This is a genomic window from Candidatus Chazhemtobacterium aquaticus (genome assembly GCF_009936135.1).
Classification (GTDB): Bacteria; Patescibacteriota; Microgenomatia; order UBA1400; family Chazhemtobacteraceae; genus Chazhemtobacterium; species Chazhemtobacterium aquaticus.
This window is the reverse complement of record NZ_CP047901.1, coordinates 281,364-335,586: the sequence shown is the minus strand read 5'-3', so window position 1 is coordinate 335,586 and position 54,223 is coordinate 281,364. Positions and strand designations below refer to the sequence as shown.

General features: G+C 44.6%; 64 protein-coding genes, 1 tRNA gene and 1 other RNA gene (2 of these 66 only partly in view). 4 read left to right on the top strand and 62 right to left on the bottom strand.

Annotated features, from left to right (window positions below):
• On the bottom strand, positions 1-373 hold the 5' portion of the coding sequence (locus tag MICH65_RS01770) for an undecaprenyl-diphosphate phosphatase (RefSeq protein ID WP_161931713.1). 398 nt of this gene lie to the left of the window's left edge; the window shows 373 of its 771 coding nt (coding positions 1-373); it begins with the start codon at positions 371-373; its stop codon lies beyond the left edge, outside the window.
• 5 nt (positions 374-378) lie between these two features.
• Complete coding sequence (locus tag MICH65_RS01765; protein ID WP_161931712.1) at positions 379-1,080, bottom strand: mechanosensitive ion channel family protein; 702 nt, start codon at positions 1,078-1,080, stop codon at positions 379-381.
• A 130-nt stretch (positions 1,081-1,210) separates the two neighbouring features.
• On the opposite strand from MICH65_RS01765, the gene rnpB reads away from it, so the two are divergent.
• Positions 1,211-1,524, top strand: an RNA gene (rnpB, locus tag MICH65_RS01760) — RNase P RNA component class A.
• Between the two features lie 14 nt (positions 1,525-1,538).
• Here rnpB and MICH65_RS01755 read toward each other — a convergent pair.
• From MICH65_RS01755 to recA, 7 genes are all read right to left on the bottom strand, one after another.
• Positions 1,539-2,516: an AI-2E family transporter gene (locus MICH65_RS01755; protein ID WP_161931711.1), complete on the bottom strand. Its 978-nt coding sequence runs from the start codon at positions 2,514-2,516 to the stop codon at positions 1,539-1,541.
• Positions 2,488-3,510, bottom strand: a complete 1,023-nt coding sequence (locus MICH65_RS01750) for a tRNA (adenosine(37)-N6)-dimethylallyltransferase (RefSeq protein WP_161931710.1) — start codon at positions 3,508-3,510, stop codon at positions 2,488-2,490. The genes MICH65_RS01755 and MICH65_RS01750 overlap by 29 nt, the downstream gene beginning before the upstream one ends.
• Positions 3,488-4,648 carry a MiaB/RimO family radical SAM methylthiotransferase gene (locus tag MICH65_RS01745; RefSeq protein WP_161931709.1) on the bottom strand — a complete coding sequence of 387 codons (1,161 nt, stop codon included), beginning with the start codon at positions 4,646-4,648 and terminating at the stop codon, positions 3,488-3,490. Before MICH65_RS01745 ends, MICH65_RS01750 begins: the two co-directional genes overlap by 23 nt.
• Before the next feature lie 8 nt (positions 4,649-4,656).
• On the bottom strand, positions 4,657-4,932 hold the full coding sequence (locus tag MICH65_RS01740) for an HU family DNA-binding protein (RefSeq protein WP_161931708.1): 276 nt from the start codon (positions 4,930-4,932) through the stop codon (positions 4,657-4,659).
• A 107-nt stretch (positions 4,933-5,039) separates the two neighbouring features.
• Positions 5,040-6,557, bottom strand: a complete 1,518-nt coding sequence (rny, locus tag MICH65_RS01735) for a ribonuclease Y (RefSeq protein ID WP_161931707.1) — start codon at positions 6,555-6,557, stop codon at positions 5,040-5,042.
• A 163-nt stretch (positions 6,558-6,720) separates the two neighbouring features.
• Complete coding sequence (locus MICH65_RS01730) at positions 6,721-7,362, bottom strand: RecX family transcriptional regulator (protein ID WP_161931706.1); 642 nt, start codon at positions 7,360-7,362, stop codon at positions 6,721-6,723.
• 1 nt (position 7,363) lies between these two features.
• A complete protein-coding gene (recA, locus tag MICH65_RS01725) occupies positions 7,364-8,362 on the bottom strand; it encodes a recombinase RecA (protein ID WP_236870874.1) in 999 nt (332 codons plus the stop codon).
• Positions 8,363-8,642: 280 nt separating this feature from the next.
• Between recA and MICH65_RS01720 the strand changes: the two genes are divergently transcribed.
• A tRNA-Pro gene (locus MICH65_RS01720) sits at positions 8,643-8,716 on the top strand.
• A gap of 323 nt (positions 8,717-9,039) precedes the next feature.
• Positions 9,040-9,537, top strand: coding sequence for a hypothetical protein (locus MICH65_RS01715; RefSeq protein ID WP_161931704.1), 498 nt, complete (start codon positions 9,040-9,042; stop codon positions 9,535-9,537).
• Positions 9,538-9,559: 22 nt separating this feature from the next.
• Here MICH65_RS01715 and rpsI read toward each other — a convergent pair whose 3' ends face one another.
• The 34 genes from rpsI to fusA all read right to left on the bottom strand — a co-directional run bounded on the left by rpsI (position 9,560) and on the right by fusA (position 29,064).
• The gene (gene rpsI, locus MICH65_RS01710) at positions 9,560-9,976 is read right to left on the bottom strand and encodes a 30S ribosomal protein S9 (protein ID WP_161931703.1); all 417 of its coding nucleotides are present in this window, start codon (positions 9,974-9,976) and stop codon (positions 9,560-9,562) included.
• Between the two features lie 2 nt (positions 9,977-9,978).
• Entirely contained in the window at positions 9,979-10,395 is a 417-nt protein-coding gene (gene rplM, locus MICH65_RS01705; RefSeq protein WP_161931702.1) for a 50S ribosomal protein L13, read from the bottom strand.
• A gap of 14 nt (positions 10,396-10,409) precedes the next feature.
• On the bottom strand, positions 10,410-10,862 hold the full coding sequence (gene rplQ, locus MICH65_RS01700; protein WP_161931701.1) for a 50S ribosomal protein L17: 453 nt from the start codon (positions 10,860-10,862) through the stop codon (positions 10,410-10,412).
• Positions 10,863-10,866: 4 nt separating this feature from the next.
• Positions 10,867-11,775 carry a DNA-directed RNA polymerase subunit alpha gene (locus MICH65_RS01695; protein WP_161931700.1) on the bottom strand — a complete coding sequence of 303 codons (909 nt, stop codon included), beginning with the start codon at positions 11,773-11,775 and terminating at the stop codon, positions 10,867-10,869.
• 46 nt (positions 11,776-11,821) lie between these two features.
• Positions 11,822-12,424, bottom strand: a complete 603-nt coding sequence (gene rpsD / locus MICH65_RS01690) for a 30S ribosomal protein S4 (RefSeq protein WP_161931699.1) — start codon at positions 12,422-12,424, stop codon at positions 11,822-11,824.
• Positions 12,425-12,454: 30 nt separating this feature from the next.
• A complete protein-coding gene (rpsK, locus tag MICH65_RS01685) occupies positions 12,455-12,877 on the bottom strand; it encodes a 30S ribosomal protein S11 (RefSeq protein ID WP_161931698.1) in 423 nt (140 codons plus the stop codon).
• A gap of 5 nt (positions 12,878-12,882) precedes the next feature.
• Positions 12,883-13,287, bottom strand: coding sequence for a 30S ribosomal protein S13 (gene rpsM / locus MICH65_RS01680; protein WP_161931697.1), 405 nt, complete (start codon positions 13,285-13,287; stop codon positions 12,883-12,885).
• Positions 13,288-13,360: 73 nt separating this feature from the next.
• Positions 13,361-13,474: a 50S ribosomal protein L36 gene (rpmJ, locus tag MICH65_RS01675; RefSeq protein WP_161931696.1), complete on the bottom strand. Its 114-nt coding sequence runs from the start codon at positions 13,472-13,474 to the stop codon at positions 13,361-13,363.
• Between the two features lie 59 nt (positions 13,475-13,533).
• Positions 13,534-13,755, bottom strand: a complete 222-nt coding sequence (gene infA, locus MICH65_RS01670) for a translation initiation factor IF-1 (protein WP_161931695.1) — start codon at positions 13,753-13,755, stop codon at positions 13,534-13,536.
• Positions 13,756-13,809: 54 nt separating this feature from the next.
• Positions 13,810-14,544 (bottom strand): type I methionyl aminopeptidase, encoded by a 735-nt coding sequence (map, locus tag MICH65_RS01665; RefSeq protein WP_161931694.1) that lies wholly within the window; start codon positions 14,542-14,544, stop codon positions 13,810-13,812.
• A gap of 16 nt (positions 14,545-14,560) precedes the next feature.
• Positions 14,561-15,121: an adenylate kinase gene (locus MICH65_RS01660; RefSeq protein WP_161931693.1), complete on the bottom strand. Its 561-nt coding sequence runs from the start codon at positions 15,119-15,121 to the stop codon at positions 14,561-14,563.
• Positions 15,121-16,401, bottom strand: a complete 1,281-nt coding sequence (gene secY, locus MICH65_RS01655; RefSeq protein ID WP_161931692.1) for a preprotein translocase subunit SecY — start codon at positions 16,399-16,401, stop codon at positions 15,121-15,123. Before secY ends, MICH65_RS01660 begins: the two co-directional genes overlap by 1 nt.
• 5 nt (positions 16,402-16,406) lie before the next feature.
• Complete coding sequence (gene rplO, locus MICH65_RS01650; protein WP_161931691.1) at positions 16,407-16,850, bottom strand: 50S ribosomal protein L15; 444 nt, start codon at positions 16,848-16,850, stop codon at positions 16,407-16,409.
• Positions 16,851-16,852: 2 nt separating this feature from the next.
• On the bottom strand, positions 16,853-17,353 hold the full coding sequence (rpsE, locus tag MICH65_RS01645) for a 30S ribosomal protein S5 (RefSeq protein ID WP_161931690.1): 501 nt from the start codon (positions 17,351-17,353) through the stop codon (positions 16,853-16,855).
• 11 nt (positions 17,354-17,364) lie between these two features.
• Positions 17,365-17,721 carry a 50S ribosomal protein L18 gene (gene rplR / locus MICH65_RS01640; protein WP_161931689.1) on the bottom strand — a complete coding sequence of 119 codons (357 nt, stop codon included), beginning with the start codon at positions 17,719-17,721 and terminating at the stop codon, positions 17,365-17,367.
• Positions 17,722-17,742: 21 nt separating this feature from the next.
• Positions 17,743-18,288, bottom strand: coding sequence for a 50S ribosomal protein L6 (gene rplF, locus MICH65_RS01635; protein ID WP_161931688.1), 546 nt, complete (start codon positions 18,286-18,288; stop codon positions 17,743-17,745).
• A 7-nt stretch (positions 18,289-18,295) separates the two neighbouring features.
• Positions 18,296-18,682: a 30S ribosomal protein S8 gene (gene rpsH / locus MICH65_RS01630; RefSeq protein ID WP_161931687.1), complete on the bottom strand. Its 387-nt coding sequence runs from the start codon at positions 18,680-18,682 to the stop codon at positions 18,296-18,298.
• Between the two features lies 1 nt (position 18,683).
• The gene (locus MICH65_RS01625) at positions 18,684-18,875 is read right to left on the bottom strand and encodes a type Z 30S ribosomal protein S14 (protein ID WP_161931686.1); all 192 of its coding nucleotides are present in this window, start codon (positions 18,873-18,875) and stop codon (positions 18,684-18,686) included.
• 25 nt (positions 18,876-18,900) lie between these two features.
• Positions 18,901-19,455: a 50S ribosomal protein L5 gene (gene rplE / locus MICH65_RS01620; protein ID WP_161931685.1), complete on the bottom strand. Its 555-nt coding sequence runs from the start codon at positions 19,453-19,455 to the stop codon at positions 18,901-18,903.
• An 18-nt stretch (positions 19,456-19,473) separates the two neighbouring features.
• Positions 19,474-19,809 carry a 50S ribosomal protein L24 gene (gene rplX / locus MICH65_RS01615; protein ID WP_161931684.1) on the bottom strand — a complete coding sequence of 112 codons (336 nt, stop codon included), beginning with the start codon at positions 19,807-19,809 and terminating at the stop codon, positions 19,474-19,476.
• A gap of 3 nt (positions 19,810-19,812) precedes the next feature.
• Positions 19,813-20,187, bottom strand: a complete 375-nt coding sequence (rplN, locus tag MICH65_RS01610) for a 50S ribosomal protein L14 (protein ID WP_161931683.1) — start codon at positions 20,185-20,187, stop codon at positions 19,813-19,815.
• 12 nt (positions 20,188-20,199) lie between these two features.
• Complete coding sequence (gene rpsQ, locus MICH65_RS01605; protein ID WP_161931682.1) at positions 20,200-20,427, bottom strand: 30S ribosomal protein S17; 228 nt, start codon at positions 20,425-20,427, stop codon at positions 20,200-20,202.
• Between the two features lie 2 nt (positions 20,428-20,429).
• A complete protein-coding gene (locus tag MICH65_RS01600) occupies positions 20,430-20,639 on the bottom strand; it encodes a hypothetical protein (protein ID WP_161931681.1) in 210 nt (69 codons plus the stop codon).
• 2 nt (positions 20,640-20,641) lie between these two features.
• On the bottom strand, positions 20,642-21,046 hold the full coding sequence (gene rplP, locus MICH65_RS01595) for a 50S ribosomal protein L16 (protein WP_161931680.1): 405 nt from the start codon (positions 21,044-21,046) through the stop codon (positions 20,642-20,644).
• Positions 21,047-21,088: 42 nt separating this feature from the next.
• Positions 21,089-21,739 (bottom strand): 30S ribosomal protein S3, encoded by a 651-nt coding sequence (gene rpsC / locus MICH65_RS01590; RefSeq protein ID WP_161931679.1) that lies wholly within the window; start codon positions 21,737-21,739, stop codon positions 21,089-21,091.
• A gap of 6 nt (positions 21,740-21,745) precedes the next feature.
• The gene (gene rplV / locus MICH65_RS01585) at positions 21,746-22,261 is read right to left on the bottom strand and encodes a 50S ribosomal protein L22 (RefSeq protein ID WP_161931678.1); all 516 of its coding nucleotides are present in this window, start codon (positions 22,259-22,261) and stop codon (positions 21,746-21,748) included.
• A 22-nt stretch (positions 22,262-22,283) separates the two neighbouring features.
• Complete coding sequence (gene rpsS, locus MICH65_RS01580; RefSeq protein ID WP_161931677.1) at positions 22,284-22,568, bottom strand: 30S ribosomal protein S19; 285 nt, start codon at positions 22,566-22,568, stop codon at positions 22,284-22,286.
• Between the two features lie 11 nt (positions 22,569-22,579).
• Positions 22,580-23,416, bottom strand: coding sequence for a 50S ribosomal protein L2 (gene rplB, locus MICH65_RS01575; RefSeq protein WP_161931676.1), 837 nt, complete (start codon positions 23,414-23,416; stop codon positions 22,580-22,582).
• Between the two features lies 1 nt (position 23,417).
• Positions 23,418-23,696 (bottom strand): 50S ribosomal protein L23, encoded by a 279-nt coding sequence (gene rplW, locus MICH65_RS01570; protein ID WP_161931675.1) that lies wholly within the window; start codon positions 23,694-23,696, stop codon positions 23,418-23,420.
• Between the two features lie 11 nt (positions 23,697-23,707).
• The gene (gene rplD / locus MICH65_RS01565) at positions 23,708-24,436 is read right to left on the bottom strand and encodes a 50S ribosomal protein L4 (protein ID WP_161931674.1); all 729 of its coding nucleotides are present in this window, start codon (positions 24,434-24,436) and stop codon (positions 23,708-23,710) included.
• 2 nt (positions 24,437-24,438) lie between these two features.
• On the bottom strand, positions 24,439-25,095 hold the full coding sequence (gene rplC, locus MICH65_RS01560; protein WP_161931673.1) for a 50S ribosomal protein L3: 657 nt from the start codon (positions 25,093-25,095) through the stop codon (positions 24,439-24,441).
• Between the two features lie 167 nt (positions 25,096-25,262).
• On the bottom strand, positions 25,263-25,574 hold the full coding sequence (gene rpsJ / locus MICH65_RS01555) for a 30S ribosomal protein S10 (RefSeq protein ID WP_161931672.1): 312 nt from the start codon (positions 25,572-25,574) through the stop codon (positions 25,263-25,265).
• A 62-nt stretch (positions 25,575-25,636) separates the two neighbouring features.
• The gene (gene tuf, locus MICH65_RS01550) at positions 25,637-26,812 is read right to left on the bottom strand and encodes an elongation factor Tu (protein ID WP_174774487.1); all 1,176 of its coding nucleotides are present in this window, start codon (positions 26,810-26,812) and stop codon (positions 25,637-25,639) included.
• Positions 26,813-26,922: 110 nt separating this feature from the next.
• Positions 26,923-29,064, bottom strand: coding sequence for an elongation factor G (gene fusA / locus MICH65_RS01545; RefSeq protein ID WP_161931671.1), 2,142 nt, complete (start codon positions 29,062-29,064; stop codon positions 26,923-26,925).
• 139 nt (positions 29,065-29,203) lie between these two features.
• Here fusA and MICH65_RS01540 point away from each other — a divergent pair, with 139 nt between their 5' ends.
• The gene (locus tag MICH65_RS01540) at positions 29,204-29,383 is read left to right on the top strand and encodes a hypothetical protein (RefSeq protein WP_161931670.1); all 180 of its coding nucleotides are present in this window, start codon (positions 29,204-29,206) and stop codon (positions 29,381-29,383) included.
• 127 nt (positions 29,384-29,510) lie between these two features.
• Here the strand turns inward: MICH65_RS01540 and rpsG are convergent, their stop codons facing one another.
• The 19 genes from rpsG to MICH65_RS01445 all read right to left on the bottom strand — a co-directional run.
• Complete coding sequence (gene rpsG, locus MICH65_RS01535) at positions 29,511-29,987, bottom strand: 30S ribosomal protein S7 (protein WP_161931669.1); 477 nt, start codon at positions 29,985-29,987, stop codon at positions 29,511-29,513.
• 3 nt (positions 29,988-29,990) lie between these two features.
• Complete coding sequence (gene rpsL / locus MICH65_RS01530) at positions 29,991-30,428, bottom strand: 30S ribosomal protein S12 (RefSeq protein WP_161931668.1); 438 nt, start codon at positions 30,426-30,428, stop codon at positions 29,991-29,993.
• A 19-nt stretch (positions 30,429-30,447) separates the two neighbouring features.
• The gene (gene rpoC / locus MICH65_RS01525; protein ID WP_161931667.1) at positions 30,448-34,179 is read right to left on the bottom strand and encodes a DNA-directed RNA polymerase subunit beta'; all 3,732 of its coding nucleotides are present in this window, start codon (positions 34,177-34,179) and stop codon (positions 30,448-30,450) included.
• 22 nt (positions 34,180-34,201) lie between these two features.
• Positions 34,202-37,672: a DNA-directed RNA polymerase subunit beta gene (locus MICH65_RS01520; protein ID WP_161931666.1), complete on the bottom strand. Its 3,471-nt coding sequence runs from the start codon at positions 37,670-37,672 to the stop codon at positions 34,202-34,204.
• Positions 37,673-37,865: 193 nt separating this feature from the next.
• Positions 37,866-38,873, bottom strand: coding sequence for an endolytic transglycosylase MltG (mltG, locus tag MICH65_RS01515; protein WP_161931665.1), 1,008 nt, complete (start codon positions 38,871-38,873; stop codon positions 37,866-37,868).
• 2 nt (positions 38,874-38,875) lie between these two features.
• Entirely contained in the window at positions 38,876-39,082 is a 207-nt protein-coding gene (locus MICH65_RS01510) for a hypothetical protein (RefSeq protein ID WP_161931664.1), read from the bottom strand.
• Positions 39,083-39,086: 4 nt separating this feature from the next.
• Positions 39,087-39,485: a Holliday junction resolvase RuvX gene (gene ruvX / locus MICH65_RS01505; RefSeq protein ID WP_161931663.1), complete on the bottom strand. Its 399-nt coding sequence runs from the start codon at positions 39,483-39,485 to the stop codon at positions 39,087-39,089.
• The gene (locus tag MICH65_RS01500; RefSeq protein WP_161931662.1) at positions 39,485-40,288 is read right to left on the bottom strand and encodes a sortase; all 804 of its coding nucleotides are present in this window, start codon (positions 40,286-40,288) and stop codon (positions 39,485-39,487) included. Before MICH65_RS01500 ends, ruvX begins: the two co-directional genes overlap by 1 nt.
• Positions 40,289-40,327: 39 nt before the next feature.
• Positions 40,328-42,544, bottom strand: a complete 2,217-nt coding sequence (locus MICH65_RS01495) for a hypothetical protein (RefSeq protein ID WP_161931661.1) — start codon at positions 42,542-42,544, stop codon at positions 40,328-40,330.
• A gap of 46 nt (positions 42,545-42,590) precedes the next feature.
• Positions 42,591-44,381 (bottom strand): alanine--tRNA ligase, encoded by a 1,791-nt coding sequence (locus tag MICH65_RS01490; protein WP_161931660.1) that lies wholly within the window; start codon positions 44,379-44,381, stop codon positions 42,591-42,593.
• Positions 44,382-44,405: 24 nt separating this feature from the next.
• Complete coding sequence (locus MICH65_RS01485) at positions 44,406-44,762, bottom strand: YtxH domain-containing protein (RefSeq protein ID WP_161931659.1); 357 nt, start codon at positions 44,760-44,762, stop codon at positions 44,406-44,408.
• On the bottom strand, positions 44,749-45,048 hold the full coding sequence (locus MICH65_RS01480) for a hypothetical protein (protein ID WP_161931658.1): 300 nt from the start codon (positions 45,046-45,048) through the stop codon (positions 44,749-44,751). Before MICH65_RS01480 ends, MICH65_RS01485 begins: the two co-directional genes overlap by 14 nt.
• A gap of 95 nt (positions 45,049-45,143) precedes the next feature.
• On the bottom strand, positions 45,144-45,782 hold the full coding sequence (locus MICH65_RS01475; protein ID WP_161931657.1) for a helix-turn-helix domain-containing protein: 639 nt from the start codon (positions 45,780-45,782) through the stop codon (positions 45,144-45,146).
• A gap of 8 nt (positions 45,783-45,790) precedes the next feature.
• Entirely contained in the window at positions 45,791-47,893 is a 2,103-nt protein-coding gene (locus MICH65_RS01470) for a DNA translocase FtsK (RefSeq protein WP_161931656.1), read from the bottom strand.
• Positions 47,894-47,952: 59 nt separating this feature from the next.
• Positions 47,953-49,614, bottom strand: coding sequence for a ribonuclease J (locus MICH65_RS01465; RefSeq protein ID WP_161931655.1), 1,662 nt, complete (start codon positions 49,612-49,614; stop codon positions 47,953-47,955).
• Positions 49,615-49,717: 103 nt separating this feature from the next.
• Complete coding sequence (locus tag MICH65_RS01460) at positions 49,718-50,779, bottom strand: AAA family ATPase (RefSeq protein WP_161931654.1); 1,062 nt, start codon at positions 50,777-50,779, stop codon at positions 49,718-49,720.
• Positions 50,780-50,807: 28 nt separating this feature from the next.
• Positions 50,808-53,045 (bottom strand): polyribonucleotide nucleotidyltransferase, encoded by a 2,238-nt coding sequence (locus MICH65_RS01455; protein WP_161931653.1) that lies wholly within the window; start codon positions 53,043-53,045, stop codon positions 50,808-50,810.
• Between the two features lie 148 nt (positions 53,046-53,193).
• Entirely contained in the window at positions 53,194-53,466 is a 273-nt protein-coding gene (gene rpsO / locus MICH65_RS01450) for a 30S ribosomal protein S15 (protein ID WP_161931652.1), read from the bottom strand.
• Positions 53,467-53,514: 48 nt separating this feature from the next.
• Positions 53,515-54,223: the 3' portion of a DHH family phosphoesterase gene (locus tag MICH65_RS01445; RefSeq protein WP_161931651.1), read on the bottom strand. It continues 230 nt past the right edge of the window; the window shows 709 of its 939 coding nt (coding positions 231-939); its start codon lies off the right edge, out of view; it ends in the stop codon at positions 53,515-53,517.

Here is a 54,223-nt window from a genome sequence, read left to right as displayed (position 1 = left end):
CTGGGGTAGTCGTTTTAACTCTGGTGGTAAGAAAAAGTAATACAGAGGTTAGCAGGAAGGATAGGCTGGTTAAATAGAGATTAGTAAATATTTCAAGAGAGGTAGTGTAGATAGCCAGGCCAACAATGATAGCGGGAACGGTGGCGATAATAAGTTGGGGTAGGTGGGTTTTGGTAAAACTGATTAATTGATGACGGAAATAAATAAGGACGGCAAGCAAGGTGCCTACGTGAACTAAAACATCAAAAAAAAGGGGGGGTGTGGAGATATCTAAGAATGATTGGAATAAAACTAGATGGCCTGAAGAGCTGACGGGCAGGAACTCTGTGAGTCCTTGAACAATACCAAGGAAAAGCGCTTGAATACTAGTCATGAAGGTTATCTGACTTGTTTTTTGAAGTCCTTATACCAATCTTCGAGAATGGTTTTAACTAAGTCTTTGGAACCTAGACCAAGGCTTAACCCAAGTCCGATAGCTAACATGGCGACAAAGCCGATGAAGAGGGTGTTGACAAAGGTGGCGGCAATACCTAGTTGAGACATGGCTGCTAAAATGGTGAAGACCATGACAATATAGCTGCTGATTTTGGCTAAGAGTCTGGAGGTTTTGACATCAACTGTACCAAGGGAGCCTTTAACAATTTTTTCAACTAATCCAGCAATAATGGTTCCAATGGCAATGATTAGGGTGGCAGCAAAAACGTGAGGTAGGTAATTAAGAATACGATTGAGAACTTCGGTAACGGTGGTAAGACCAAGGAGGTTAATTGAGGCGATGAAGAAGATGAGTACTACTAAAAGACGGAGAAGTTCGCCGACAACCTGTTCAATTTTGGTGGTTAAATCAGCTTGCTCGAGGAATTTGCTAAAGGTTGTGCCCTGAAATAATTTGGATAGATTAAGGCCACTTAGCAAACGAACCGCAAGTGATTTAATCCAACCTGAAAGTACTATTCCCACAAAGAAGAGGATTAGCGCACCTAAAAGATTGGGAATAAAAAGAGCAATGCTGGTGAGAAGATTAGATGATGCATCAAATAAGGCGACTTGCCAAGTGTTAACGGTTGGAATAGCGTTCATTTAATAGGATATTTATTTGTTAATCAGTTTCAATTATAGGGCAGGAGGGGTGGATGTCAATTGAGTTGGACTAAAAAATATATCAACAAACAAGATTTAGTTGATATATTTTGATATAATTGTTAGTGGTTATCTAGTCTGAGACAGTGCTCTTTTAAAAAGAGAGGAAAGTCCGGACAGCAGAAGGCAGGGTGGCCTGGGAAACCAGGTTCTTTGGTAGGTAACTATCAGAGCGCGACAGGGCCACAGAGACGAGTTAATGTGAAACGCCGATAGGTTTTTTGACCTGGAGGGTCTGATTAGAGCAATCTGATTGGATTGGCAACCCGCCCCGCTGCAATCCCCGAAATGCACGTTATGAGTAGCCTTCGACCAGTGCTAAGGTAGGGAGCGAAGATAGATACTGTCATAAAACAGAATCCGGCTTACGGGACTGGATAACTAAATTTAATGTTGGATTACGAGTTTTTTTCGGAGTAAAAATGCAGAAGGACTATTTTCCCAGCTAAAACTAGGGGAAGACTGAGGACGGCAAGAAGGGCTCCACCTAGTTGAAAGCCAATTAAGAGAGCGACAATGGTTATAACGGGGTGAAGTCCGGTAGAGGATTTCATTAGATTGGGTACAAGAACATTATTTTCCAGTTGCTGGATGAGAGCAGCCAGACCAACGGTAAGAAACCCGTGAATAGGAGAGGTAGCGAAACCAACAATAGCAGCGGGTATGGCAGCAATGGTTGGTCCAATATTGGGGATAATCTCAAGCAAACCAGCTATTAAGGCAAGGGGAAGGGCATACTCAATGCCAATGAGTTCAAGACCGATATACGTTTGAAGGCCAATGAGGAACATGAGTATGGCCATGGTGCGAACCCATTTACCAAGCTGAGTCTCGATTTCAAGATACATTTTTTTGGCTTTTTCTGAACGATCCCCAAATAGGTAGCGGAGTCTTTCGTCTAGGTGGGCGCGCTCTTGGACAAGATAAAAAGTAATAACCAAGATGGTCATGAGCATGACTCCAACGGAGAAAGTATCAAAGGCAAGACGAAGAATGTTGCCAGATAAATTGCTAATCTGAGAAGTGAGAACAGAGCTATCAATGCTGTAGCTGCCGAGCTGGTCAAGAAGATCTGGAAAACGAATCAAAAATGCATTAGTTTGGGAAATGACTAATGGCATGATGGAGGCAAAAATTAGGGAAACACCGACAACTAGTAGAACCAAGATAACGGCGGTAGAAAGGGCTCTTGGGATGCGGAATCGGTGGAGAGCGTTAACTAGGGGGAAGATGGCGGTGGAGAGTAAGAAAGAAATGAATAGGGTGATTAATATGCTTTGGATAACGACCAAGAACTTGAGAGAAAGTATGAATAGAATCGCGAAGATAATGCTTCGATGGCCGATTTCAATTTTGAGGTTGCGTGTATCTGTCATGATTGGTTTCACTATACCAGCGTGTGACTAAATCAACAACTTGCTTGGCATGGTTTTTAGGGCTTATATCGATCCAGTGGTAATTTGATTGGGCACGAAGCCAGGTGAGTTGTCTTTTGGCGTAATTTAGTTCTTGATTGACCCAGAGAGTAGTAGCTTGTTGGCGAGTAATCTTCTTTTGATGAAAGTCACTTAAGATTTGGTAGCCTAGAGCAGAGGAGGCAGGTAATTTTAAGTCGGGATCAAGGGATTTAAGGATGTTTAGCTCGTTTAAGTAGTCAGAGTTTAGGCGTTGTTTGACTCTTTTTGTGATGTTTTTTTCTAGAGTAGACAGGGGTGCTGTTAGAGCAATTTTAAGACAGTCGAGTTGAGGTGAGGAGTGGTTAGATTTTGGGTGAATAACAGAAGAGGATAAAATCTCAATGGCGCGAATGAGACGACGAGGATTGTGTTGGTCTGAATGGTTGAGACTATTAAACTTTTCAGGGCTAAGATTGAGTAGTTTGTTTTGGAGTTTGTTAATTGATAGTTTTTCAAGCCTAGCTCTAAGAATGGGGTTGGGAGGAACTTGAGTGTTGGGAGTGGGATTAAAGAGAGTGTCGATATAGAGACCAGTGCCACCGACAATGATAGGTAGCCGTTTTTGTTGGGATACGTAGATAATGACTTTCCAGGCAAATTGATGGAAAAAATTTAAGTTCCAAGGCTGATTTGGGTCAACTAAATCGTAGCCGTAGATAGAGGTCTTGTTGTTGGTGTAGATGGGGATAGGAGATTGATTTAGAGTTATGGAGGAGTTTTTTTTATGAAAACTTGAGGGTATGTCTTTGCCTGGAATGAGATTAAGACTGGTGTAGACCTGACGGGAGTCAGCAGAGATGAGATCGGCTGGAAAAAGTTTAGCTAGCTTTAGGGCAAGGGTGGTTTTTCCGGTGGCGGTGGGACCGGTGATAACTAGAGCTTTTACTAAATTAGTTGATAAGCGGTCTTTCATGAAGGTGTTTTTTATTGATTAGGTCGTCAAGAATAGTCCAACGTCGTTTTTTTTCTTGAGGTGAGACGTCATCTTGGTAAAGCCGGTGGGAGGCAGTACCAGGTCTGGGTGAGTACTGAGCAACAAAGGCGATGTGCCAATCAATTTGTTTGGCAAGTGATAGCGTTTGTTCAAAGTCGGCTTTTGTTTCTGAAGGAAAACCGACAATGATATCGGTACCTAAAACTAGATCGGGGATGCGGGTTTTAAGCTTGGTGACAAGTTTTTTATAGTCAGCGGTGGTATAGCCTCGGTTCATAAGTTTGAGAATGCGATCGGAACCTGATTGGATGGGTAAGTGGATATAACGGTCAATTTTGGGATTGTTGGCAATTTCCTCTATAAGTTCATCCCAAAAGTCCCAGGGATTGCTGGTCATAAATTTAATTTTTTTGATACGAGGAATACGGGAAATTTCTTGAAGAAGTTTAACGAAAGGCGGAGTTTCTTGAGGGTGGAAGTATTGTGACTCATTGGTCGGGATGTCGTTAAGAGAGAAAGATGATCGGCTCATGAGAAGTTTGCGATAACCGATTCCGGCTTTTTCAAGGCCATATGAGTTGACGTTTTGGCCTAATAAGGTGATTTCTTGATAACCTTGACTGGCTAGTTGATTGACTTCTTGGAGAATGTCTTTGAGAGGTCGAGATTGTTCTCGCCCTCGAGAGTAAGGGACTATGCAGAAGGTACAGAATGAGTTGCAACCTGAGGAGATGGGGACCCAGGCGTGGTATTGATCTTTTCTAAGAGCTGTTTGGTTAAATCCAACTTCGTTAATGGGAAGAATTTCGTCTATCTGAGGGAGAAGCTCGTATAGTTTGGTTTGGCTGTAATGAGTCATACAGCCGGTGAGAATGACTTTAGGTTTGGGTGAGTGCTCAAGATAATATTTTTCCAGGTTGCGAAGAAAACCCTTAACTCGATCCTCTGCTCTCTGTCTTACAGAACAGGTGTTGACGACAACTTCAGAAGCAGAACGCCAGTCTAAGACTTCAGTATAACCACGAGACAGATAGTCTCCGGCAATACGCTCAGAGTCGGACTTATTGGCCTGACAGCCAAAAGTTTTGATAAAAAAGGTTCTGGGTTGGGATGGCATGGCCAGACTTACCAAACTTTTTTCTTAAGAGGTTTGCCGACACGGAAGTTGATGACTCGATGTCCCTTAACGGTTTGGCGCTGAACTTCATTACCAAAAGGAACGACTTGTTTATCAGCAACTTTAGAAACATAAAAAGTACCAAAACCAGAAAGGACAACTTTCTCACCCTTGACTAAAGATTTTTCAACTTCGTCTAAAAAGGCGGTGACAGCCTCGCCGGCGGCCTTTTTGGTTAGATGAGCTTTTTTGGAAACAATATTAATTAGATCGTGTTTGGTCACAAAATTTCACCTCCTCTCAGGGTACTATGGGGCAGAAGTATTAACTGGTTAGTAATAATAACGGGGTACATCAGGAAAATCAATGGTTGATTTATTGATGAATGGTGTTATTGAGCGACAGCACTGGCTCTGGTTTCGCGAATCACATTGACCTTGACGGTGCCTGGATAGGTAAGACTATCCTCGATTTCTTGTTTAATGTCGGAGGCTAGTTTAACACAAGCGTCATCAGAGATTTTTTCAGGAGAGACGATAACTCTAACTTCTCGTCCGGCTTGAATAGCATAGGCCTCAGCTACCGATGGATGGTTGGTGGCAATCTCTTCTAGTTTTTCAAGTCTTTGGACGTATTCGTCATAGTTTTCATATCGAGCTCCAGGCCTGGCACCTGATATGGCGTCAGCGATATAAACCAGGATTGATTCAACAGAGCTAAACTCCTCATCTTCGTGGTGTTGGGCCACAGCATCGATAGCGGGTTTAGGCAGGTTGTATTTCTTTAAAACTTTGACACCAAGCTCGACGTGACTTCCCTCTCCCTCAACAACTTTACCAATATCATGGAGTAGACAACCAAGTCTGACGATGTGGACGTTAGCACCAACCTCTTGGGCCAGCTTGATACCTATCTTAGTTTCTTCGAGTGTGTGGGCAATCATATTCTGCCCGTACGAGGTTCGGTATTTGAATCGGCCTAAAAGAGAGACTAGTTCTCGAGGCAGATCATAGACGCCAACGGCATGGCAAAGCTTTTCTCCCTCTTGATAGATGACTCTTTCGATGTCACGTTTAGCTCGGCTTAAGAATTCCTCAATGTGAGTGGGGTGGATTCTGCCGTCTTTAATGAGACGTTCAAGAGCAACTCTGGCGATTTCCCTCCTGATAGAGTCAAAACTTGAGAGCTTGATAACACCGGGCTCGTCCATATCAAGGTCAACACCGGAGTACTTTTCAAAAGCCCTGATGTTGCGACCCTCTTTTCCGATAATGCGACCTTTAGCTTCATCGTCAGGAAGCTTAATGGTGGTGACGGTGTACTCAGCTACGTAATCAGTAGCGCCGGCATACATTGAGTCAACTAGGATTTCACGAGCTCTAATATCAGCTTCAGCCCTAGCCTTTTCTTCAGCTGATTTAATGCTTTTGGCTATATCGGAGACGCTTCTTTTTTCAACTAATTCAAGAATTCTTTTTTTAGCTTCCTCTTTGGTTAGACCACTAATACTCTCTAAAGCCGCTATTTGTTTAGTTTTTAGTTTTTCAACTTCTTCGAGACGTTTTTGGGCCATTTCAAGTTGTTTTTGGGTCAGACTATCTCTTTCTTCCAGCCTGGCTTTAACCTCGGTGTAACGACGAGTTTTCTCTTCAAGTTCTTGGTGAAGTTTTTCAGCTGATTGCTTAAGCTGTTCTGCCTCGGCTCTGGCTTTTTCTCGTAATTTAAAGGCTTCGTCTTTGGCTTCTAAGATAATCTCTCGAGCTTTGTTTTGGGCTTGTTCAACAATCTGTTTGGTATCAGATTGTTGCGTGGTGACGTCTTCTGTCTTTGGTGGTTGGGTTTTGGGTTGGGTAGCGGGTTTTAAGGGAGACGAAGAGGCTGATGGTTTAAATAGGCTAAAGATGGACATAAAAGTATAGGTAATTTGTGATTACCCAAGCAGAGGATACAAAAATTACAAACCAAGATTGGCTTAAAGCGATATGGATATGGTTGAGGGGTTTGTTAGCCGTAGTAGAGTCATGTTTTGGTTGATTTTCCCGATATTTCTCTGATTAGGTATGGTGCATATTTTACCGTTTTAGTGGATTTTCGTCAATTGAGGATATGGCGCGATTGATAGTATCCGGGTCATAACCCAAGCGGTAAAGATATTGAGTGGCCTTGCGCTTAAACTCGAATGCCGGGAGGGAGTAGAAAGCCTTGGTTTTTTTATTGAGAGCCAAGCGTGCTTGAGAAATGAGAGTGTCTTGATCAGAGAACAGGGTGTCTATTGTTTGCGAAATAAGAGAGTCGGATATACCTTTGGCAGAGAGTTCTGACTGAAGACGATATGGACCGTAGTTTTTAAGTTTAACTTTGGTTTTGGCGTAAGCGAGAGCAAAATCAGAATCGTTAAGATAGTTTTGTTTCTTGAGTGTGGAGATAATTTGGGAGATGACAATGGGAGAAACTGAGTTGCGATGAAGATATTGTTTGATCTCCCGGGTCGAGCGAGGTCTATATGAAATTAAATTGAGGGCTTTAAGATAGTTTTTTTCATAGTCGCCGCTATGTTTGAGTTGCTTAAGCTTGCTGGGTGATATGACCTGGTCTTTGTCGATTTTCTGTCTGACTACTTCATTTGGTGAAAGCGAAAAAGCATATTTATCATCGATATATATGCGAACAGAGTTACCGGATTTGGAGTAAACCAGACGAGTGATGGTTGACACTTTAATCTTCTGAAGCTATTCCTATGGAGGGAGGAGCGGCTTTGCTGGGGAGATCTAATTTAGCGAAGATCTCTTTTTCAATGGTTTTAAGTAGTTTTTGGTTCTCAAGGAGAACTTCTTTACTTGCTTCACGACCTTGGGCGATGACATTGCCTTGGTATTTTAAGAATGCTCCCGATTTTTCAATAATACCTTGCTCGACGGCGACATCAATAATATTGCCGACTTTTGAGATACCGCCCTGATTCATAATGTCAAACTCAGCCACCCGAAAAGGAGGAGCCACTTTATTCTTGACCACTTTGGCACGATGACGTGAACCAATAATTTGGTCACCTTCTTGGATGTTGCCAATCTTTCTCATGTCGATACGGATTGAGGAATAGAACTTAAGAGCGCGTCCGCCAGGGGTGACTTCAGGATTCCCGAACATGATACCGATCTTTTCTCGTAATTGATTGGTAAAGACAAGCATAGTTTTACTCTTGTTAATGGCACCAGCTAGTTTACGCATGGCCTGGCTCATGAGGCGAGCCTGGAGACCAACCTGGGAGTCACCCATCTCTCCCTCTATCTCGGCTTTGGGAACTAGGGCAGCGACAGAGTCAACAACGACAATATCTATGGCTCCTGAGCGAATTAAGGTCTCGGCGATCTCTAGGGCTTGTTCGCCGGTGTCTGGTTGGGAGAGAAGAAGATTGTCAATGTCGACACCGATGGCTCGGGCACGTTGAGGGTCCAGGGCATGTTCGGCATCGATAAAGGCGGCAGTACCACCTTTGGACTGAGCTTCAGCAATAACGTGAAGACAAAGGGTGGTCTTTCCCGAGGCTTCTGGTCCATAGACCTCGATAATGCGCCCACGAGGCAGGCCGCCGACGCCTAGGGCAATATCAAGAGCAATAGCACCGGTGGGGATGGCGTCAACATGATTGGTGTGACCAGCTTCACCCAGCTTCATAATTGACCCAGCGCCAAATTGTTTATCAATTTGTTGCATGGCAATTTGTAAAGCCTCGATTTTTTGTTGTCGAAGTTGATCTTGGCTATTTTTTGAAGTCGAAGGGACAGAGTTGTCTTTTTTGGGTCGGCCTCTTTTTGGCATAGTAGTTTTTGCTAAAGGTTATGAATAATTTAGGTGGATAGTAACACGTGCAGCTGCAGAGGAAAAGGACATAAATCTAGTTAACCAAAGATTACCCGAAACTGTCAAGGGTGCGGTTCGTGGGTGGAGGTGGTAAAATGGGGTTTAATCAAGTGATTTTGTATGAAATCACCATCGGGCTGTCGTATAGTGGTAGTACGGGTGCATGGGGTGCATCTAGCCTCGGTTCGATTCCGAGCAGCCCGACCATAATTGACTTTCGGTTTTTTGAGGCGAGAAGGATGGCTCGCTCCGCGCCGCTGGCGCGGCAAGGGTGGGAAGCGGCTCATCCTTGCGTCAGCAAGGAAGCAAAGCCCGCAAAAATTGTTTCCTTAATTGAAAAAGAATTTTGCGCGCGCCCCCTAAAAGATTTGTCAATTTTTACGGGCTTTGCTGGCCGCCGTCAGGCGGCGAGCCGCTGGGCGGGTTCTGCGCCCGTCAGGGCGCAGATTGTCGCTCAAAAAAGGTTCGAGCGGCGTTCAGCAATTGCGACAAGGTTAGTTTTTTGAGAGCAGTTCAGAGTTTAACCGACCATGGAGAGTCAAACAGAAATAAGTATGAATGAAGTAGACTTGGTAGAGTTGGCTAATAGAGTTAAGGAGCGGGTGGAGGGTCTTGAGAGTAGAGTGTTGAAAGTCCAAAAAATAATTGTGGAGCACGCTATGTCGTTACCGGAACGAATCGAACCTCAAAGTATTTTAGAGTCTAGATTTATGCCAGTTGACGAGGCTTTTGACAATGGGGCACTGTCTTGTGGTGCAATGACAAATATTGGAGCTGAGATGCTTAAAACAATGGGTTATGAGGTTAAGAAGGTACACGGTGAGGATGAGAACTCGGTGGATCACGCCTGGTTGTTAGTTAAGGAACCTGGTTCTGGAGAATGGAGTCCATATGATTTGACACGCAAAGGAGCCAAAGTGGGAGAACACCATCGAGTTAAGAAGATAGTGAGCGATTGGGAGGAAATAAGAGGGGAGATAGAGAGTGATCACACTACCTATGGGCAGAGATTGAAAGCGCTAGAATGATTTGGTTGGAGAAGAAGAGCGATTACCGCTTTGGTGATTGGCGTTTTGAACGAGCCTTGCTTCCAGAAGAACCAATTTTCCTGGTTTCCTTCATGCGAGAATCACGAGTCAGAAAGCCTTTCTTTTTGAGAATGGGACGGAAACGTTCTGGATTAACCTGGACAAGGGCTCGACTCAAACCATGAATAAAGGCGTCAAGTTGGGATTGTTTACCTGAGCCTGTAATTTTAGCAGTGGCTGAGTATTTTTTGTGAGTATTGGTGGTAATGAGGGGCTCGGAGTAAAGAGAGGCAAAGGTACTACTTGGCCAGTATTGAGATGCAGGAATATTGTTAACTGTAATTTCTTTTTTGCTTTCAATTAGTCTGACCCGAGCGACAGCGGTTTTGCGACGACCGGTAGCCTGAATGTAATTTTTCTTAGTTGATTTAGTAGCCATGGTTAGGATTTGATTTGTGCTTGATAAGGATGTTGGTCATCAGTAAATACTTTGAGGCGTCTTAATCTATTGGTCTGAAATTTGTTTTTTGGGAGCATGCCCTTGACGGCCAGTTCGATGACTTTACGAGAGTCTTTGGACATTTTTTCAGACAGAGTGGCTGATTTTAATCCACCAGGATAGCCAGAATGACGATAGTATTTTTTGTTGATGAGTTTGTTTCCGGTAACCTTTATTAAGTCAGAGTTGATAGCGACAACATAATCACCACCGTCGAGATTATCGTGTTGATTAGGTTTGTGTTTACCAACAAGAAGCTGGGCAATTTGAGAAGCAGTGCGACCAAGAACTTGGCCTTTGAGGTCAATAAGGTGCCAGTTGCGACTGATGTCTGATGCTTTAGTTGATGGTGTATTCATGGGTAAGTTATGATTTATTTACTGGATTTTGTGCTAGTTTTTGAGGTTTTTTTGGTTGGTTTCTTGGGAGAGTTGGTACTTTTCTGAGTTTGTTTAAGGTCAGGAGAAGACTTGTCAACAAGTTCAAGTTTGACGATTTGAGCATTGTCGCCACGGCGAAGACCGAGCTTGGTAACACGGGTAAAACCGGATTGTCTATGTCCAAAACGCTTAGTTAAGTCGTCGACGAGTTTATTGACTGAACTTTTGTTACCTAAGAAAGCGTGGAGAAGGCGACGAGCGTGAACAGTGGATGGCTTAGCTTTGGTAACCAGTTGATCAAAGAGACGTTGGACAGCTTTGGCTTTCGTCTGAGTAGTTTTTAACTCTTCTTGAATGATAAGAGAATTAAGCAACCCTTTGAATAAAGCTTTGCGCTGATTGGTGTTGCGGCCTAGTTTACGGCCATTAAGGCGGTGTCGAGACATAAGATTATTTTGTTACTTGAATACCCTTTTTTTCAAGCTTTTTGATAATATCTTTGACAGATTTTTCACCTAAATTTTTAACCTTAAGTAGATCGTCATATGAAGCAGATGAGAAATCGTTAAGTTTGACAAATCCACCTTTTTTAAGAGCATTAGTCACTCGAGTGGGGAGCCCTAACTCTTCGATGGATTGGTCATCACCAGTAACTAAACTGGTTTTAACGGTTTCTTCCTCGGTAAAAGTGGGGTCAAAGATTTGAGTGAAATAGGCGGAAAGAATCTCTGCAGCGTTCTTCACAGCCTCTAGAGGAGTGATGGTGCCGTTGGTTTCAACCATGAGGCGGATCATGTCAAGGTCGGTTCGACGACCAACACGAGTAGACTCGACAAGATAGTTGGCCTTAATAACCGGAGTAAAGATGGAGTCAACTGGGATAAGTCCAATTTCGTCGGTGTTGTGTTCGTCTGCGGGAGAGTAACCAATGCCTTTAGCGACAGTTATTTGACCCTTAAGAGCCATTTTGGGACCACTGATGTGAGCTAAGACGTGTTCTGGATTGGTGACGGAAACTCCGGCTGGACAAACTAGATCACCGGCAGTGAGGGTGGTTTTTTCTTTTGAGTCAATTTTGACAGTGAAAGGTCCGTCGCCCTCAGTTTTGAAATAAACACCTTTGAGATTGAGGATGAAGTCAATGATGTTTTCCTGTAAACCAGATAGAGTGCTAAATTGATGACGGACACCGTCGATCTTGACATGAGTAGCGGCTGACCCTTCCAGATTACCCAGGAGTACGCGGCGAAGAGCGTTACCCAGAGTGTGACCAAAGCCTTTTTCTAAAGGAGTGATATGAATTTCGGCGAAGTTACCTTTTTCTTCGGTGAGATTTAGTTTGAAGTTTGGATTTTGCATGGATAAATTTATTCGTTGAGAATCAAAAGATTATAACAGTTGATCCTTAACGTGAATAGAATTCGATAATTAATTGTTCATTGATATCTTGACTTAAGTCATCGCGATCGGGGAGTCGATCGAGTTGTGAAACAGTTGCCTTGCGCTTGATCCAAGTAGGTGGTTTGTCCTTGCTATTAAGGGACTCAGTAACAAGATCTAGTTTAAGAGTTTTTGGTTTAAGAGTAATGGTTTGGCCTGGTTTTAGCTGGAATGACGGAATGGTGACTTTTTGACCATCAACGAGAACGTGACCGTGATTGACTAACTGGCGAGCGGTGCGGCGAGAAGGGGCAAATTGGGAGCGAAAAACAATATTGTCGAGCCTAGTTTCGAGAAGTTGAAGGAGTCGTAATCCGGTGTTGGATTCTGTTTTAAGAGCTTGGTTGTAATATCGACGAAATTGTTTTTCAAGAACACCATAAATACGTTTAACTTTTTGTTTCTCGCGAAGCTGAGTACCATAATCGGAGACTCGACCGGCAAACTTACGGCCATGCTGTCCTGGTGGTTGAGCACCTTTGCGATCTAGAGGACATTTTTTGGCATTACACATGCGTACGCCTTCTCGGCGACATAGTCTGTGTCTGGGTCCGGTGTATTTAGCCATAATTGTTTAGTTTTGTTTAAAAATAATTAATTAAGCGCGACGGGGTTTCTTGGGTCGGCAACCATTATGAGGGATGGGAGTAACGTCAGCAATCATATTGATATCTAGGCCTGAGTTGCGTAGCACACGCAAAACTGCATCTCGGCCAGGACCAGGTCCTTTAACGTAAACCTGAATTGAGTTAATACCTTTCTCCTTAGCTTTTTTGATGGCCTCCTCGATAGTGGTGGTCGCAGCGTAGGGGGTAGATTTGCGAGTACCCTTAAAGCCAACACTACCAGTATTTGTCCAGGAGATAACGTTACCCCTATCATCTGTGAAAGTGACTAGCGTGTTATTAAAAGTCGCTTTGATGTACATGCGTCCAGAGGTGGTTAACTGGGGTGTAGATTTACTGCCTGTCGGTTTGGTAGTGTTTTTAGTTTTAGTGGTTTTTTGGTTAGCTTTTGGCATAGCGATTATTTAGTAGGGGTAACTGTTTCCATTTTTTGGCGCATTTCTTTGGTCATGGCGCCGATAGTTTTACGACGGCCACGAATGCTGCGAGCATTAGTGCGAGTTCTTTGGCCGCGACTAGGAAGACCGGCCATGTGACGAAGTCCGCGGTAAGAGCCAATTCTTTTGAGACGTTGGATATTGTCACGAACAATCTTTTTGAGATCTCCCTCAGTTGGAAGACGATCCAGCCAATTAGCGATAGACTGAATTTGGCTGTTAGTAAGCTTGTTGGCCTTAAGGTCGGGGTTGATTTTAAGCTCGGAAAGAATCTTGGAGGCGGTAGCATGACCCACTCCATAGATATAGGTAAGAGATATCTTGATAGGTTTGTCGTTAGGGATGTCAACTCCGGCGATACGTGGCATATTTGATGATTTTAATTGGTTTAAATATTTAAATTATTGAGTGATATGAGTTATAAATGTTGTCGCTGGTGGCTTAGCCTTGGCGTTGTTTATGACGAGGATTGTCACAAACAATGTAAACCCGACCTTTACGGCGGACAATTTTGCATTTGATGCAGCGTGGTTTAACAGATGCCTTGACTTTCATTGGGCATAAAAATACCAAGCTCGACCTAGATTTTGCGGACCGGCTTGATAATTGATTAATTATTTATTGCGATAAACTATACGTCCTTTGGAATCGTCGTAAGGAGTAAGTTCAATGGTAACCCTATCACCTGGCATAACTCTAATACGATTTAGTCGCATGCGTCCGGCTAGATGGGCTAGTATGACCTTGTCGTCGGGTAGTTTAACCCTAAATTGGGTATTAGGCAAGGCTTCGATGACAGTGCCATCGATTTTTTGTATCTCGCTTTGAGGTGCCATAATGTGAGAGTAATTTTATCAGAAAATACAAATTTTGGCTAGTTAGAGGTTAATTTAACGGGTAAGAATAACTGGACCCTCTGGTGTTATAGCTATAGTGTCTTCGACTAATGCAGTAAGACTGCCGTCAAGAGACGAGATAGTCCAGTCATCTGATTCGATTTTGATTTGATAATCACCCATACTATACATGGGCTCAATGGCTATGGTTTGACCGGAGTACAGTGTTGAGTCGTGATGATTGGGGTCAACGAAGTTGGGTATATAGGGGTCTTCGTGCAGCTTAGTACCAATTCCATGACCGGTTAAGTCGCGAATAACGGAGTAGCCAGCCGCTTCAATGGTTGTTTGGACGGCTCTGGAGATATCAGAAACACGATTTCCAGGTATGGCTGCCTTAATGGCTGCATCGAGGGCTTTGTAGCCGACATTAATAAATGTTTGCAACTTAGGAGAGGAAGAGCCGGCCACCACTGTAATTGAGGTATCTGTATGGTAGCCTTTGTAGTAGAGACCTAAATCAATACTGACAAGGTCACCGTTTTTGAACGGCTGTTTTGTTGGGATCCCATGAACTAGACTGTCGTTAACATTGACACAAGTGGCGTGATGGTAGTTGGGGACCAGTTTAAATGATGGCTGTCCACCAGTTTGGCTGATTAGCTTGTTAGCGTGGCGTTCGATATCTAGAGGGGTAACCCCCGGTTTGACCATACTGCCAAGCTGGGTCTTGATTGAAGCAAGTAGTTGTCCTCCTTCTTGCATTAATTTAATTTTTTTCTGATTCATGGGTGAAATTTTAACATTATTTACTAGGTATAAGTTTTAGGGTGTTGGCGAAGATGGTGTCGATATCCGGCCGAGCATCTATGGTAACTAGCTTGTGTTGTTTTTGATAATAGTCAATGACGGGTTGAGTTTTTTGGTGGTAGATGCGCAGACGTTCACGATGAATTTGAGGAGTGTCGTCAGAGCGATTTTCTTCACGGGCGCGATTGGCGAGACGTTTAAGTGCAGTTGGGTCATCAAGTTGGTAGTAAATAACTGTATCAAGATGGATGTGATTTTGATTAAAAAACCAATCCATATGTTCGGCTTGGGACAGATCGCGTGGCGTACCGTCTAGGATAAAACCGTTAGGACTGGTGTTAATCTGTTTAAGAATGAGGTCAAGGACCGTGTCGAAAGGCACCAATTCTCCTTGATTCATGATTTGGGCAATTAACTTTCCTTTGGGTGTGTTTTGGACCACTTCCTGACGAAGAAGCTCTCCTGAAGAAATGTGATTGAGTTGAAAATGTTGGCTTAGTAGTTTGGCTTGGGTACCCTTACCTGACCCGGGTGGTCCGAGAAGAATGAGATTCATTAAAGAAATCGGTCGTAATTATGCATGACGAGTTGAGACTCAACCTTTTGGGATGTTTCTAAGATAACAGAAACAACAATCAAAAGACCGGTACCGCCGATAGCAAGAGTGCTGATACCAGTGACAGATTGAGCCAGATTGGGTAAAACGGCGATAAGCCCTAAGAAGGCGGCTCCGACTAGGGTGATGCGATTCAGAATATAGGTGAGATAGTTTACAGTAGGGGTTCCGGGTCTTACTCCAGGAATAAAGCCTCCATTCTTCTTGATTTGATCTGCGATTTTTTCGGGATTAAAGACAACGGCGGTATAAAAGAAAGTGAAACCAACAACCAGGGTAAAGTAAGTAAGAATATAGAGCCAGGAGTTGGGAGCGAGGTTAACGGTGAAGAAAGTGCCAAGACGCTGAAGTACAGGCTGGTTGGCACTGACGAGAAAGTTACCCAACATGGATGGCACAAGCATCAAGGAGACAGCAAAGATAATGGGAATAACTCCAGCTTGGTTTAGTCTGAGGGGAAGGTGAGTTAGTTGTCCTCCCGAGGTAGGCATGAGACGAGTACGCCGGGCGTATTGCACGGTAATTTGGCGTTGTGCCTGAGTGGTTTTAACAACAAAATAAATGACGACTAGTGACATTAGAGCAAAAACAAGAAGATTGGTGAGGTTTTGTGAACTAGCCACTGAGGCGGTTTGAAAAAGAGAGATGGGTAGACGTCCGGCAATGCCGGCAAAGATAATAATAGAAATACCGTTACCAAGGCCGTATTCGGTGAGTAACTCGCCTAGCCACATGAGAATGACAGTACCAGTAGTTAAGGTGATCATGATGCTAATAATCTGAAGCGGTGAGGAGATGAGAGCAATACCTTGGTTCTTAAGTAAGATAATAAGTCCGAAGCTTTGAATGATGGCAAGAGGTAGGGTGAGAAGACGAGTGTATTGGTTAATTCTTTGGCGCCCAAAATCACCTTCTTGACTTAAGGCTTCAAGCTGAGGAATGACCATGGTGAGCATTTGCAGCATAATGGAAGCGTTAATGTAAGGGTTAACACCTAGGGCCATGATGGAGAGATTAGCCAGAGTTCCTCCGGAGAAAACATCAAGCAGGGTGAGAAACGCTGAGGTAGAAAATAGCTGAGTTAAGGTATCGCGATCAATGCCGGGAACAGGAATATGAGCGAGAAAACGGAAAATTAGAAGAATGAGAAGAGTAATAAGCAGTTTGCGACGAAGGGTGGGAATGCGCCATAGGTTACGTAGGCTGGCTAGAAGTTGCATGCTACCTATTCTACTCGTCCGCCGGCCTTTTGAATAGCCTTGGCAGCAGTTTTTGAAGCGGGTACCTTAACAATTAGGGCTTTTTTGATCTGACCAGAGGCTAAGATCTTGGCACCTTGGTTAAGAAGCTGTTGGGAGGAAAGTCTTAGGGTGGTTGATAAAGATTTAAGATCAACAGTAGAGTTGGCTTTGAACGCGTTGAGTTCATCAAGAGTAATGGTGACTGGTTTAGGTTTGAGACTATTGAAACGCGATTTACCCTTGATGAATGGAGTACGGCGAATAAGGGGTAGCTGGCCGCCCTCAAACCAAATGGGCAGCTTATTTCGAGACTTTTGACCCTTTTGTCCACGTGAGGAGGTATGGCCGCCTTTTTGAGAACCATAACCGCGACCAAGACGCCGTTTTGGTTTGGATTTAACTGGTGGTAGTTGATTAAGAAGTGACATATTTACTTGGTAAGTGTTTGACGATGGGATGACTTAATAGACATGGTTTCTATGGCCCTGAGCGCACCCAGAGTGGCATAAACGTTGCTCATTTTATTGTTGTTGCCAAGAATTTTGCCGACAATATTTTTGACTCCAGCTGCTTCAACAACGGCTCGTACTGATCCTCCAGCGATGACACCAGTACCGGAAGGGGCGGGCTTAAGTAAGACCTTAGCTGCTCCAAATTTGTACTCTATGCGGTGAGGAATAGTGCCCTCGACAAGGGGAAGATTGACCATATCTCTTTTAGCAAGACGGGCTCCCTTTGAGACAGCAGCTTTAACGTCTGGAGCCTTACCAAGGCCAACGCCGACTTTGCCTTTGTGGTCGCCGACAATGACTAAGGCAGTAAAGCTGATACGATTGCCACCTTTTGTTTTCTTGGACACACGGCGAACTTGAAGAACTTTTTGATCGAATTCTTCAGTTGGTTTGTAATTGTCTTGTGTGTGTGTTGCCATGATTGTGTTATTTAAATTTTAAGGCCTGCGTCTCGAGCTGACTGGGCGAAGGCTTTAATGCGCCCATGATAACGATTACCACCTCTGTCAAAGATAGCCTGGTTGATGTCTTGTTTGAGAGCTAGTTTGGCGAACTCGGTTCCAAGTTGCTTGGCAAGATCTGTTTTAGTTAGATTTTTAGTTTTTTTAAGAGTAGATGTTGATAGGCCTAGAAGGGTAAGACGTTGATCGTCATTAATTAACTGGGCTTGTAGATGTTGACTACTGCGAGAAACGGAGAGACGAGGGCGAGAAGCAGTTCCGTGGATTTTGGATCTGACCCGAATGGCTCGTTTGGTTTTTTGATTAAGGTGGTGTTTGATAGTCATGTTTTTGTGAATAGTTTAGGTTTAGGCGGTTGCTTTGGCGGCTTTGCCGGCTTTGCGACGAACAACTTCACCAGAGTAACGAATACCTTTACCCTTGTAAGGTTCGGGGGGCCTGATGGCACGAATATTAGCGGCTAGTTGGCCGACTAACTGTTTATCAATGCCCTTGATAATGATTTTATTATTACCTTCAATTTCAAGATTGACTCCTGGTGTTGGCTCTACCTCTATAGGATGGGAATAGCCGACTGAAAGAGAAATTTTATCACCAGCTTTGGCGACCCTGTAACCAGTGCCAACTAACTCAAGCTCCTTGGTAAACCCTTGAGTGACGCCGGTAATTAAGTTGTTAACAAGAGCACGGGCGAGGCCATGAAGCGACCTGATTTCTGGAGTATTGGCTGAGCGGGTAAATGTAATCTGGTTGTCTTTACAGGTCGGCTTGATGGACTGGGGGATAACTTGGGAAAGTTGACCAAGAGGGCCTTTCACGGTAATAAGCTGCCCTTCAACGCTAACAGTGACTGAGTCGGGAATATGGATGGGTTGAGTACCTATGCGTGACATGGATGATTTACCAAATTTGACAAATAACTTCTCCGCCAATACCAAGCTTGCGAGCCTGGCGTCCAGTCATAAGACCTTTGGAGGTGGTAAGGATAACTAGTCCCTTGCCAGAAAGAGCGTGGGGAATTTTATCAGCGGAGGCGTAACGACGAACGCTTGGGGTAGAAACGCGAGAGATATGGGTAAGAAGTGGCTGCTTTTGGTGATAAAGTAACTCAATATCAAGAGTCTTGCTGGGTACCTGGCCGGTGACGGTGATGGTGCCGAGATAACCAGCCTGGGAGAGGATATTGGCGATAGTCTCCTTGATCTGGGAATGAGGAAGGGAGATACTACTCTTGTTAGCGAGATAGCCGTTTCTGATTTGAGTTAGAAAATTTGCGATGGGATCCATGTTATTTACTGTATTTGACAACGCCGGGTAATTCTCCTTTATGAGCTAGTTCACGGAAACAAAGTCTGCAGAGACCAAAAATACGGATGTATCCACGAGACCGTCCGCATATATGACAGCGATTGATGCCTCTGGTTGAGTGTTGACTCTCTTTGAGGCGTTTAGATTTGATGATTTTCGACGTTTTGGCCATTTTTTATGTTAATGATGACTAGTGATTATGCATTAGACTCCTCTTTTGCAAAAGGCATTCCTAGAGCAGTGAGAAGCTTAAGGGCAGATTGAGAGTCCCGGGCTGAGGTGCTGATGACAATTTCTAGCCCCTGAACACGTCCAATTTTATCATAATCAACCTCCGGAAAGACAATTTGCTCATTAAGACCCAGGGTATAGTTGCCGCGTGAATCAAAACTGGTAGGTTTTACTCCTTGGAAATCTTTGGTGCGAGGTAGGACGATGTTAACTAATTTCTGGAAGAAGTGATACATACGTTCTCCTCTGAGAGTGACATAAAGACCGATGGTATCTCCTTCTCTTAGATTGAAGGTGGCAATGGATTTTTTGGCGCGAGCAGTTTTTGGCTTTTGACCGGAAATAGCAGAAAGCCAGAGTATAGTTTTTTCCAGCAAATCTTTATCGTGGTGAAATTCAGAAGAGCTAGTGTTAATGGTTATTTTCGTTAGCCGAGGAATAGCTAGGGGATTATCCAGCTTCAGTTCTTTCTGGAGAGATGGAATGATATTTTGATTAAAAGTTTGTTTAAGAGTGTTCATAGTGTTTGATTTTGGTGATTATTTTTTGGTTTTCTTCGGGGTGGTTATTGTGAGAGGTTTGTGACACTTACTACAAAGGCGGACTTTGCTTGAACCGGTTCCAGAATAAGTTACCCTGGTAGGTTTGTGGCATTGAGGACAGATTAGTTGAAGTTTAGATACGTGTAGAGGTCGAGATAGTGTAACAACCCCTCCGGAGTCTTGATCGGATTGGTTTTTAAGATGTTTTTTATAGGTGTTGAGACCATCAACGAGAACCTTGTTCTCCTTTGGGTAGAGCCTGGTGACCTTTCCAGTACGACCTTTGTCGTCTCCAGAAAGGACTTTAATGGTATCGTTTTTGTGTAGTTTCATGATTTAGAGCACTTCGGGTGCTAAAGATGCAATTTTATTAAATCCATTATCCTTGACTTCACGAGCTATGGCACCAAAAACTCTGGTTCCAATAGGAGCTTTGGTGGTGGGATTTTCAATAATGACGGCTGCGTTGTCGTCAAAACGAATATAAGTTCCATCAGGACGGCCTGTTTCTTTTCGAGAGCGGACTATAACTGCCTTGACCATTTGGCCTTTTTTGACAGCAGAGTTTGGGTCGGCTTGAGTGACCGAGGCAGTGATGATGTCACCGACATGTCCAAAACGTCGTTTTGAACCTCCGTGAACAAGAATTAAGCGAAGTCGTTTGGCGCCGGTGTTGTCTGCTACTTTGAGAATGCTTCTTAGTTGAACCATGATTGTGATAGATTAGTTGATGATTTGAGATATCTGCCAATGTTTACGGCGACTAATAGGTCGTGATTCTTTAATTTGAACTTTATCTCCTTCTTTGGCGCCAAGCGGATCATGAGCAAGGAAGCGCTTAGTGAACTTGTAACGCTTAAGGTAAAGTGGGTGTTGGCGAAAGGTGACAACCTCAACAACAACAGTTTTGTCCATTTTGGCTGATTTGACGGTTCCGATGAAGGTTTTCATGATTATTTTTTAGCTTGTTTGGTTAATTGATGGATTTGATAGACAAGTTGTGCCTTTTTTCTTTTAAGTGGTTTGTGAGCATTGGTATTAGACTGGACACCGGCTTTAATGTCAAGCCTGGTAGCCTGTAACTCTTGATTTATTTTAGTTAACTCTTTGTTGAGTTCGGTGATATTGGCACTGGTATTTGGTTTTGTTTTTGAGGTAGCCATGATTAACGAGCGATAATTTTGGTTTTAATAGGTAGTTTGTTAGCGGCACTTTTGAGAGCTTTGTTAGCAGTAGCTTCATCCACTCCGGCTAGTTCAAAAAGGACTCGGCCTGGAGTAATAACGGCGACGTACTGGCTAATGTCACCTTTTCCGCTACCCATACGCGATCCGGCAGGGCGATCTGTGATGGGTTTGTGAGGAAAGATGCGAATAAACGTTTTACCTGCGCGTTTGGTATGGTGAGAGATGGCTCGTCTGGCAGCTTCAATTTGACGGGCAGTAATCCAAGCACGGTCGAGAGCTTTGAGACCAAATTCCCCATAAGCGACATAGTTACCTCGTTGTGAGAACCCTTTCATGGTTCCTCTGAATTCTTTGCGGTATTTACGTTTTCTTGGTTGTAGCATGTTACTTGATTTGGCTTATTGATTACTTTTAGGCTATTAGCTTTATTTGGTGTGTTTTTCGCCTTTGTAGATCCAAACCTTGATACCAACGTATCCGGATCGGGTAAGAGCGGGAACGTGGGCGAAATCAATGTCAGCACGTAGAGTGGAGGTAGGTATCTTGCCGGAGGTGTATTTTTCCTGCCGGCCAATATCTGCGCCACCAATACGGCCTGAGAAGACGATTTTAATCCCCTTAGCACCAGCGTTCATAACTTTTTCTATGGCTTGGTCTTTGGCACGTCGATGAGGATAGCGTCGTTCGAGCTGATAGGCAATTTGGCTGGCAATAAGCTTAGCTGAGAGATCTGGTTGGGCAATCTCCATTGGATGAAGGTTGACGTTGGTGTGAACGCGACCTTTAGGGTTGACTAGCTTAATAAGGTCTTTTTTTAATTCTTCAATGTTGGCACCGCCGCGTCCGATGACGACACCAGGTCGCGATACGTATACATAGACGTCGATAGAGTTGATGGAGCGTCGAATATCTACTTGAGAAAGACCGGCTAGTTTAAGCTTTTCATCAAGAAAGCGACGAATTTGGTGGTCTTGAGCGACAAGATCAGCGTAGGTGTGCTTATTGGCATACCAAATGGATTTCCAGTCGTATAGAATGCCGGTTCTGAATCCTTGTGGATTAATTTTTTGTCCCATGGTTATTTATTTTTGATTACTTGTTGATTGCTTAAGAGTTTTTTTAGATGATGGCCTGGTGGTCGTTTTTTTCTTAAGGGTTTTTTTGGATGTGTCAGATAATTTAGAGTCTAATTTTTTAGATGTTTTAGATGTTTCTGGGTTGGTAATTGAAGCTTTCTTTGATGAGGAGGTGTTTGGTGTCGAGGCAGAGGCATTTTCAAGCTTGATGGTGACGTGAGAGCGGCGTCGAGTATAGGGCTTACCACGTCCACGTGCTCCGGCGTGCCAGCGTTTGAGAGTCCAACCCTGGTTAACAACAATCTCTTTTATTTTAAGTGAGTCAGGATTGATTTTGTGATTATTGGTAGCATTAGCAATGGCCTGTTTAATTACTTTGCTTAGAGGTTTAGCAGCTGAGTAGTTTAAATATTTAAGCTGATTAACTGCTTCTTGGGGCTTGAGATTTTTGACAGCAGTAGCCATCATCCTCATTTTACGAGGAGTGACAGAGATTTGTCGTTGGGTAGCTGTAATAATCATCTTAGCTTGTAAATATGTTTTTTTAAGTTTTACTGATAACTCGTTTGGTCATCTTACCGTGTCCATGGAAAGTCCGAGTGGGTGAGAATTCACCGAGCCGGTGACCTACCATGGCTTCGGTCACGAAGACTTCGTGAAAGATCTTGCCATTGTGAACTAAAAAGGTGTGACCAACAAATTCTGGCGGAATTTGACTGTCTCGGGCCCAGGTTTTTATCGATTCTTTTTTAGCAGATTGTTTTTGAGCGCTAACTTTTTTGAGCAGCTTCTCGTCAACATATGGTCCTTTTTTATTACTACGGCTCATGATTGTTTTAGTTATTTTTTAGACCGACGGTCTTTAATAATATCCTTTGTTGAGTATTTTTTAACTTTACGGGTTTTTTTACCTAGTGTTCGCTTGCCCCAAGGACTCTTGGGTGAGTTCATACCAATACCAGAGCGACCTTCTCCTCCACCATGTGGGTGTGCGCCTGGATGCATGGCAACACCACGGACTGAAGGGCGCCAACCCATGAGGCGGCGTCGACCAGCTTTACCGAGTTTTCGGTTTTTGTGGTCTGGATTACTTACCTGACCAATGGTGGCCATGGAAATGGCGGGGAAACGGCGGGTTTCACCTGAAGGAAGCTTGATGCTGACAAATCGGTCTTCTTTGTCTTGAATATAGGCAGCGGCTCCAGCTGAACGGATAATCTGGCCTCCTTTTCCAGGGGTTAGTTCGAGGTTGTGAATTGGGGTGCCAACCGGGATTTTATTTAGAGGTAATGTGTTACCCGGTTCAATTTCGGCATTTTCCTTGCTCGAAATAACGGTTTGACCTATCTTTAATCCGTCAGGGGCAATAATGTAGCGTTTGTCGCCATTTTGGTAATGTAGAAGGGCAATATTGGCCGAACGATTGGGATCATACTCAATCGTATTTACTTTAGCGGGTATCTCGAAGGCGTCTCGCTTAAAATCTATGAGACGCAAAAAGCGTTTTTGACGACCGCCTCGGTGTCGGATAGTAATTTTACCAGAATTATTGCGTCCAGCATAGTTTTTGTTGATCCGACGGAGTTTTTTGATAAGTTTTGTCTTGGAAAGTTTTTGCTTAGAGCGAGTGCGGTGACGAACTCCTGGGGTGGTGGGTTTGTAGTATTCTGAGGCCATATTATTTTGTTTCGAAGTATTTAATAGATTGCTTGGGTTTTAGCTCAACAATAGCCTTTTTGTAGGATCGAGACTGGCGGTAGTGGCCAGTTCTAGCGGAACGAAAACGGCGTGGCTTATAAAGTGAGGTTTTGACACCAACCACATTGACCTTGAACAGAGACTCTACTTCTGATTTAATTTGGCCTTTTGTGGCTTGTGGGTCAACTAAGAAAGTGTAACGGTTGAGGGCCGTTTCTTTTAGAGTTTTTTCAGTGATAAGTGGTTTTTTGATTATCATGTAAATAGAGTTTATTTAGTAGATGGTGATTTAGAGGTTTTTGATGATTTGTTTTTGGCGGACGATATATTTGAGGATGCTGATGTGGCGAGTGGCTTTTTATCATGAGTCAGCCACAGAGTAAGAGGATCTAGAGCTTCCTGATCGAGGATGAGGTGATGGGTGCTGGTTATCTGGTGGATATTGGTATGGTTAAAACGAGTAATGTGAAGATTGTTTATGTTGTTAGCGGCTTGGAGAAGATTGGGGTAGGGTTTGTTGATGAGAATTAGAGTCTTAGTAGTTGGATCAGGAAGGATTTGGGATAGAAGACTGTGGAGATCCTTGGTTTTGGGCGAAAGCTTTTCTAGATCGGCAACAAGGGAGACTGCTTGATTCTGAGCTAGATGGGTAAGGGCACTAATAAGGCTTTGGCGACGCATTTTAGTGTTGAGCTTCTTGCGAGCTGGCTTGGCTGATTTGGGGCCGTGAGCAACACCTCCACCAACAAAAATGGGAGCTGATTTGGCGCCGTGACGAGCATTCCCAGTACCCTTTTGACGATAGACTTTGGCGGTGGTTAACGAAACATCGCCTCTGGTCTGGACTACAGAGTTGTGCTGTGATTGATTAGAACGAAAGACGTGAACCGCCTGAGCGATGAGCTGGTGATTTATTTTGGCGGCAAAAACTGCTTTAGGAAGGGTGATGGGTTTGGCAGCTTTTTTGCCAGTATGGTTGTATAGATTTGCTGATGACATGATTATTCTTTAGGTTGATTGGTATCTTTTCCTTTGCGGGTGACGGTTAGCTTAAGAAGTTGTTTTTTTGCTCCAGGAACTGGCCCAGAAACAGATAACTGGTTTTTATCAAGGTCAACTGCGAGAACAGTTAGGTTTTTGGTGACAGCGGTACTGGCACCGAGGTGTCCGGGCATTTTTTTACCAGGTAGAACGCGACCGGGAGTGGTACCACGACCAATAGAGCCAGGAGCGCGGCTCCTGTCCGATTGTCCATGGGTCTTGGGGCCACCAGCAAAGCCAAAACGCTTCATGACCCCCGCAAACCCCTTACCAATAGAGATGCCAGTCACAGAGACGGTGTCTCCAGGGGCAATAATTTTATCAATGGGAAGACTCTCCCCTACTTTAAGCTGGGGTTCCTGGTCTAGTCTGATCTCACGAAACCATTTTGGCTGTTTGGTTAGCTTGGCTTTTTTAAGATGAGTTAAGAGTGACTTTTGGGGAGATTTGTTCTTTTGGTCTATCGACAGCTGGAGCGAGTAATATCCATCCTTGTCGACTGTTTTTATTTGCGAGACTACTTGAGTAGGAAGCTTAAGAATGGTCACAGGAACTCTCTTACCGTCAATGAAGGCTTGAGTCATATGAGATTTGATGGTGTAGATTTCGGTAATCATGACTATGTAATATAGTTTAAGATTGCTTAAATATTTGTATATTTAAATATATTTTGTTTAACAAAAAACCCCGCTATACGGGGTTAATTTTCGTATAGCTATGGCCAGCTTTTATGACTGATGTCGTGATATGGTTTTTGATAGGCAGTTGTTTTTGACCATCAAGGTTACATCTTGATCTCGATACCAACGCCGGCCGGCAGTTCGAGATGCATTAAAGAATCTATCGTCTTATTAGTAGGTGAGACGATATCAATGAGTCGCTTGTGAGTGAGGATGGCGAAGTGCTCACGAGCATTTTTGTCGGTGTGCGGACTAGTGTTGACGGTAATACCTTTTTTACGGGTCGGTAAAGGGACAGGACCAACTACTTGAGCCCCGGTGGCGAGAGCCGTCTGGATGATTTTGACGGCCGCTTCATCTATGACACGATGGTCAAAAGATTTTAAACGGACACGAATGCGAGTTTTGTCGGCCACTTTATGATTTAGACTTAAGAGCGATCGTGATGATCGCTCTTTAAGTGTTTGTTAATATTTGTTTACTTAATGATCTTGGTGATGACACCAGCACCAACGGTTTTTCCTCCCTCGCGGATGGCAAACCTTAAGCCCTCTTCCATAGCAACGGGGGTGATGAGCTTGACGGTCATCTTGGTACTGTCTCCTGGCATGACCATCTCAACACCTTCGGGAAGGGTAAGCTCTCCAGTAACATCGGTGGTGCGGACATAGAATTGAGGTTTATAGCCAGTGAATAGGGGTGTGTGACGACCGCCTTCTTCTTTGCTTAGGATAATAGCTTCAGCCTCAAATTCGGCGTGAGGGGTAACAGATCCTGGTTTGGCAAGAACTTGGCCTCGCTCAATGTCGTCTTTTTCAACACCGCGAAGAAGAACGCCGGCGTTGTCTCCAGCCTGACCGGATTCAAGTTGTTTATGGAACATTTCAATTCCGGTAACGACTGTTTTCTTAGTATCTTTGATACCAATGATCTCGATTTCGTCGCCAATTTTGATTTGACCACGCTCAATACGACCGGTAACAACAGTGCCACGACCTTTGATGGAGAAAACGTCCTCAACAGGCATTAAGAAAGGCTTGTCTAGTTCACGTTCAGGGGTGGGGATCCAGGTGTCAACAGCTTCCATAAGTTTGTTAATACCTGCTTGAGCTTCTGCGTCGCCTTCTAAAGCCTTGAGGGCGGAGACTCTAACTACAGGAGTGTCCTCTTCATATTCATATTTGGCGAGAAGTTCTTTGATTTCCATTTCGACCAGATCAAGAAGTTCTGGGTCAGAAACTGCGTCAACTTTGTTTAAAGCAACGACCAACTTGGGAACATTAACTTGCTTGGCCAAAAGAAGGTGCTCTTTGGTTTGAGGCATAGGACCATCAGTGGCAGCAATAACGAGAATGGCTCCGTCCATTTGAGCAGCTCCAGTAATCATGTTCTTGATATAGTCAGCGTGACCAGGAGCGTCAATGTGAGCATAATGGCGATTCTTGGTTTCATACTCAACGTGGGAAATGTTGATAGTAACACCACGCTGTTTTTCTTCAGGTGAGTTGTCAATTTGGTCGAAGGCCATAGCTTGAGCCAGACCATCTTTTGAAAGTGTTTGGGTAATAGCGGCGGTAAGGGTGGTTTTACCATGGTCGACATGACCAATGGTGCCAATGTTAACGTGAGGTTTGCTTCGATCAAATGTAGCCATTTTGATTTGGAGTAGTTAGTAGTTAGAAGTACTAAATTTTTTTCTTCTTCTGCTAACTAGTTAGTTTAATTACTTAATTGCTAATTTAGCTTTTGCAACTGTGTATTTTATCATTTTTCTGTGGATTCGCCAACGGGACGTTTAATTAAAGTTTGGGCGATATTATCTGGCACAATTTCGTAGGTGTGAGGCTCCATGTAGTAGTTAGCTCGTCCTTGTGACATGGAACGAATGTCGGTGGCGTAACGACCAAGCTCAGAGAGTGGAACTAATGAGGTTATGACTCTAGCATTGCCACGTTGATCGTTACCAAGAATTTGAGCACGCCTGGAGGATAGATCACCAATGATGTCACCCATGAACTCTTCAGGGGTGGTTACTTCGACTTTCATAATAGGCTCGAGTAATACAGGACTGGCTTTCTTGACTGCGTCTTGGAGAGCCATTGATCCAGCTATCTTGAAAGCTACTTCGGATGAGTCTACTTCATGATATGAACCATCGTAGAGTTCGACCTCGACATCGGTGAGAGGATAACCGGCAATAACGCCGTTGTCCTGTGCTTCTGCGACACCTTTTTCGACCGGGGAAATAAATTCTCTTGGAATGGCACCACCGACAATTTTGTTGAGGAATTTACGACCCTCACTCCGAGGAAGAGGACGGATGCGAATCAGGCAGTGACCATATTGCCCACGGCCACCTGATTGACGGATGTACTTGCCTTCACCCTCCGATTCTTTGGTAATGGTTTCTTTGTATGCAACTTGAGGCTGTCCGGTGTTTGCATCGACTTTGAATTCTCTTTTGAGACGGTCAACAATAATCTCCAGATGCAGCTCACCCATACCACGGATCAGGGTTTGTCCAGTGGTTGGATCAGTTCTAATTTGAAAAGTTGGGTCTTCGTCAGAAAGGCGAGAAAGAGCTAAGCCCAATTTTTCTTGGTCGGCTTTGGTTTTAGGTTCGATGGCAAGTGATATGACTGGTTCTGGGAAAGAGATTGACTCAAGAACTAGGACAGAGTTTTCATCACATAGGGTGTCACCAGTGCCCGTGGCTTTAAGGCCGACGGCGGCGACAATTTCACCAGCCTTAGCTTCACTGATCTCCTCTCGAGTGTTGGCGTGCATTAAAAGAAGACGTCCAATACGTTCTTTTTCTTTCTTGGTTGAGTTATATATGTATGAACCTGACTTAATAGTCCCGGAGTAGACACGAATATAGGTGAGGCGTCCAACGTGGGGATCAGCCTGAATCTTGAAAGCTAAGGCAGTAACAGAGGCGTCTGGGTCTGGCTTTCTAACTATCTGTTGAGATTCATCGTTTGGGTTAATTCCAGTGACAGGAGGTACGTCGAATGGGCTGGGGAGGAAATCTACGACTGCATCAAGAAGAGGTTGAACACCTTTGTTTCTCAAGGATGATCCGGGGTAAACGGGTACGATCTGGTTGGCAATGGTGGCTTGACGTAGAGCTTTCTTCAGGTCTTCAATGGATGGTTCTTTGCCTTCTAGATATTGTTCAAGAAGTGAGTCATTAAGCTCACAAATTTGTTCAATTAAAGCAGCTCTATGAGCCTCAACCTCTGCTTTCATGTCTTCAGGTATGTTGTCGGAGACGGTGTAACTGGCGCCTGTTTCATCACTTTCCCAAATTAAAGATTGGCGTTCAAGAAGTAGGATGACACCTTTAAACTGATTCTCGGCTCCGATGGGGAGAGCCATGATGGCAGTTTTACTGCCTAGTTTTTCGTGAACATCCTTGATAGTGGCATGAAAATCAGCGCCTAACACGTCCATTTTGTTAACGAAGGCCACTCGAGGAACGTGATATTTGTCAGCTTGGCGCCAGACAGTCTCTGTTTGAGATTGAACTCCTGAACCGGCATCGAGAATGACGACACCTCCATCAAGAACTCTTAGAGAGCGTTCGACTTCGGCAGTAAAATCGACGTGGCCGGGGGTATCGATAATATTGATGCGGGTCTTGTTTTTATTAAGTGCTTTATCAAGGGCAGCAGTCCAAAAAGTGGTGGTGGCAGCTGACATGATGGTAATACCCCGCTCTTTTTCTTGCTCCATCCAGTCCATTTGAGTATCACCCTCGTCGATGTTGCCAATTTTGTAGGACTTACCGGTATAGAAAAGGATTCGCTCAGTAGTGGTAGTTTTTCCAGCGTCAATATGGGCAATAATACCGATATTACGAATATTATTAAGATCAAGAGTTTGGTCTTGTTTGGTAGCCATCTTTAGGTTTTTTTATGTAAATTAGGACAAATAAAAGCTGCCGGATAGGCAGCAAGCCTTAACTGGGGGTTAATTTTAACATATTCTATGCTGGGTGGTAAATGCTTGATAGTTATGGGGTGGTATAATTTAGGTATCGTTGGTTTACTTTGAAAAGGAGTTTGTGATGACTCAAAAGCAGAGTGATCAGAAACCTGATCCGATTGGTGTGATCGTCCGGACCATGCAGGCTGTGGTGAGAGCCAATCCGGACCGCTGGTCAGAAGAGATGAGGCTTAACTTTGGCCAAAAGCCGGAGGAAAAAGACGACAGGAAGTAAATGAAGGGAGAAAGGCTAACGGCCGGTTATATGAAGATGACTGGCCGTTTTTTTATTGAGCGTCAGAATAGCGTTGATAAAACGAGACGTTAAACGTTGGGAAAAGTATAAAACGATGGGATTTGGATTACCATCTAAAGTGGGCAAAGGCCTTGTTAGCTTCGGCCATTTTGTGGGTGTCTAGTTTTTTCTTGATGGCAGAACCTTCGTTGTTAAGGGCATCAAGAATTTCGGCGGCAAGCTTGTCTGCATAGGTGTGGTAGGTGGAGTTGGACCTTTGCCTGGCAGCATTAACTAACCAGCGAATAGCTAGGGTTTCTTTGCGATCACCTTTAACCGGAGTGGGGACTTGGTAAGCGGCACCACCGATTCGGCGAGTCCTAACTTCGAGCTGGGGCTTGATGTTTTCAAGAGCGTTGCGAAAAGTTTCAAGAGCGTCCTTTTTAGTTTTTGACTGGACGATTTCCAGAGCTTTGTAAACTTGGGTGGAGGCGACAGTTTTTCTGCCGTCTAGCATACTTCGATTGATAAGCTTGGCTATCAGGCGGTTATTGTAGACGGGGTCAGGGGCGATGGTACGTTTTAGGTTCTTATTTGTTCTCATATGTTATTCTGCTGAGGCTGTTTGACTGTTTGATCCAGCGCGACGAGCGCCGTATTTGCTGCGAGCTTTTTTACGACCTTCAACGCCGGCGCAATCATAGACACCACGAACAATATGGTACTTAACACCAGGTAAGTCTTTGACACGACCTCCACGAACAAGGACGATTGAGTGCTCGGCAAGATTGTGGCCCTCTCCGGGAATGTAGGCGGTTACTTCTTGACGGTTACTTAAGCGGACACGGGCTACTTTACGGAGAGCTGAGTTAGGTTTTTTGGGGGTCATGGTTTTGACCTGAATACAGACACCTCTTTTTTGAGGGTTGGTAGTTTTGACCTGACGTCTCTTGGCCGCGTTATATGAGCGTCTAAGTGCAGCTGCTTTAACTTTGTTGGCCTTTTGCTTTCTAGGTCGGCGGATAAGTTGATTAATGGTTGGCATAGGGGCAAATTTTATCAGGTTATTGGTTAACGAGCAAACCGTCTTTAATTTCGGCACGTTCGGCATTGGTGGGAATAAGACGACCAATGATAACGTTTTCTTTCATACCGAGGAGTGGATCAGTGTCCCCTTCGATAGCGGCACGAGTAAGAACCTTGGTTGTGTCTTGGAAGGAAGCGGATGATAGCCATGATTCGGTGTAAAGGGAGGATTGAATTAGACCTAAGATTAGAACACCTGCTGTGGCTGGCTGGCCACCTTCGGCGATGACACTTTCATTGATAGCGTCAAAGCGACCTCGGCTAACAACCTGTCCGGGCAGTAGATCCGTATCACCTGGGGTTTCGATTTTAACCTTGTCCGACATTTTCTTGACAATAACCTCAAAGTGTTTGTCCTTGATAGGAATACCTTGAGATTCATAGACTCGCTGAGCTTCATTAACGAGATATTCTTGAGCGGCACGGAGACCTTTAACCTTAAGAACTTGTTTAACGTCTAGGTTGCCTGAGGCGAGTGGGTGACCGGCTGGCACGAGCTGACCATCTTCAATATTAAGAACTGAGGTGAGGGGTACAAGATACTCGCGGCGTTGATCCTTACCACCAATGGTAGGAGTAATAGTAATACGGTAGCCAGAGTCAGTCTCAAGAATTTTGGCTTTACCAGCAACTTCGGCAATGGGTGAGAGGTTTTTAGGTGTTCTGACCTCGAGAAGTTCGGTAACACGGGGTAAACCTTGGGTCACGTCTAGACCGACCGAGCCAGAGGTGTGTTTGGTTCTCATGGTAAGTTGAGTGCCAGGTTCGCCGATGGATTGAGCAGCTAGAATTCCAACAGGATCACCAATTTGAGTGATTTCAAGATTGGCAAAGTTTAGACCATAGCAATGAACACAGACACCGAAACGTGATTCGCAGGTTAGAGGAGAGCGAACTTCAACTTCGGTTATATTTGCTTCAATAATTTGTTTGACTGCTTCATCATCAATAATTTGATTGGCGGAGAGGATTTGTTTCTTGGTTTTGGGGTGAAGGATTTTCTTTAAAGTGAAGCGGCCTACAAGTCGATCGGCAAATTTATCACCACGTGGCCCTTGTGTAGAGATGGTGATTCCATCTTTGGTGCCACAGTCTTGTTCTCTAATAATGGCGTCGTGAGAGGCGTCGACGAGTCGGCGAGTAAGATAACCAGCGTCGGCTGTTTTAAGAGCGGTGTCGATAAGGCCTTTTCTAGAACCTCTGATGGAGTTGACATATTCAAAGATAGAAAGACCCTCGCGATAATTACCTTTGATAGGTAATTCGACAATATTACCTAAGGGGTCAGTAACTAAGCCGCGCATGGCGGAAAGTTGTTTGATAGTGTCTCTGGTAATACGTCCCATTCCGGTCTCAATGATGAGACGAATAGGATTGCCAGGTCGGAAGGTTTCCCAGGTGAGGTCAGAGAGCTCATCGGTGATGCGCATCCAGACTTCATTGCTGAGACGACGTCGTTCCTGGTCGGTGATTAGTCCCTGAGCATAGTTTTGTTCAACCTGGGCAACTTGTTGATTACCTTGCTGAATAACGGCTTGTTTCTTCTGATATAGTTCGTTATCGGAGATGGCGAATGAGAGACCTGAGATGGTGCCTGCCTCGAAGCCTATATCTTTGATGTCATCAATTAGCTTGACAACTCGATCGGATCCAAGTTCTTTAATTGACCTGGCAAAGAGTGATTTAATAGTAGAGCTAGTGATAGTTTCATTGATGTATCCGAACTCTTGAGGTACCACCTCATTGAAAATAATTCGACCAGGGGTGGTAATAATTACTTTGCCATTGAGACGCAATTGAACAGGTTGGCGGAGATGAAGAAGTCCGATATTGTAGGCAAGCAAGACTTCTTTGGGGTCAGCATAGATGGTGTCTTGATTGGCTTCTTGGTTTTCCTCGATAGAAGTGAGGTAATAAACACCAATGGCCATCTCTTTTTTGGCAGGGATAGCAACAGGTTTACCAACGGAAGGTTTGAGTAGATTGTGTTGTGGAAGCATTTGGTTTCTGGCTTCTTCTTGGGCTTTTTTAGTTAGAGGTACGTGAACAGCCATTTGGTCGCCATCAAAGTCAGCGTTAAAACCGTCGGTAACCGCGGGATGAAGGCGAATAGCAGAGCCTTCAATAAGGACCGGATTAAAGGCGAGAATGGAAAGCTTGTGGAGAGTTGGAGCACGGTTTAGTAACACAGGATGATTTTTGGTGATTTCCTCCAAGATGTCATAGACCTCAGGAATGCGGTGTTCGATTAAGTTTTTAGCAGATTTAACATTGGGAGCTAGACCTTTGGCGATAAGCTCTCTCATAACAAAGGGCTTGAACATTTCAAGAGCCATGTCTTTGGGAATACCGCACTGATTCAAACTAAGTTCTGGGCCAACGACAATGACTGAGCGGCCGGAGTAATCAACACGTTTACCGAGCAAGTTTTGGCGAAAACGACCTTGTTTACCCTTTAACATTTCTGAAAGAGATTTAAGTGGTTTGGTGCGACGAGTACGACGAGAGGCGAGCGATTGAGGGGAATCAATTAAGGCATCAACAGCTTCCTGAAGCATTCTTTTTTCATTTCGTAATATGATTTCGGGGGCACCTAGACTTAAAAGGTGTTTTAGACGATTGTTACGATTAATGACCCTGCGATATAGGTCGTTAAGGTCGGAGGTGGCAAAGCGTCCACCTGAAAGCTGAACCATGGGACGGAGGTCTGGAGGAATAACGGGTAGTTGGCGGAAAATCATCCACTCGGGACTAACAGAAGCATTGATCAGACCCATGACCACCTTAAGTCGTTTGGTTGCTTTTAGTTTTTTACCGACAGACCCATCCTTGATGATGGTTTTAAGTTTATTAGCAAGTTCTTCAAGGTTAACTTTTTTGACAGCTTCAAGTAAGGCTTCGGCGCCCATACCAACAGTAAGGAAGGACGCGGCATCGTAATCGACAAGTTTGAGATATTCGTCTTCGGTTAAGACGGAGTTGGTTTCGATTTGTTTGACAAGACTTTCTATGGTGTCGTAGATATTATCAGTGACGGTTTGTTCGGCGACCATCTGTTCGCGAGTGGCGGCAATTTTCTTTTTAGTCTCGAGCTTGGCAGATTCGGTCTTGAGGTTTTTTTCGTCTTTGTTGGAGATAGAGCGACGAAGAGTTTCCACTTGAGTTTTACCCTCTGACTTAATGGTCTCAATTTGTTGATCAGCATCAGATTTAATTTGGTCTTTTTGAGCTTGACGAGCATCTTCAAGTTTTTTAAGAGCATTCTGCTTTTCATCTTTGTCCACATTTAGAACAAGATATCGTGAGAAATAAACAACGCTGGCTAGTTTTTTGGGTGAGATATTAAGAAGGAGGGAAAGGGTAGACGGGGTGCCTTTGAAATACCAGACATGGGCAACTGGAGCAGCTAAGGAAATGTGACCCATTCTTTCGCGACGAACACGAGAGAGAGTAACTTCTACTCCACATTTATCGCAGACTATGCCACGATAACGAATGCGTTTATATTTGCCACAATAACACTCCCAGTCTTTAGTTGGTCCAAAGATGCGCTCACAAAACAGACCGTCTTTTTCAGGTTTGAGGGTGCGGTAATTAATGGTTTCAGGTTTGGTGACTTCACCGTGTGACCAGGACTTGATTTCCTCTGGAGAGGCAAGTTTAATTTGAAGTCCTTGAAAGTCCATTAGATTTTTTAGATTGTTGGTCATGTTTTTAGTGTTTTGGTAATAACTATTGTTGATTTTCTTGAGTAGGAGGTTCTTCTACTGGTGCTTGATCATCTGATTTAGTTGGTTGATCAGATTGGTCATTGGAATCATCGGACTGATCTTCCGGAGTGGCATTGGCGGAGACATGGCTGGGGACTGATTCAGAGTCAGAAATAGTTTCTTCTTGAGTTTTGTCGGAAATATCTGAGTCGTCCTGGGAAGGTCTGGTAATTGGATTAGTGGGGATAATGCTTAGTCCTAAGCTGTTTAGTTCTTTAACAAGAACCTTAAAGGATTCGGGCAAAGTAGCTTCAGGGATGTCAGTACCCTTTACAATTGCCTCAAAAGCACGGGAGCGACCGACTACGTCGTCGGACTTGATGGTGAGCATTTCTTGAAGAGTGTGAGCAGCTTTGTGTGCTTCAAGTGCCCAGACTTCCATTTCTCCCAGACGTTGGCCACCCATCTGAGCTTTACCTCCGAGAGGCTGTTGGGTAACTAGAGAGTAAGGTCCGGTAGAGCGGGCGTGGGTCTTATCCTCAACCATGTGAACGAGTTTAAGGATGTAGCCAATGCCAACAGCGGTATCCTCTTCAAAAGGAAGACCGGTGCGACCATCGGTAAGCCTGATTTTGCCGTCAACAGGAAGGCCTGCCTGGCTCATGAGAGAAATTATTTTGTCTTCGGGAATCTTCTCAAAGACGGGGACGGCGATATTCTGGTTGAGTTTGTCTGCTGCCCAACCAAGTTGAGCTTCCATGAGTTGTCCTAAGTTCATGCGAGCAAGAACTGAGAGGAAGGAGATGATGATATCGACTGGTGTACCGTCGGGAAGGGTAGGCATATCGGCGACTGGAACAACCTTGCTGATGACTCCTTTGTTACCGTGACGGCCAGCAACCTTGTCACCAACAGTGATTTTTCTTAGTTGAGCGACCTTAACTTTGATTTGTTTGATAACGCCAGGGTCGAGCTCATCTCCGGTATCACGATCAAGAATTTGAACGTCGATGACGGTGCCAGATTCTCCGTGGGGCATCTTTAGGGAAGTGTCACGAACTTCTCGTGCTTTTTCTCCAAAAATGGCGCGTAAAAGACGCTCCTCTGCGGTAAGCTCAGTTTCGCCCTTGGGAGCAATTTTGCCAACGAGAATATCATTAGGCCCAACATTGCTGCCTATAGCAACAATGCCATCTTCGGTTAAGTTTTTTAGGTCTTGTTCAGATACATTGGGGATATCGCGAGTTAGTTCCTCAGGACCAAGCTTAGTTTCCATGACCTGAGCTTCGTATTCATTAATATGGACTGAGGAAAGCAAGTCTTCTTTAATGAGCCTGTCGGAAACCACAATGGCGTCTTCGTAGCCTAGTCCTTCAAAGTTAGCATATGCAATGACAAGGTTTTGACCCAGAGCTAATTCACCGTTTTGTGAGGCTGGCCCGTCGATAATGATCTGGCCTTTTTTGACTTGTTCGCCCGGTCGTACGAGAGGTCGTTGAGTATAGGCGGTTGACTGAGAAGTGCGATAGAAAGTTTTGAGATGATATGTCTCGACGTCGTCTTTGATAGTTATACTTTCTGATTGATTAAGTTGGGCAAGTTTTTTGAGATCGTCAATGTGTTTAGGATCAACCTTTATGGTAACGGTATTGGAGTCGGCAGAGATAACCTCACCATCAAAACGAGCTCTGATAACCCAACCCATGGACTCGGCAACAGGATTTTCCATGCCAGTACCAATGATGGGAGCATCAGGCTTGATAAGAGGAACGGCTTGACACTGCATGTGCGAACCCATGAGCGCACGAGTACCGTCGTCGTGTTGAAGGAAAGGAATGAGAGAGGCTGAGGTACCAACAACCTGTCGGGGGATGATGTCGATGTATTCGATTTTCTGAGCGTCGACCTCGATGAATTTTCCGTTATAACGAGCTGGTACCCAGTCGTTGGCTAAGTAATCACCATCACGAGCAATGTCGGCGTGAGTAATATAGTGATTTTCTTCATCATCAGCAGTGAGGTAGACGATTTCGTTGGTAATTCTCATGCGAGTCTTACCACCTTTAGATTCTGGGGTAACTTTAAAGTATGGTGCCTCGAGAAAGCCGTATTGGTTAATGCGAGTATAGAGGGCTAGATAGGTAACCAGTCCAATGTTTGGGCCTTCTGGAGAACGAATTGGGCAGATACGGGAGTATTGGGAAGCGTGAATGTCGCGCATAGAGAAAGATGCGCGCTCACGAGTGACACCGCCTGCCCCCATCACAGAAAGACGGCGAAGGTTGTCAATTTCGGCTAAGGGGTTAACCTGGTCAAGGATGGCTGAGAGTCGATTTCTTCTAAAAAATTCTGATACAGCAGCGATGATTGGACGAGGGTTAACTAAAGATCCGGCTGTGGGTGGTTCTTCTTTTTTGGCCAAGCTCATTTTTTCACGAATGGAACGCTCTAATCTAAGTAATCCGATTCTGAAGGGGCCCTGGTAGAGAAGTTCGCCAATTTGTCTGACGCGGCGGTTGGCAAGATGGTCGATATCATCAACTTTTCCATGGCCGTTTTGGAGGTTTATAAGATAACGGAGGGTGGCAACAATATCTTCTTTAGTTAAAGTGGTGTGTTCATCTGTAATGGGTGTATCTAGACTGAGGCGTTTGTTGATTTTATAGCGACCGACTAAGCCGAGATCGTAACGACGGGGGTCAAAAAACATTTGATAAAGAAGTTCTTTTGCATTATCAAGAACAGCGGGTTCACCGGGACGGATTTTTTGGTAAAAATCAAGGAGAGCTTCATCGGTTGAAGCGGTGGCATCTTTCAAAAGCGAAGCGGCAATATATGGATGGTCTTTGTCAGTGTCTACATCTTTAAAGAGAGAGGAGATTTCTTCACTGGAGGAAAAACCAATAGCGCGAAGGAAAGTAGCGGCCGAGAGTTTGCGGCTACGATCAATTCTTACAGTGATATAGTCGTTTTTGTGGATATTAAACTCGAGCCACGACCCGCGGATGGGACGGATTTCAGCTGAGGAAAGCTGGCGGCCGGTGTTGGTATCTAGAGAAGAATTGAAAAACACACCAGGGGAACGAACGAGCTGGTTAACAACAACACGTTCAACACCATTGATGATGAAAGTTCCGTAAGTAGTGATCTGAGGAATGTCACCTAAAAAGACCTCTTGGGTTTTTGAGGTCTTGGTTTCGAGATTGGTGAGAATAGTGTTAACACGAAGGGGAGCGGCGTAGGTAAGGCCTTTTTTAAGACATTCTTCGGGGGTGTGGGTTGGTTGACCGAAGGTGTGGTCGCCAAATTCTAGCTGGAAGGAGTCACCAGTGAAGTCTGTGATAGGCCCAAGATCTTGAAGAGCAAGTTTAATGCCCTGATCAAGAAACCAGTGGTAAGAGTTGACTTGAATTTGTGAAAGGTTAAGTTCGGGAAGTTTAGGGGTGATGTTACCCCAGTATATACGTTTTCTAGGCTGTTGCTGGTTGGACATGGGTATTATGGTTTTCCCTAATTATAGGGCGATAAAATAGTTGACAAACTAACGTCGCGCGGAGACGCAAAAAATCTGCCCTCTTTACGGTGAAGAGGCCAGAGACCAGGACGTGGTGAGAAGTTTAGCAAGGATAACACAACTTGTCAACGGTTGGATGAATGGTGGATATTTAAGATAATTTTAATTTAAGTTATTTTAGATACTTGGCAATATTTAGATTGTGCTCTTCTAAAGTCTTGGCGTAATGAATTTGACCAGATGGGTCATGAAGATAAAACCAGTAGGGCGTGGTGCTGGGTTGATAGGCAGCTTTAATTGATTCAAGTGAAGGATTAGTGATTGGAAGAGGAGGGAGACCTGGTTGGGAGTAAGTATTGTAGGGTGAAGGAAGGTTTAGATCGTCTTTGGTCAGATCATTTGGCCACCAATTACAGGTAAGAACCTGACAGTTAAGATTGGCTTTGACATACTGAACAGTAGCATCAACTTGAAGAGGCCAGTTAGCATGAAATCGATTAAGTAGGATGCCAGCTATGACAGGCCTTTCTTGATCGGTGAAGGCTTCTCGTTCAATTAGGGAGGCGAGTACGAGGGCCTGTTTATCGGTTAAACCGGATTGGTTGGATAATTTTTCTGTTTGTTCTTTGAAGCGGGTGGTGAGTCGATCGATAGCAGCTTGAGCGGTGGTGGAACGGGTGAAGGAGTAAGTATCTGGATAAAGTTGTCCTTCGAGATCTTTGGTCATGAGAATGAAGGTGTCTGGATCAAAATTATATTCCGGGTTGCTGGGAGAAAGGGTGTCAACTAAGGCTTGAGCAATCTCTTCACGGCGCCAACCTTCTAAAAGAGTAACCCAACGATCTGATGTACCCACAGTGAGGGATTGGGCTACCTCTGCGAGAGTGAGGGTGGGGGGGATGGCGAAATCACCAGCTTGGATTTTGGTCGAGAGGTTTGAGATTATGACTTGAAGTCGAAAGGCAGGTATGGAGCGAATTAAACCTGCGTGGTAAAGGATTTGACCAATTGAGTCTAGTCCTTGGCCCTTTTCGATAGTGAAGTTGACTCTCTTGGTTGAGTTGGGATTGACGGGACGAGAAGCAAGTTTAAACCAAGTCAAAAAGAGAAGAATTAATATGACTATAAGAGAAAGAAGAATTAAAAAGGGTTTAAGCGGGGCAGAGCGGCGTCGAGTCATATCTACTTAACTTCTTGGAAGAGGGCGCGGCGATATGTGTTAGTTTTAGGATCGAAGATAAAAATACGACCACACTTACAGGTGACTTGATCAAGACCTTTAAGTTTGGACTTAACACGGGTCCCGTTTTGGAGTGGGGTGCCGCAACCGACACACTGTCCTCTAGAGAGTAACCAGGCCTGCACTGGAGCGATCATGTTTTTAAACATGGGGTTATTCTATCAAATTATCAAGATAAAATTGAAGAATGCTGGCAGCGGCAACTTGATGGTTGTTAAGGCGGCGGTAACGCGGTCCTTTATTAGCGTCGATCATAGCTCTGGTGGCAAACCGGGTGGAAAGATCTTCATTGACGAGAATGATGGGTAGAGAAAGAGTTGCTTCAAGTTTGTTTTTTAAAAGACCCACGTGCTGAGTAAGAGGTCCTTTTTGAGGGATGCCGAAGACAAGGATGTCGGGCTGATAACTTTTGACGAGATCGATAATCTCTTGTTGAAGCAGATCAAGATTTTGGGTGTGAATGGTGGTTAAGCCTTCGGCAATTTTGTTTTCGTAGGAGATAGCGACACCGGTGTGAGCAAGGCCAATATCGAAGGCTAGGGTAACTGGCATTAAAGTGATTGTAATTCGGCGGTGACAACAAGGCGTTTGGTTTTTAAGCCTGGTGGCACACAAGTAATTAGCTTAATTTTTTTGGAGTCATAACGTTGTTCAAGTACCCAAAGATCTTCGGGCATAACTTCTTGCTTTTCGGTAACTGAGTAGGTATAGGTGATGCCGTCGTACTCAACAATGATTTGATCGTCTTTTTCGAGAGTCGGTAGAGTGGAAAATATCGACATGTAGTTCTTGGGATTATAAAACTGAGGCAGAATTGAGTGACCAAAAATAACAGGGCTACCAAATTGCCCTGGGAGGGCGGTTTCGGTGTAGTGAATAAGACTTTTGGAGAGATCGTCACTCCCAATAATAACTTGGGCGTTCTCAATATTTAATTTGGGAATGGAGAGAGTATACGTATTTGGACCAGTTGGTCTAACTACTTGAGTGGTGGGGGGGGAGCTTGGAAACCAGTTGCTTGCATGAGTATAGTCGAGAGAACCGACAATTTTAGGGGCGGCGGCGAAAGCGGCAAGTGAGGACGAGTCAGCTAAGGGGTTGAGAAGTCCTGTAGAAGTGGTGGGGGGGGAGGTCTGATTACCAAGGATTTCGTAGTAAACAATTGGCCAGGCAACCGAGAGGATTAGAACCAAGCCAGTAATAGAGGTACCTAAAGGGAGCAGACTCAGGAGAGATCGGGGTGGTTGTGCTGGCTTGGGAGGAGGAGGGGTAGGTGGTGGAGGGGTGATTGAGTGTTGAGGAGTGGGTGGGAGTGCAGAGTTGGTTTGGGCCTTCTGATAGATGTATAGTGACATAGCTTTACGGATAATTATAACGGGGAAAGAGGAGTGAGGTTAGGGTTGAGCTGAGGGTTCGAGGGTGAGATTAATTTTGGCAGGATTCAGGGGAAGTTTCTCAGTAATGAAGGGTAGGTTCGGGTTAATAATTACGGTTGTTTTTTGGTATCCGGGAATGGTTTGGAGAAGTGTTTTGGCTGCATTAAGAGTTTTACCTTTAAGTTGTTGTTGATAGTCCGAAACAGAGAGTTGGGGCATGAGTGAAGCTTTTACTGTTGCGGTGGTGATGGCATAACCCGTGTCGGGGTCGGACTGAGGGGGATCGATTGAGATTTGAGTGTTGCTTGAATCAAGGGCGAAGTCGGGTGGAATGTCAGAGCTAATTTCAGATTCTATAAGGGAGTGGAGGTCAGACTGAAGAAATTTGAGAAAGTTGGCCTTGACTTTTAGATCGAGAGAGAGCGTGCTAGCCTCCTCGCCTACATCGTGGCTGTATTGCTTGGAGATTACTTGGGTGTCTTGAGGGACAACTTGGTATTCAGTCGAGGAGGATAGTTGGTCTTGTGCTTGTTGTTGGATTTGTTGAGTTAGCTGATCAAGGAGGGCTTGTTGATCATTGGCTGAAACAGCTTTTACTGTACGCGATGTTCCACCAGAGAAATCTTTGGTGGCTTTGGCTTCAAGGGAGCTTTTGGGGAAGGTGCCAACTGTAAAATCAGTGTCTGTAGAGATGTTGTATTCTGCTCCGATGTTGGCAGCGGTGACGGCAACAGAAGACTTGCCGTAGATAATATTGACACCGCCTTCTTGTTCTTCGGCACTTCTCGAGGCAATGTTGAGATCTTGATCTAGAGTAAATTTGAGATTGTCGGCAGTGATAATAGTGGTTCCTTTTTCAAGAGTTTTTTCGGTATCGGTTTTGTTAAAGACAGTGATTTCACCGACGGCTTTATCTCCTACAGTAGCCTCTCCGGTAGTTGGTAGCGATCCGCTGGCTTCAAGCTCGAGGGAGTCGAGAGTAGCCGGAACAGTTGGCAAGTCTGGGTGGGGTGAGTCTGAGACAGCTAGAGAGAAGGACTTGTCAATTTGTTTAGGTGAGATGTGAAGCACCAGAGTGGCTGAGGAGAAAAAACCATGTACCAGAACAGCCGAGAGGATTAGACTTATAACTAGAAGAGGGGGGATAATTAAAATGAGTTTTGAGTGTTTGAGATTGAGATATGGGGGTTTTTTTATATAAGTTTGTGAGCGTGATAATTCCAGAAACTGCTTAATCGGAGAGGTGACTCGGGATAGTAGAGATGGGGGCGAAACAGGTGGGTGATTTGGAATCGATGGTGACGAGTTTGTAAAGTTAGCTTGAGAGGTTGGGGAAGAGGGCGAGACAGAAGGGTAGGAGGGCGTATTCGTGTCTCTAATGTCACGGCCGGTGACAAAGCCATGATTGGTTAGGACCGATGGCGGTGGGACTGATGAATTGGAAGAGGAGTTTGAAGTGGTTGGGTGGTTTTGTGTTTTTTTTGTTTCAGTGACAGAAATACCAAGGGAGCGAGCTGCTTCTGATCCTCCAGATAGAGCAATAGCTTGGATGGAAAGCTTTGGGTCGGGTATCTCAACTTTTGGTAGGTGAGGAAAAGGAAGGTGATCCTGCCAAGGGAAAGATGTTAGTTGCTGTTCGATATCTGGGTCCTGGCCGTTAATGACAAGGATTCGAGCTGGTAGGTGGTCGAGATCGAGCCGGGCTAGTCCTTCTTGGACATCTTTGGCGAGATCTTGAGAACGGCCGACTTCTTCTCTACCGACAATATCTCCTAGTCTGGTGACGACAACATTGACTTTGGAGGAGTGTACTTCCAGGAAAATAGCGGTAGGTGGTATCCCTTCTGAAAGCTTAAGCTGTTGAATAATGGCTTCGGTTATGGCGACAAAACCAACGGGTTCAAGTTCAAGTTTTTTGATTAACTCCTTGAGATAAGCACTTGATTCAGGGCTAATTTTGTCTTCTTTGATCCAGGATTCAGGCAGGCCAAAAATAACCCGATTTGGCTCCTGATCTTGTGATTCGAGGGCATGGGCAAGTGAAGTATCGACTGCAACTAGGAGAGACTCGGTGTCGCCCCACTCTTCTTGTGAACCATAGCTGACGATTTCTGGTTTGCCATTAGAGACTTGCCAGATAGCGGTCTTGACTAGACCTTCTTGAATCTGGATTGCTAGAAAAAGTTCCGGTGGGGTAACTGGTTCTTTGGCTTTAAAGAGATGGGTGATCTCCATATTGTTTAAGAGCCTTCAGGTGGAACCTGGGCAGAGAGTTTAAATATTAAACGATTTTGGCGTAAAGGCGACGACGGCCTGAACCAACCGACTCTTGCTTATAAATGGTGATCGGGCCAATGTCGGCGGTATTAGCCACATGTGGCCCACCACAGACTTCTTTACTGAAGTTACCTATACTATACACTTTAACCTGGTCACCATATTTTTCGGCAAAGAAAGCAAGAGCATTTTGAGATTGTGCTTGTTGTAGGGACATGGTTTGGCAGGTGACGGTAAGTTTATTTTTAATTTGCTGATTTACCAAATCTTCAACCTGCTGAAGTTGCTGGTTACTAAGGGGCTGGTCATGGGTAAAGTCAAAACGGAGTCTTTGATGGGTGATGTTGCTGCCAGTCTGGCGAACGTGGTCACCCAAGACTTGACGCAAAGCTTGGTGGAGTAAGTGGGTAGCTGTATGGTATTTTGTGGTAATTTGACTATGATCTTGGAGGCCGCCCTGGAACATGCCTTTTCCGGCGGTGCGAGAAAGGTCTTGGTGATGTTTGAGTTCCTGGTTAAATTGATCTAAGTCAAGCTCTCTTCCTTGTTGGGCGTAAAGCTCTTGAGTAATTTCAACGGGAAAACCATATGTTTGATAAAGGTCGAAGGGAGAGAGTTGGTTAAGTTGTTTAAGCCCTTTGTCGAGTGTCTTGATAAATTGCTGCGATTCATTGTCAAGTACGGAGAAGATTTCTCTTTGTTTTTGGTTAGAGTCGAAAAAATTGGGAAAGGGTGGGGTTGATCGGGATTGATAAGTACTAATTACTCCTTGCTTAGCAATGATACTAAGATAGTTTGGTTTGAGAGTACCGCTAAGTTGATAGAGTTTAACAATAGAGCGTCTTATTAAGCGTCGTAAGACGTAGCCTTGTAGTTTATTGGATGGCTCTACTCCTTCGTTGATAAGGAAGACGGCGGCTTTAAGGTGGTCGGCGATGATACGCATTGATGTCTGATGGTCTGAGTATTGTAAATTAGTGAGTGCTTCGATTTCGGAGATGATAGGTTGAAATAAATCGGTCATGAAGATATCGGGTTGATCATTGATGGCGGCCAGCATTCTTTCCAGCCCTCCACCAAAATCGACATTTTTCTGAGATAGTTCTTTGAGAGATCCGTCTGTTTGTTTTTGATATTGAATGAAGACTGAGTTAGCGATTTCAAGGAAACGGCCACAATCACAGTTTGGATGACAATGTTGTCCGTATTTAGGATCGTGTTTTACCTGAGTGAACTCGAAAAAAACCTCGGAGTCTGGTCCGCCAATCTCACCACTGGGCATTTCTTGAGGAGTTCCGGATCGGGACCACCAGTTTTTGCTGGAAGGATAGAAAAAAATATGGTCTTCGGGGATACCAAGCGACTTCCAAATTTGATAAGTATCTTCGTCTCTGGGGACACCGTCACCACCCTGGTAAACTGTGACGTATAGTTTTTCTTTGGGAAGTTTGAGTTCTTGGGTTAAGAAATTCCAGATCCAGGTAAGTTGATCTGTTTTGAAATAGTCGCCTAGTGACCAGTTACCAAGCATTTCAAAAAAGGTGGTGTGACGGTTATCGCCTACTTCACTGATGTCTTGGGTCCGTAAACATTTTTGAGAGTTGACTAATCTGGTCTGGCCAGATGGGTGTGGCTGGCCAAGTAAATATGGAACTAGGGGCTGCATACCTGAACTGTTAAAAAGGGTGGTGGGATCATTTTCGGGGACAAGAGGAGCGGATGGGATGATAAGGTGATTTCTTGGCTTTGAACTGAAGAAGTTGAGGTATTTTTGTCTAAGGTTATGACCGGTCATGGGTAAATTATATCAGGGCTAGCCTTAGAGAGGTTTACCTCGTTGGGTGAAGGTTGGGGGAGGATTATCGCGATGAAGTCTTGATGAAAGATCAGAAGGTGGAGCGGGAGGTGCTAAGTCGGGAGGAAGAGGAGTTAGGTCATTATTCTGGTGTTTGAGATTTTCGACAAGATTGTGAGCTTTGGGGGGCAGATCATCAAGAAAAGGTTTTATTTCCTCGGTTAACGAAGAAAGGTTTTCTTTGAGTTTACGAGTGAGAACCCTGCCTTCTTTGGTTCCTAAGAGTAGGGCAGCGACGGCACCAAGGGCAACACCAGTGATGAATGAGGAGAGCGAGTTGTCTTGATAGATGATTTGGCGGTCCAGTCTAGAGTTCGTCATAGTTGTAGGGGGAAGGAGATTGTTGTTTTCGTTTGGTAAAAAAGGCAGCGATGGTTTCGATTACGGTAACTCCTTCTTTGAGACCAGTAAGCAGATTGTTCATGCTGGCGGCAGGATGAGAGAGTTTGTTGATGAGAGTCTCGGTTTGATCAAGTATGGAGTTGGTACGAGAAATGGTGGTGCGAAGATCTTTGATAAGCAAAAAAAGTTGAATGCCAACAGCAGTGATGATGAAAGAAAGAATGGTGATGACAATGATAAGTAAAGCTTGGGTGAAGGTAACCATAAGGTAGATTTAATTTAACTATACAGCTTAATAAAGGGCAAGTTGGAATTAATTGAGAGAGTCGGTGGAATCAATCTCTTTATTAAAGATTTACATTATTCCTTGCTGATAACACTGATGTTTAGTGTTTTTGTAGAGGTGCGATTAAAACGGTTAGTGGCTGAGATCGAAATTTGGTAATCGCCAGGAGCAAAGTTTATCTGGGTTAGAAAAATACCTGACTGATCTGGTTTAACGCGAGTGTCCTGGTTGATGGTTATGATGGAGTCTGGAGAGGTTTTTCCCTCTATAGTGACGGGTGAAACAACTACTGCTGAAGGAGATGGTTGAGTAATGATTAAATGAGGAGGAAGAAGTAAAGCTCGATACTGAAAGGTAAGGTAGCCGAAAAAAACTAGGATACCAATGACAAGGGGTATGAGAGTAGATTTTGAAATAGAAAGAAGTGAGTTTTTAAGAGAAAAATTAAGTCCGCTTCCGGGGGGAGATGTTTGGGCTTGTTCAACTGAGTCGCGACGATAGATGGCGATAAGTTCGTCTGGGTTTTTGCCTACGGTTTTGGCATAGCTTCGTATAAAGCCCTTGGTGAAGGTGCTGTGAGGTAGAGAGCCGTAATCGTTATTCTCGAGGGCGCGGATATGTTTGATTTCAATTTTGGTGATACGGGCGATATCCTCAAGAGAGTAGTTTTTGGCAGAACGAGCGGTGTGGAGAAGTTCACCAAGTGTCTTCATAAGAGAAGTTATTCATCACTTTGTATTCGGGCAAAAAATTCATCTGCGGATTTAATGAGGACGTCACGAGGCTTGCTGCCATCAGGGGCAGAAACGACTCCCGCTTTTTGGAGTTGGTCTAGGATGCGAGCGGCGCGAGCATAGCCAATGGAAAGGCGTCTTTGAAGCAGAGAGGCAGAAGCCTTGTCGTAGTTAACACAGACTCGAACAGCATCTTCAAAGAGGTCGTCGACATCGTCGATGGTGGCCCCGTTGGGAGCGGTTGCTCCTGAGACTGTTTTGGTTTCAATGACTTCTTGGGAGTATTCAGGCTTGAGACCTTGTTGTTTTAGATATTCGATAAGAGACGCGATTTCCTTATCATCAACAAACGTACCCTGAATGCGGCGAGGTTTGGCCTGGTCGGGAGGTATATAAAGCATGTCTCCCCTGCCAAGTAGTTTTTCTGCCCCTGGAGAGTCGAGAATGACGCGAGAATCAATCATGGATGCTACATTGAAGGCGATACGGCAGGGAATATTAGCCTTGATTAAACCAGTAATGACATCGGTGGAGGGACGTTGGGTAGCGAGAACTAGATGGATACCGACCGCACGGGCCATTTGGGCAATTCTAGTGATACTGTCTTCGACCTCGGACGGAGCAAAGAGCATGATGTCTGCTAGCTCGTCAATAACAATAACGATATAGGGCATAGCCTGGAATCCAGAAAGCTCATTATAGGCAGCTATGTTTCTAACTTTGACTTCGGCAAAAAGCTTGTAACGACGTTCCATTTCTTGGAGAGACCATTTTAGGGCAGAAACAACTTTCTCTGGATCAGTGATGACAGGTGTTAAGAGGTGAGGAATACCGTCATATCCGGTAAGTTCAACTCTTTTAGGGTCAACAAGGATAAACTTGACTTCGGCAGGTGAAGCACGAAAGAGAATACTGGCTATGAAAGCGTTGATAGCAACAGATTTACCTGATCCCGTGGCGCCAGCAATAAGTACATGAGGCATTTTGGTTATGTCGGCAACAGTGGGTTCACCGGCAACGTTAAGACCTAGAGCAACGGTAAGCTTGCTCTTGGAGGTTTTCATTACGTCAGAAACGAGCATTTGCTTGAGATTGACAAATTCGAGTGAGTGGTTGGGAACTTCTATACCAACCAGATTGCGGCCAGGTATGGGTGCTTCGATGCGGATCTGTCCTTGAGGAGCGGAGAGAGCTAAAGCAAGATCATTTTGAAGAGCGACGATTTTACTTAACTTGGTGCCAATAGCAACCTCAATGGCGTATTGGGTAACAGCTGGACCGGCATTAATTTCAACAGTTTTGGCAGTAATACCAAAGGCCTCAAGAGTATCTTCAATGATGCGGGCGTTGGCACGGACATCGCCGCGATCAGCTTTACCGACTTTGGCATCTTGAAGGAGAGAAACTGGAGGAGCTTCCCAGATGGCCGAGTCGTCTCCAGGTTGATTGCTTAAGGCTTGGGGTTGAGAAGTTGACTCTTCTACAGCTGGGGAATCGCTAGTTTTGGTTTTGTCACCATCATCACCAATACCTTTAATCTTAAGCTCGCGGGAGGGAAGAACCCCAGCTTGTTTAATGCGGCCAGGCTTGGGTAGAGCAGATGATGCTTTCTTGGCATCTTCAGACATTTTCTGGAAAAGGGCGAGAAGATCTTCAATCGATGTTTCAAAAAGGATAAGTATGCCAATGATGGTTCCTGATAAAAAGAAGAGAAACGAGCCGGCGGAGGTAATTAGAGCGGCTATGGAACCAAAGACTTGGTCGCCAATGTTGCCAGCTTGAGTCAGTCCAGTAAGAGAGAGGAGGGAGATAAGTGAGCCAAGAAATACATTGGGTTTGGAGATTTGCCACTTAACCTTGGTGACTAACAGGCCTCCAGATATGAAGATAAAGGGGAGAAAAATAAGAGCCCAACCAAAGAGAGAGGATCCAATGTCAAATATTTTGGTTAAAACTGGTCCTTGACGAGAAAAGGAGATGCTGATGAGTCCGCCAAAGCTGATAATTATAATCGCAGCAATCGAGCTTAAAGTGTCTTGCTTAAGGGAAAGTTTGAAGGGTTTACTGCGGCGACCGCGTTTTCTGGCCATACTATGAGTATAGCTTAAGTTGTATGAAAAAGAAGTTTTTTAGAGCTTGAAAAAACTAATTAGACTTCAACAATAACGGGAAGAATAAGGGGACTTCTTTCGGTTTTGAAGTAGATAAATTTCTCAAGAGAGAGGGAGATTTTTTGACGGAGAAAGCTCCAGTCAGTTACGATGCCTTGCTGGTCTTTGAGGGCTTGTTTGACCTTAGCTTTAATCTCATCGATTAATTCTTTGCTCTCTTTAACGTAAACAAAACCGCGAGAAACAATTTCTATATCACCACTAACTTTACTGGTGTCATGGCGGATGGGGACAATGACGACTAGTATACCGTCCTGGCTCATGACTTGACGATCGCGAAGGACAACCTTGCCAACATCCCCGATTCCTAAGCCATCAACGTAGATGTTTTTTAATTCAACGGTGTCGCCATATCGCACCTGGTTTTTACTTAGAACTAAGGACTGCCCGTCATTGGGTATGAAGATGGATTGGGAAGACAAACCAAGGTTTACTGCCATGCGACGGTAGGCTTTTTGATGACGAACTTCTCCTCCGACTGGAAAGATGTTTTTAGGATTGAGAAGACGAACAAGTAGCTCAAGTTCTCCGCGATGACCGTGGCCAGAGACATGAAGTTGTTCAGATGATCCGTAGGCAACATCAATATCTTTTTTGGCTAGACTATTGATTAAGTCGTGGACGTTTGATTCTCCTCCAGGAATAATGTCTGAACTAATGACAACGCGATCACCTGGTTTGAGCTGGACGTTCTTGTGTTCACCGGCTGCAGCTCTTTGCATAGCTGAACCTTCTTGGCCCTGAGAACCAGCAACAATAAGGGTTAGCTGAGAGTCTTTGAAATTTTTAATTTGATGAGAGTTAATCATGGTGTTTTTGGGGAAAGAAATGAAGCCTAGCTTGGCTGCTAGACTCATATTGCGATCTACACTGCGACCCAGAATAGCTACTTTTCGACCATGACGAGCAGCAACATTTATGGCCATGCCTAACCTGGAAACTGAGGAAGAAATAGCGGTGACAATAAATTTGCCTTTAGTTTTTTGGAGTTCCTGCTCGAAGATGGCTTCAATATCACGCTCTGGGGCGGTAAAACCTGGACGCTCAACTCCAAGACAGTCAGAAACTAGAAGGTCAACACCGTTGATTCCGGCCTGAGCAATTGCTTGTAAGGCGGGCGGTTTACCGTCAGGTGGATTGAGGTCAAATTTAAAGTCAGCCCCATGATAAACCGTCCCGGCAGGGGTTTTGATTAGCAAGTGTTTACAATTGGGGATGGAGTGAGTGATATGAATTAGGTCAATATTGAAAGGGCCAAGATTGAGTTTGTCTTCGACAGCGTGGAAGGGATTAGTAAGACCGTATTCTCTAACTTTGGTTTCGGCTAGTGCCGTGGTAAGTGTTGATCCGTAGACGGGTAGATTTTTGGGGAGACGTGGGAGAATGTAGGGCAAGCCGCCAATGTGGTCTTCGTGTCCATGGGTGAGAACGATAGCTCGAAGGTTTTTGCGGGATTTCTCGAGGTATTCAACGTCGGGAATAAGAATATCGACCCCAAGCATTCCTGCTTTAGGGAAGCCCATGCCACAGTCAACTACGATTTGATCGTTGCCATATTCATAGACGTACATGTTTTTGGTGACTTCACCATTGCCGCCTAGGGGGATGATTCTTAAAGTTTTTGAAATTAGATTTTTCATTTTATTATTGTTAATTTAATTTAAATTTAAAGGTAATTGGTGGTATAGAAAATGTTGCATGAGATATGTAGTGAATTGCTAGGATTATATCAGCGAGTAATGATTACCATTTGGGAAGAAAAGTTTTGATGTTTTCCGGGGTAATGTGAGCTGATTGAATTTGCCCAGCAACGATTTGGCGAGCAACTTTTCTGGCTATGCCTTCGAGGGTGCGTTTGAGAGTACGAATACCGGCGTCATAGCCTAAGGGTCGGGTAATTTGTGGCCAGAGAGAGTCATCAATGTTAAGCTGTTGAGCAGAAAGTCCAGATTCTTCCAAAACACGAGGGAGCAGATACTCGCGAGCAATATGGATTTTTTCTTCGTCTGAGTAGCTAGGCATGCGAATCGGTTCGAGACGATCGAGAACAGCGGTGGCAATATTGGTAGTGTTGTTGGCTGTTGCCAGAAATAGCACTTCGGAGAGATCGACGGGATAGTCGATGTAGTGGTCCAGAAAAGCTTTGTTTTGCTCAGGATCGAGAAGTTCAACTAAGACACCCATAATGTCGGTGCGGGCAGATTCAGAGACACGGTCAATTTCGTCAAGAAGAATGATTGGGTTCTTAACCCCCGCTTGTTTAAGTGCTTTAATCACGTAACCAGGTTCAGCTTCGAGATGAAGGCGAGACTGACCGCGAAGGTCACGGGCTGAACCCATGCCACCAAAGGGAATGCGTCCTAGGGGTCGACCTAGAGCCTGAGAGAGTGCGGATGCAAAAGTAGTCTTACCAGTACCGACGAGTCCAACTAAAAATATGAGGGGTGAACGGGCGATACCATCGCTTTGAGATTGACGAAGTTTGTAGACAGACATGTATTCGAGGATCCTGTCTTTTACTTCCTGCATACCATAGTGGTGTTGCTCGAGTGTTTGAGCGATTGTGTTTAGATCAATGGGCTGAGTAACCCGCTTGTCCCAAGGTAGGGCAGTAATCCAGTTAAGATAGTGACGGGTGCGTTCAAATTCCTCGGTATAAAAACCTTGATTGATCATACGCTCAAGACGATCGATCATCTCGGTCGCCTGGGCATGAAGATCTGGAGGAACCACTACAGAGTCTAGTTGAGCACGAAGCTTAATGATGTCTTGATTGGCAGACGAAGAGGAGGAGGTGGGTTCCATGATTTAAGTATAGCGAAGTGGCGGAGACTTAGCGCTTGTCGTTGAAACGAGAAAAGCGAGACTCATTTCTGGTAGCACCTGGTTTGTTTGAGGTGCGCGGTCGGCTTGATCTAGTCTGGGAGGGTCTAGATGATTGGTCTTGACGCGATTCTCTTCGTGGAGAAGTGGTTCTGTCTCGACTGGCAGGATTGTCATCAAGATTCATGGTGAGGTTAACTCTACCTTGAGAGTCTATTTCAAAAACCTTGACCTGAACCTGATCGCCTTCTTTGACTAGTTGATGTGGATCAGAGACAAACTCCTTACCCATGTTGCTAACATGGACGAGACCGTCTTTACCGGGGAGGATTTCAACAAAAGCTCCAAAAGGCTGAATTCGCTGAACCTTTCCGGAATAGACTTTACCAACTTCAACCTCGGCGGTAAGATCTTCGATCATTTTTTTGGCTTGATTGACGTTCTCAGGATTTGTACCCGTGATGCTGACTAGTCCGTCATCCTCGATATTGATCTCGACGTCAAGATCTTCCTGAATTGGGCGAATGGTTTTACCTCCAGGGCCAATAACTACACCAATTTTTGTTGGGTCAATTTGTAATGTAACAACGCGAGGGGCAAATGGGGAAAGCTGAGACCGAGGCTGATCAATGGTTTTTTTCATATTTTCAAGAATGGCAAGACGACCAACTCTGGCTTGTTCGAGAGCGTCTTTAAGTACTTGGGCACTAACACCAGTAACCTTGACGTCCATTTGAATAGCGGTTATACCATCAACGGTTCCAGCTACCTTGAAGTCCATATCTCCAAAATGGTCTTCAAGTCCTGCAATATCAGTTAAGGTGATGTACTTTTTACCATCGGTGATTAGGCCCATGGCTATGCCAGCGACTGGTTTTTTGATGGGTACTCCGGCGTCCATTAGAGCAAGGGTAGACCCACAGACAGAGGCTTGGGAGGTGCTACCATTGCCGCTTAGTACTTCAGAAACAACTCTGATGGTGTAAGAAAATTGATCTTGTGAGGGTAGAACAGGCTCGAGGGCTCGCTCGGCTAAGGCTCCATGACCAATTTCTCTACGGTTGGGACCACCTATTCTTCCGGGTTCACCGGTCGCATAGGGAGGCATGTTGTAATGGTGCATGTAGCGCTTGGTTTGCTCGCCCTTCATGCCTTCGATGAGTTGCTCAGAACCAGGAGAGGCGAGAGTAACAGTGGAAAGAACGTGAGTAAGTCCACGCATAAAGAGGGCTGATCCGTGTGTGCGGGGCAAGAGGCTTACTTCGGAAGAGAGTTGGCGTATTTCATCTATGGCACGACCATCAAAACGAGTGTTTTTATCAAGCAACTGGGAACGGATGGCGTTTCTAATACGATCATCGATGAGCTTGGCCACCTGAATGCGGTCGATTTCTTGATCGTCGTTGATTAGCTGATCAACAAGATTTGAAATGTTAATGCCTTCGCCGCCATTGGTTTTACTATCAGAGAGAATTTGATTGACATCAAGTTTGTCTTCAACAAGTTTGACTAGAGTTGCATCGAATTTTTCTGGCTCGACCTGAAGTTTTGATTTACCTAGTTTTGCAGCTAAATCAGAGATGGCTTTGATGATTAGGTCAATATTTTTTTGGCCATGATCTAGGGCTTCAAGGACGGTAGATTCGTTAACTTCATGGGCACCTGCTTCAACCATGGCAATAGATCCTTGGGCACCTGAAACAACGAGGTCGAGCTTGGAGTTTGTTTTTTGGCTATTGGTGGGATTGATGAGGAAGTGGCCCTTGTCATCCATACCAACTCGTACGGCCCCAATGGGACCTTCCCAAGGAAGTGAGGAAAAGCTTAATGCAGCAGAGGCGGCGATGATAGAAAGAATTTCTGGTTCTGATTCTTGATCTATAGACAGGGGGCTGACAATAACTTGAACATCATCGTAAAAACCCTTAGGAAATAGGGGTCTGATAGAACGATCAATCAGACGAGCGGTGAGGATTTCGTTATCAGAAGGACGACTTTCGCGTTTGATGAAACGGCTACTGCTAATTATGCCACCGGCGTAGTGTTTTTCACGATATTCAACGGTGAGAGGAAAGAAGTCGACGTCTGCCTTGGGTTTACCGGAAACCACTGCCGCAAAGACGACAGTGTCGCCGGAGCGAACAAGGGCGGATCCGGCCGCTTGGGGAGCAAAACGATTAGCTTCGATAGTAATATCTTGGGTACCATCAAGTGAGATGGTGGTAGATAGAGATGGGTTTTGAGTCATATGGTGACCGGGACGAAGAGTGTTGAGAATTCGGGGGTGGGAACGAGATTCACACGCCTGAGTCCTCAACGATCAGCCTCGGTTAATGAATATAGTTTTTAATAAGAACAATAATTGTTAACTTGGATATTTGCTTTTGATCTAGGGTTTAGACTGTTTTTCCAATTTTTAGGGTTGAGGTAAGATCCTGGAGTGACTTTGGATTGGTCTTGGCTAGATAATTAAGAAGTCGACGACGTTTTGAAACAATTTTTAGCAAACCGCGACGAGAGTGGTTATCAGTCTTATGGCCCTTAAGGTGGTTAACTAGTTTATCGATCTGATTGGTTAATAGAGCAACCTGGACACTAGGAGAGCCGGTATCAGATTTGCTAGTAGCAAATTTTTTAATGATGGTTGATTTTTCTTCTCGGGTTAACATAGGTGCTTATTTTAACAGATGATGTGGTAAAAGAAAAGATAAATGAGGCTATTTTAGGCTAGATCCCCGGTAAATTTTGGGTCCAGTCCAGTCAGAGGGGACGCCGGTAGCAACAGGTTGTGGTGATGTAGCCTGAGTGAGGGGAGGGGTGACTGAGTCGCCTTGAGGTTGATTGGATTTGTCTTGTGGTGGGGTTGGAGGAGTAGAGAAGAATGGAGGGGGTGTGGGGTTTGACAGTTGTTCTTTGGACTTAGGAGTTTGAGCTCCACTGCGAAGCAAAAAAGCGGCTGTTTCAAGAGTATCGGGGGTAATCTTGGGAGACTGGAAGTTGTTTACGACTGATAAGATTTGGCCATAAAGATTAGTGGCTGCATCTGCAGTTGGTGACGTCCCAACACTTTTAAGTAAAAAGGCGACAAGTTCACTTAGACAGGAAAATTTGTCGGAGTTAAGACTCATGCTAGCAAAGGTAGAAGGTGATGCCGCAAGGCTAATATTTGCAATGGTAGATTGGTCAAGAAACTCCTTTTCTTCAGAGTAAAGACGGCCAAGTTCTTCGAGCGAGTTAATATTAAGAGTAATAACTAAATCAGCTTCGGCGCCAGTATATGAATAGCTAATGGAAGAGGTGTCTAAGGGGGCTGATCCGGCTTTGGGTTTTATGCGGAGATTGAATTTGCGGGTATTTTCATCAATGTCATAGGAAACGTTTTCGGCAGAGTCTTCTTGGTAGTCAAACGAGATAACGAGATTACGA

What these genes read in the sequence shown, in the direction of transcription:
- rpsE (WP_161931690.1), bottom strand. Translation starts at nt 17,353, where the DNA reads ATGGCAACACACACACAAGACAATTACAAACCAACTGAAGAATTCGAT.
- MICH65_RS01455 (WP_161931653.1), bottom strand. Translation starts at nt 53,045, where the DNA reads ATGACTCAAAACCCATCTCTATCTACCACCATCTCACTTGATGGTACC.
- rplV (WP_161931678.1), bottom strand. Translation starts at nt 22,261, where the DNA reads ATGATTATTACAGCTACCCAACGACAAATCTCTGTCACTCCTCGTAAA.
- rpsM (WP_161931697.1), bottom strand. Translation starts at nt 13,287, where the DNA reads ATGCCACGTATCGCCGGAGTTGACATCCCTAACGACAAACCTATCAAG.
- MICH65_RS01465 (WP_161931655.1), bottom strand. Translation starts at nt 49,614, where the DNA reads ATGAAAAATCTAATTTCAAAAACTTTAAGAATCATCCCCCTAGGCGGC.
- rplC (WP_161931673.1), bottom strand. Translation starts at nt 25,095, where the DNA reads ATGATTACCGAAATCTACACCATCAAATCTCATATGACTCAAGCCTTC.
- MICH65_RS01625 (WP_161931686.1), bottom strand. Translation starts at nt 18,875, where the DNA reads ATGGCCAAAACGTCGAAAATCATCAAATCTAAACGCCTCAAAGAGAGT.
- MICH65_RS01480 (WP_161931658.1), bottom strand. Translation starts at nt 45,048, where the DNA reads ATGGTTACCTTCACCCAAGCTTTACTTATCATTGTCATCACCATTCTT.
- rpsI (WP_161931703.1), bottom strand. Translation starts at nt 9,976, where the DNA reads ATGGCTACTAAATCAACTAAGAAAAATTACATTCAGGCTACCGGTCGT.
- rpsD (WP_161931699.1), bottom strand. Translation starts at nt 12,424, where the DNA reads ATGGCTAAATACACCGGACCCAGACACAGACTATGTCGCCGAGAAGGC.
- MICH65_RS01510 (WP_161931664.1), bottom strand. Translation starts at nt 39,082, where the DNA reads ATGTTTAAAAACATGATCGCTCCAGTGCAGGCCTGGTTACTCTCTAGA.
- MICH65_RS01755 (WP_161931711.1), bottom strand. Translation starts at nt 2,516, where the DNA reads ATGACAGATACACGCAACCTCAAAATTGAAATCGGCCATCGAAGCATT.
- MICH65_RS01485 (WP_161931659.1), bottom strand. Translation starts at nt 44,762, where the DNA reads ATGACGAACTCTAGACTGGACCGCCAAATCATCTATCAAGACAACTCG.
- rplQ (WP_161931701.1), bottom strand. Translation starts at nt 10,862, where the DNA reads ATGTCTCGACACCGCCTTAATGGCCGTAAACTAGGCCGCAACACCAAT.
- rpsH (WP_161931687.1), bottom strand. Translation starts at nt 18,682, where the DNA reads ATGGATCCCATCGCAAATTTTCTAACTCAAATCAGAAACGGCTATCTC.
- MICH65_RS01695 (WP_161931700.1), bottom strand. Translation starts at nt 11,775, where the DNA reads ATGCAAAATCCAAACTTCAAACTAAATCTCACCGAAGAAAAAGGTAAC.
- MICH65_RS01715 (WP_161931704.1), top strand. Translation starts at nt 9,040, where the DNA reads ATGGAGAGTCAAACAGAAATAAGTATGAATGAAGTAGACTTGGTAGAG.
- ruvX (WP_161931663.1), bottom strand. Translation starts at nt 39,485, where the DNA reads ATGCCAGTTACCCTAGCCTTCGATATTGGCCTTGCTCACACCGGTGTC.
- rpsO (WP_161931652.1), bottom strand. Translation starts at nt 53,466, where the DNA reads ATGTTAACCCGAGAAGAAAAATCAACCATCATTAAAAAATTTGCTACT.
- rplX (WP_161931684.1), bottom strand. Translation starts at nt 19,809, where the DNA reads ATGAAACTACACAAAAACGATACCATTAAAGTCCTTTCTGGAGACGAC.
- MICH65_RS01500 (WP_161931662.1), bottom strand. Translation starts at nt 40,288, where the DNA reads ATGTCACTATACATCTATCAGAAGGCCCAAACCAACTCTGCACTCCCA.
- MICH65_RS01470 (WP_161931656.1), bottom strand. Translation starts at nt 47,893, where the DNA reads ATGGCCAGAAAACGCGGTCGCCGCAGTAAACCCTTCAAACTTTCCCTT.
- MICH65_RS01460 (WP_161931654.1), bottom strand. Translation starts at nt 50,779, where the DNA reads ATGGAACCCACCTCCTCCTCTTCGTCTGCCAATCAAGACATCATTAAG.
- MICH65_RS01750 (WP_161931710.1), bottom strand. Translation starts at nt 3,510, where the DNA reads ATGAAAGACCGCTTATCAACTAATTTAGTAAAAGCTCTAGTTATCACC.
- map (WP_161931694.1), bottom strand. Translation starts at nt 14,544, where the DNA reads ATGAATCAGAAAAAAATTAAATTAATGCAAGAAGGAGGACAACTACTT.
- rplR (WP_161931689.1), bottom strand. Translation starts at nt 17,721, where the DNA reads ATGACTATCAAACACCACCTTAATCAAAAAACCAAACGAGCCATTCGG.
- tuf (WP_174774487.1), bottom strand. Translation starts at nt 26,812, where the DNA reads ATGGCTACATTTGATCGAAGCAAACCTCACGTTAACATTGGCACCATT.
- MICH65_RS01765 (WP_161931712.1), bottom strand. Translation starts at nt 1,080, where the DNA reads ATGAACGCTATTCCAACCGTTAACACTTGGCAAGTCGCCTTATTTGAT.
- MICH65_RS01520 (WP_161931666.1), bottom strand. Translation starts at nt 37,672, where the DNA reads ATGTCCAACCAGCAACAGCCTAGAAAACGTATATACTGGGGTAACATC.
- rpsG (WP_161931669.1), bottom strand. Translation starts at nt 29,987, where the DNA reads ATGAGAACAAATAAGAACCTAAAACGTACCATCGCCCCTGACCCCGTC.
- rny (WP_161931707.1), bottom strand. Translation starts at nt 6,557, where the DNA reads ATGTCCATCTTTAGCCTATTTAAACCATCAGCCTCTTCGTCTCCCTTA.
- rpsC (WP_161931679.1), bottom strand. Translation starts at nt 21,739, where the DNA reads ATGGGACAAAAAATTAATCCACAAGGATTCAGAACCGGCATTCTATAC.
- rpoC (WP_161931667.1), bottom strand. Translation starts at nt 34,179, where the DNA reads ATGACCAACAATCTAAAAAATCTAATGGACTTTCAAGGACTTCAAATT.
- MICH65_RS01660 (WP_161931693.1), bottom strand. Translation starts at nt 15,121, where the DNA reads ATGAATCTCATTCTTCTCGGACCACCCGGGTCAGGTAAGGGTACCCAA.
- mltG (WP_161931665.1), bottom strand. Translation starts at nt 38,873, where the DNA reads ATGACTCGACGCCGCTCTGCCCCGCTTAAACCCTTTTTAATTCTTCTT.
- MICH65_RS01745 (WP_161931709.1), bottom strand. Translation starts at nt 4,648, where the DNA reads ATGCCATCCCAACCCAGAACCTTTTTTATCAAAACTTTTGGCTGTCAG.
- rplM (WP_161931702.1), bottom strand. Translation starts at nt 10,395, where the DNA reads ATGAATACACCATCAACTAAAGCATCAGACATCAGTCGCAACTGGCAC.
- rplW (WP_161931675.1), bottom strand. Translation starts at nt 23,696, where the DNA reads ATGATAATCAAAAAACCACTTATCACTGAAAAAACTCTAAAAGAAACG.
- rplE (WP_161931685.1), bottom strand. Translation starts at nt 19,455, where the DNA reads ATGAACACTCTTAAACAAACTTTTAATCAAAATATCATTCCATCTCTC.
- MICH65_RS01475 (WP_161931657.1), bottom strand. Translation starts at nt 45,782, where the DNA reads ATGAAGACACTTGGTGAACTTCTCCACACCGCTCGTTCTGCCAAAAAC.
- fusA (WP_161931671.1), bottom strand. Translation starts at nt 29,064, where the DNA reads ATGGCTACCAAACAAGACCAAACTCTTGATCTTAATAATATTCGTAAT.
- MICH65_RS01600 (WP_161931681.1), bottom strand. Translation starts at nt 20,639, where the DNA reads ATGGCTACCTCAAAAACAAAACCAAATACCAGTGCCAATATCACCGAA.
- rpsL (WP_161931668.1), bottom strand. Translation starts at nt 30,428, where the DNA reads ATGCCAACCATTAATCAACTTATCCGCCGACCTAGAAAGCAAAAGGCC.
- MICH65_RS01490 (WP_161931660.1), bottom strand. Translation starts at nt 44,381, where the DNA reads ATGACCGGTCATAACCTTAGACAAAAATACCTCAACTTCTTCAGTTCA.
- MICH65_RS01495 (WP_161931661.1), bottom strand. Translation starts at nt 42,544, where the DNA reads ATGGAGATCACCCATCTCTTTAAAGCCAAAGAACCAGTTACCCCACCG.
- rpsK (WP_161931698.1), bottom strand. Translation starts at nt 12,877, where the DNA reads ATGCCAAAAGCTAACCAAAAAACCACTAAAACTAAAAACACTACCAAA.
- rpmJ (WP_161931696.1), bottom strand. Translation starts at nt 13,474, where the DNA reads ATGAAAGTCAAGGCATCTGTTAAACCACGCTGCATCAAATGCAAAATT.
- rplP (WP_161931680.1), bottom strand. Translation starts at nt 21,046, where the DNA reads ATGCTACAACCAAGAAAACGTAAATACCGCAAAGAATTCAGAGGAACC.
- infA (WP_161931695.1), bottom strand. Translation starts at nt 13,755, where the DNA reads ATGGCACCTCAAAGCGAGATACAAAAAATCGATGGCACTGTCATCGAA.
- rplO (WP_161931691.1), bottom strand. Translation starts at nt 16,850, where the DNA reads ATGTCACTTCTTAATCAACTACCACCAGTTAAATCCAAACCAAAACGG.
- rplD (WP_161931674.1), bottom strand. Translation starts at nt 24,436, where the DNA reads ATGTCATCAGCAAATCTATACAACCATACTGGCAAAAAAGCTGCCAAA.
- rplN (WP_161931683.1), bottom strand. Translation starts at nt 20,187, where the DNA reads ATGGTTCAACTAAGAAGCATTCTCAAAGTAGCAGACAACACCGGCGCC.
- rpsS (WP_161931677.1), bottom strand. Translation starts at nt 22,568, where the DNA reads ATGAGCCGTAGTAATAAAAAAGGACCATATGTTGACGAGAAGCTGCTC.
- rplB (WP_161931676.1), bottom strand. Translation starts at nt 23,416, where the DNA reads ATGGCCTCAGAATACTACAAACCCACCACCCCAGGAGTTCGTCACCGC.
- rpsQ (WP_161931682.1), bottom strand. Translation starts at nt 20,427, where the DNA reads ATGAAAACCTTCATCGGAACCGTCAAATCAGCCAAAATGGACAAAACT.
- recA (WP_236870874.1), bottom strand. Translation starts at nt 8,362, where the DNA reads ATGCAACAAATTGATAAACAATTTGGCGCTGGGTCAATTATGAAGCTG.
- rplF (WP_161931688.1), bottom strand. Translation starts at nt 18,288, where the DNA reads ATGTCACGCATAGGTACTCAACCCATCCATATTCCCGACTCAGTCACT.
- secY (WP_161931692.1), bottom strand. Translation starts at nt 16,401, where the DNA reads ATGCAACTTCTAGCCAGCCTACGTAACCTATGGCGCATTCCCACCCTT.